The sequence below is a fragment of the Paracoccus mutanolyticus genome (genome assembly GCF_003285265.1).
Lineage (GTDB): Bacteria > Pseudomonadota > Alphaproteobacteria > Rhodobacterales > Rhodobacteraceae > Paracoccus > Paracoccus yeei.
In genome coordinates, this window is sequence record NZ_CP030239.1 from 2,385,784 (window position 1) to 2,440,922 (window position 55,139).

The 55,139-nt window shown below is 68.5% G+C and carries 53 protein-coding genes, 1 other RNA gene, 7 pseudogenes and 1 other annotated feature (2 of these 62 only partly in view); of the genes and pseudogenes, 35 read left to right on the forward strand and 26 right to left on the reverse strand.

All coding sequences use genetic code 11. The annotated features are described in order from the left end of the window. Positions 1–282 carry the 5' end (the start) of a response regulator gene (locus tag DPM13_RS13010; protein WP_112888171.1) on the reverse strand. 453 nt of this gene lie to the left of the window's left edge, so only the first 282 of its 735 coding nucleotides appear in the window; the start codon lies at positions 280–282; its stop codon lies off the left edge, out of view. Positions 283–414: 132 nt separating this feature from the next. Here DPM13_RS13010 and mce point away from each other — a divergent pair, with 132 nt between their 5' ends. Together mce and DPM13_RS13020 are read left to right on the forward strand one after the other, a co-directional pair. Beyond that, entirely contained in the window at positions 415–819 is a 405-nt protein-coding gene (gene mce / locus DPM13_RS13015; RefSeq protein ID WP_112888771.1) for a methylmalonyl-CoA epimerase, read from the forward strand. Then, positions 819–1,079, forward strand: a complete 261-nt coding sequence (locus DPM13_RS13020) for a DUF1467 family protein (protein WP_028719424.1) — start codon at positions 819–821, stop codon at positions 1,077–1,079. The genes mce and DPM13_RS13020 overlap by 1 nt, the downstream gene beginning before the upstream one ends. Here the strand turns inward: DPM13_RS13020 and DPM13_RS13025 are convergent. After that, complete coding sequence (locus DPM13_RS13025) at positions 1,045–1,749, reverse strand: EI24 domain-containing protein (protein ID WP_036762610.1); 705 nt, start codon at positions 1,747–1,749, stop codon at positions 1,045–1,047. The two genes, DPM13_RS13020 and DPM13_RS13025, sit on opposite strands and share 35 nt — an antisense overlap. Next, on the reverse strand, positions 1,746–2,312 hold the full coding sequence (locus DPM13_RS13030) for a nitroreductase family protein (RefSeq protein WP_080621940.1): 567 nt from the start codon (positions 2,310–2,312) through the stop codon (positions 1,746–1,748). Before DPM13_RS13030 ends, DPM13_RS13025 begins: the two co-directional genes overlap by 4 nt. A gap of 193 nt (positions 2,313–2,505) precedes the next feature. On the opposite strand from DPM13_RS13030, the gene DPM13_RS13035 reads away from it, so the two are divergent. Then, complete coding sequence (locus DPM13_RS13035) at positions 2,506–2,811, forward strand: hypothetical protein (RefSeq protein WP_112888172.1); 306 nt, start codon at positions 2,506–2,508, stop codon at positions 2,809–2,811. Beyond that, complete coding sequence (locus tag DPM13_RS13040; RefSeq protein ID WP_112888173.1) at positions 2,724–3,947, forward strand: CYTH and CHAD domain-containing protein; 1,224 nt, start codon at positions 2,724–2,726, stop codon at positions 3,945–3,947. The genes DPM13_RS13035 and DPM13_RS13040 overlap by 88 nt, the downstream gene beginning before the upstream one ends. 12 nt (positions 3,948–3,959) lie before the next feature. Here DPM13_RS13040 and tpiA read toward each other — a convergent pair whose 3' ends face one another. Continuing rightward, on the reverse strand, positions 3,960–4,691 hold the full coding sequence (tpiA, locus tag DPM13_RS13045; protein ID WP_112888174.1) for a triose-phosphate isomerase: 732 nt from the start codon (positions 4,689–4,691) through the stop codon (positions 3,960–3,962). Positions 4,692–4,779: 88 nt separating this feature from the next. Continuing rightward, positions 4,780–5,151: a HesB/IscA family protein gene (locus DPM13_RS13050; RefSeq protein WP_112888772.1), complete on the reverse strand. Its 372-nt coding sequence runs from the start codon at positions 5,149–5,151 to the stop codon at positions 4,780–4,782. Between the two features lie 192 nt (positions 5,152–5,343). Here DPM13_RS13050 and rpsD point away from each other — a divergent pair, with 192 nt between their 5' ends. Together rpsD and DPM13_RS13060 are read left to right on the forward strand one after the other, a co-directional pair. Further along, positions 5,344–5,964 (forward strand): 30S ribosomal protein S4, encoded by a 621-nt coding sequence (gene rpsD / locus DPM13_RS13055; protein WP_112888175.1) that lies wholly within the window; start codon positions 5,344–5,346, stop codon positions 5,962–5,964. Between the two features lie 207 nt (positions 5,965–6,171). Further along, positions 6,172–6,774, forward strand: a complete 603-nt coding sequence (locus DPM13_RS13060; protein ID WP_223252013.1) for a hypothetical protein — start codon at positions 6,172–6,174, stop codon at positions 6,772–6,774. 102 nt (positions 6,775–6,876) lie between these two features. On the opposite strand, the pseudogene acnA reads toward DPM13_RS13060, so the two are convergent. Then, a pseudogene (gene acnA / locus DPM13_RS13065) lies at positions 6,877–9,655 on the reverse strand (aconitate hydratase AcnA). Positions 9,656–9,974: 319 nt separating this feature from the next. Between acnA and DPM13_RS13070 the strand changes: the two are divergent. The 5 genes from DPM13_RS13070 (at position 9,975) to DPM13_RS13090 (ending at position 16,507) form a co-directional block, all read left to right on the forward strand. Next, positions 9,975–11,087: a DUF1223 domain-containing protein gene (locus DPM13_RS13070; RefSeq protein WP_223252014.1), complete on the forward strand. Its 1,113-nt coding sequence runs from the start codon at positions 9,975–9,977 to the stop codon at positions 11,085–11,087. Between the two features lie 51 nt (positions 11,088–11,138). Beyond that, positions 11,139–11,741 carry an inner membrane-spanning protein YciB gene (locus tag DPM13_RS13075; RefSeq protein WP_080621946.1) on the forward strand — a complete coding sequence of 201 codons (603 nt, stop codon included), beginning with the start codon at positions 11,139–11,141 and terminating at the stop codon, positions 11,739–11,741. A 58-nt stretch (positions 11,742–11,799) separates the two neighbouring features. Continuing rightward, positions 11,800–12,972 carry an O-succinylhomoserine sulfhydrylase gene (gene metZ, locus DPM13_RS13080; protein WP_099648933.1) on the forward strand — a complete coding sequence of 391 codons (1,173 nt, stop codon included), beginning with the start codon at positions 11,800–11,802 and terminating at the stop codon, positions 12,970–12,972. A 94-nt stretch (positions 12,973–13,066) separates the two neighbouring features. Continuing rightward, complete coding sequence (gene folE2 / locus DPM13_RS13085; protein WP_028719413.1) at positions 13,067–14,047, forward strand: GTP cyclohydrolase FolE2; 981 nt, start codon at positions 13,067–13,069, stop codon at positions 14,045–14,047. Between the two features lie 72 nt (positions 14,048–14,119). Then, entirely contained in the window at positions 14,120–16,507 is a 2,388-nt protein-coding gene (locus tag DPM13_RS13090; protein WP_112888176.1) for an ATP-dependent helicase, read from the forward strand. Here the strand turns inward: DPM13_RS13090 and DPM13_RS13095 are convergent. Further along, on the reverse strand, positions 16,504–17,343 hold the full coding sequence (locus tag DPM13_RS13095) for an SDR family oxidoreductase (RefSeq protein WP_112888177.1): 840 nt from the start codon (positions 17,341–17,343) through the stop codon (positions 16,504–16,506). The genes DPM13_RS13090 and DPM13_RS13095 overlap by 4 nt on opposite strands. A 104-nt stretch (positions 17,344–17,447) precedes the next feature. Between DPM13_RS13095 and DPM13_RS13100 the strand changes: the two genes are divergently transcribed. The 19 genes and pseudogenes from DPM13_RS13100 to DPM13_RS13185 all read left to right on the forward strand — a co-directional run. Continuing rightward, entirely contained in the window at positions 17,448–17,777 is a 330-nt protein-coding gene (locus DPM13_RS13100; protein ID WP_099650069.1) for a winged helix-turn-helix transcriptional regulator, read from the forward strand. Between the two features lie 88 nt (positions 17,778–17,865). Then, an RNA gene (gene rnpB, locus DPM13_RS13105) (RNase P RNA component class A) lies at positions 17,866–18,247 on the forward strand. A 630-nt stretch (positions 18,248–18,877) separates the two neighbouring features. After that, entirely contained in the window at positions 18,878–19,045 is a 168-nt protein-coding gene (gene rpmG, locus DPM13_RS13110) for a 50S ribosomal protein L33 (protein WP_028719409.1), read from the forward strand. 246 nt (positions 19,046–19,291) lie between these two features. Beyond that, positions 19,292–20,199 (forward strand): annotated as a pseudogene (locus DPM13_RS13115) (dihydrodipicolinate synthase family protein). A 1-nt stretch (position 20,200) separates the two neighbouring features. Further along, positions 20,201–21,705: pseudogene (locus DPM13_RS13120) on the forward strand (aldehyde dehydrogenase). Further along, complete coding sequence (locus DPM13_RS13125; RefSeq protein WP_223252015.1) at positions 21,705–23,039, forward strand: NAD(P)/FAD-dependent oxidoreductase; 1,335 nt, start codon at positions 21,705–21,707, stop codon at positions 23,037–23,039. Before DPM13_RS13120 ends, DPM13_RS13125 begins: the two are co-directional and overlap by 1 nt. Then, the gene (locus tag DPM13_RS26105; RefSeq protein ID WP_317616310.1) at positions 23,036–23,302 is read left to right on the forward strand and encodes a LysR family transcriptional regulator; all 267 of its coding nucleotides are present in this window, start codon (positions 23,036–23,038) and stop codon (positions 23,300–23,302) included. The genes DPM13_RS13125 and DPM13_RS26105 overlap by 4 nt, the downstream gene beginning before the upstream one ends. Further along, a complete protein-coding gene (locus tag DPM13_RS13130) occupies positions 23,299–24,012 on the forward strand; it encodes a LysR substrate-binding domain-containing protein (RefSeq protein WP_317616311.1) in 714 nt (237 codons plus the stop codon). Before DPM13_RS26105 ends, DPM13_RS13130 begins: the two co-directional genes overlap by 4 nt. Positions 24,013–24,311: 299 nt before the next feature. Then, positions 24,312–25,163: a glycine betaine ABC transporter substrate-binding protein gene (locus DPM13_RS13135; RefSeq protein ID WP_112888178.1), complete on the forward strand. Its 852-nt coding sequence runs from the start codon at positions 24,312–24,314 to the stop codon at positions 25,161–25,163. A gap of 68 nt (positions 25,164–25,231) precedes the next feature. Then, a complete protein-coding gene (locus DPM13_RS13140; protein ID WP_189654678.1) occupies positions 25,232–26,293 on the forward strand; it encodes a quaternary amine ABC transporter ATP-binding protein in 1,062 nt (353 codons plus the stop codon). Between the two features lie 11 nt (positions 26,294–26,304). Next, the gene (locus tag DPM13_RS23515; RefSeq protein WP_223252016.1) at positions 26,305–27,735 is read left to right on the forward strand and encodes an ABC transporter permease; all 1,431 of its coding nucleotides are present in this window, start codon (positions 26,305–26,307) and stop codon (positions 27,733–27,735) included. Continuing rightward, the gene (locus DPM13_RS23520; RefSeq protein ID WP_223252017.1) at positions 27,687–27,932 is read left to right on the forward strand and encodes a hypothetical protein; all 246 of its coding nucleotides are present in this window, start codon (positions 27,687–27,689) and stop codon (positions 27,930–27,932) included. The genes DPM13_RS23515 and DPM13_RS23520 overlap by 49 nt, the downstream gene beginning before the upstream one ends. 114 nt (positions 27,933–28,046) lie before the next feature. Next, complete coding sequence (locus tag DPM13_RS13155) at positions 28,047–28,241, forward strand: heavy-metal-associated domain-containing protein (protein WP_112888179.1); 195 nt, start codon at positions 28,047–28,049, stop codon at positions 28,239–28,241. Between the two features lie 9 nt (positions 28,242–28,250). After that, positions 28,251–28,643 carry a CopM family metallochaperone gene (gene copM, locus DPM13_RS13160; protein ID WP_080621956.1) on the forward strand — a complete coding sequence of 131 codons (393 nt, stop codon included), beginning with the start codon at positions 28,251–28,253 and terminating at the stop codon, positions 28,641–28,643. Between the two features lie 59 nt (positions 28,644–28,702). Then, the gene (locus DPM13_RS13165) at positions 28,703–31,120 is read left to right on the forward strand and encodes a heavy metal translocating P-type ATPase (protein WP_449579280.1); all 2,418 of its coding nucleotides are present in this window, start codon (positions 28,703–28,705) and stop codon (positions 31,118–31,120) included. Beyond that, on the forward strand, positions 31,117–31,551 hold the full coding sequence (gene cueR, locus DPM13_RS13170) for a Cu(I)-responsive transcriptional regulator (protein ID WP_112888181.1): 435 nt from the start codon (positions 31,117–31,119) through the stop codon (positions 31,549–31,551). Before DPM13_RS13165 ends, cueR begins: the two co-directional genes overlap by 4 nt. Before the next feature lie 644 nt (positions 31,552–32,195). Beyond that, positions 32,196–34,544 (forward strand): calcium-binding protein, encoded by a 2,349-nt coding sequence (locus DPM13_RS25170; protein ID WP_112888182.1) that lies wholly within the window; start codon positions 32,196–32,198, stop codon positions 34,542–34,544. Further along, positions 34,523–34,852, forward strand: coding sequence for a hypothetical protein (locus tag DPM13_RS13180; protein ID WP_397246389.1), 330 nt, complete (start codon positions 34,523–34,525; stop codon positions 34,850–34,852). The genes DPM13_RS25170 and DPM13_RS13180 overlap by 22 nt, the downstream gene beginning before the upstream one ends. Positions 34,853–34,931: 79 nt before the next feature. Continuing rightward, a pseudogene (locus DPM13_RS13185) lies at positions 34,932–36,098 on the forward strand (IS5 family transposase); the annotation flags it as partial. Positions 36,099–36,495: 397 nt separating this feature from the next. Here the strand turns inward: DPM13_RS13185 and DPM13_RS13190 are convergent. Together DPM13_RS13190 and DPM13_RS13195 are read right to left on the reverse strand one after the other, a co-directional pair. Beyond that, positions 36,496–37,623 (reverse strand): IS110 family RNA-guided transposase, encoded by a 1,128-nt coding sequence (locus DPM13_RS13190; RefSeq protein WP_112888183.1) that lies wholly within the window; start codon positions 37,621–37,623, stop codon positions 36,496–36,498. A gap of 115 nt (positions 37,624–37,738) precedes the next feature. Next, complete coding sequence (locus tag DPM13_RS13195) at positions 37,739–39,226, reverse strand: SulP family inorganic anion transporter (protein ID WP_112888184.1); 1,488 nt, start codon at positions 39,224–39,226, stop codon at positions 37,739–37,741. A gap of 57 nt (positions 39,227–39,283) precedes the next feature. Continuing rightward, positions 39,284–39,341: a sequence feature (sul1 is cis-regulatory element that is thought to sense ions involved in sulfur or methionine metabolism; They are found in Alphaproteobacteria), on the reverse strand. Between the two features lie 198 nt (positions 39,342–39,539). Between DPM13_RS13195 and DPM13_RS13200 the strand changes: the two genes are divergently transcribed. From DPM13_RS13200 to DPM13_RS13215, 4 genes are read left to right on the forward strand one after another with little or no spacing between them, the layout of a single operon-like run. Beyond that, positions 39,540–40,340: a MetQ/NlpA family ABC transporter substrate-binding protein gene (locus DPM13_RS13200; protein WP_112888185.1), complete on the forward strand. Its 801-nt coding sequence runs from the start codon at positions 39,540–39,542 to the stop codon at positions 40,338–40,340. A gap of 25 nt (positions 40,341–40,365) precedes the next feature. After that, positions 40,366–41,163, forward strand: coding sequence for a MetQ/NlpA family ABC transporter substrate-binding protein (locus tag DPM13_RS13205; RefSeq protein WP_112888186.1), 798 nt, complete (start codon positions 40,366–40,368; stop codon positions 41,161–41,163). Then, on the forward strand, positions 41,163–42,263 hold the full coding sequence (locus tag DPM13_RS13210; RefSeq protein WP_099648946.1) for a methionine ABC transporter ATP-binding protein: 1,101 nt from the start codon (positions 41,163–41,165) through the stop codon (positions 42,261–42,263). Before DPM13_RS13205 ends, DPM13_RS13210 begins: the two co-directional genes overlap by 1 nt. Further along, on the forward strand, positions 42,244–42,897 hold the full coding sequence (locus tag DPM13_RS13215) for a methionine ABC transporter permease (RefSeq protein ID WP_080622889.1): 654 nt from the start codon (positions 42,244–42,246) through the stop codon (positions 42,895–42,897). The genes DPM13_RS13210 and DPM13_RS13215 overlap by 20 nt, the downstream gene beginning before the upstream one ends. Positions 42,898–42,961: 64 nt before the next feature. Here the strand turns inward: DPM13_RS13215 and DPM13_RS13220 are convergent, their stop codons facing one another. The 7 genes from DPM13_RS13220 to DPM13_RS13245 form a co-directional block, all read right to left on the reverse strand. Further along, on the reverse strand, positions 42,962–44,347 hold the full coding sequence (locus DPM13_RS13220) for an LLM class flavin-dependent oxidoreductase (RefSeq protein ID WP_112888187.1): 1,386 nt from the start codon (positions 44,345–44,347) through the stop codon (positions 42,962–42,964). Continuing rightward, positions 44,347–45,531, reverse strand: coding sequence for an SfnB family sulfur acquisition oxidoreductase (locus tag DPM13_RS13225; protein WP_223252018.1), 1,185 nt, complete (start codon positions 45,529–45,531; stop codon positions 44,347–44,349). Before DPM13_RS13225 ends, DPM13_RS13220 begins: the two co-directional genes overlap by 1 nt. Positions 45,532–45,703: 172 nt before the next feature. Next, a complete protein-coding gene (locus DPM13_RS13230; RefSeq protein ID WP_223252019.1) occupies positions 45,704–46,765 on the reverse strand; it encodes an SfnB family sulfur acquisition oxidoreductase in 1,062 nt (353 codons plus the stop codon). A gap of 174 nt (positions 46,766–46,939) precedes the next feature. Then, positions 46,940–48,052: an alpha-amylase family protein gene (locus tag DPM13_RS23540; protein ID WP_223252020.1), complete on the reverse strand. Its 1,113-nt coding sequence runs from the start codon at positions 48,050–48,052 to the stop codon at positions 46,940–46,942. Further along, positions 48,049–49,149 carry an alpha-amylase family glycosyl hydrolase gene (locus DPM13_RS23545; RefSeq protein ID WP_223252021.1) on the reverse strand — a complete coding sequence of 367 codons (1,101 nt, stop codon included), beginning with the start codon at positions 49,147–49,149 and terminating at the stop codon, positions 48,049–48,051. Before DPM13_RS23545 ends, DPM13_RS23540 begins: the two co-directional genes overlap by 4 nt. Further along, entirely contained in the window at positions 49,146–50,105 is a 960-nt protein-coding gene (locus tag DPM13_RS13240; RefSeq protein ID WP_112888189.1) for a DUF3459 domain-containing protein, read from the reverse strand. The genes DPM13_RS23545 and DPM13_RS13240 overlap by 4 nt, the downstream gene beginning before the upstream one ends. Further along, positions 49,996–50,877, reverse strand: coding sequence for an alpha-amylase family glycosyl hydrolase (locus DPM13_RS13245; RefSeq protein ID WP_112888190.1), 882 nt, complete (start codon positions 50,875–50,877; stop codon positions 49,996–49,998). Before DPM13_RS13245 ends, DPM13_RS13240 begins: the two co-directional genes overlap by 110 nt. A 697-nt stretch (positions 50,878–51,574) precedes the next feature. Here DPM13_RS13245 and DPM13_RS25175 point away from each other — a divergent pair. Next, positions 51,575–51,703, forward strand: coding sequence for a hypothetical protein (locus DPM13_RS25175; protein WP_262983132.1), 129 nt, complete (start codon positions 51,575–51,577; stop codon positions 51,701–51,703). Between the two features lie 17 nt (positions 51,704–51,720). Here the strand turns inward: DPM13_RS25175 and DPM13_RS26110 are convergent, their stop codons facing one another. The 10 genes and pseudogenes from DPM13_RS26110 to hutU form a co-directional block, all read right to left on the reverse strand. Further along, complete coding sequence (locus DPM13_RS26110; RefSeq protein ID WP_189654944.1) at positions 51,721–51,894, reverse strand: hypothetical protein; 174 nt, start codon at positions 51,892–51,894, stop codon at positions 51,721–51,723. A 60-nt stretch (positions 51,895–51,954) separates the two neighbouring features. Beyond that, on the reverse strand, positions 51,955–52,146 hold the full coding sequence (locus tag DPM13_RS27150; protein WP_397244517.1) for an ATP-binding cassette domain-containing protein: 192 nt from the start codon (positions 52,144–52,146) through the stop codon (positions 51,955–51,957). Between the two features lie 136 nt (positions 52,147–52,282). After that, positions 52,283–52,483 (reverse strand): annotated as a pseudogene (locus DPM13_RS25185) (ATP-binding cassette domain-containing protein); the annotation flags it as partial. 229 nt (positions 52,484–52,712) lie between these two features. Beyond that, positions 52,713–53,147: pseudogene (locus tag DPM13_RS13255) on the reverse strand (amino acid ABC transporter permease); the annotation flags it as partial. Next, positions 53,147–53,365 (reverse strand): hypothetical protein, encoded by a 219-nt coding sequence (locus DPM13_RS23555; RefSeq protein WP_223252659.1) that lies wholly within the window; start codon positions 53,363–53,365, stop codon positions 53,147–53,149. The gene DPM13_RS23555 and the pseudogene DPM13_RS13255, both read right to left, overlap by 1 nt. Before the next feature lie 46 nt (positions 53,366–53,411). Then, positions 53,412–53,606, reverse strand: a pseudogene (locus DPM13_RS23560) (ABC transporter permease subunit); the annotation flags it as partial. After that, positions 53,558–53,794, reverse strand: coding sequence for a hypothetical protein (locus DPM13_RS23565; RefSeq protein ID WP_223252660.1), 237 nt, complete (start codon positions 53,792–53,794; stop codon positions 53,558–53,560). The pseudogene DPM13_RS23560 and the gene DPM13_RS23565, both read right to left, overlap by 49 nt. Before the next feature lie 54 nt (positions 53,795–53,848). Further along, complete coding sequence (locus tag DPM13_RS27155) at positions 53,849–54,301, reverse strand: ABC transporter substrate-binding protein (RefSeq protein ID WP_397244521.1); 453 nt, start codon at positions 54,299–54,301, stop codon at positions 53,849–53,851. Between the two features lie 57 nt (positions 54,302–54,358). Continuing rightward, positions 54,359–54,655 carry a transporter substrate-binding domain-containing protein gene (locus tag DPM13_RS27160; RefSeq protein ID WP_397244524.1) on the reverse strand — a complete coding sequence of 99 codons (297 nt, stop codon included), beginning with the start codon at positions 54,653–54,655 and terminating at the stop codon, positions 54,359–54,361. A 68-nt stretch (positions 54,656–54,723) separates the two neighbouring features. Then, positions 54,724–55,139: the 3' portion of a urocanate hydratase gene (gene hutU, locus DPM13_RS13270; RefSeq protein WP_112888191.1), read on the reverse strand. Its footprint extends 1,261 nt past the window's final position; 416 of the gene's 1,677 nt are visible here — the last part of the coding sequence; its start codon lies beyond the right edge, outside the window; the stop codon is at positions 54,724–54,726.

Sequence of the window (55,139 nt, forward strand, 5' to 3'; positions counted from 1 at the left end):
GGCAATGGCGCGGATCACCTCGGCCCCGTCGCCGTCGGGCAGGCCCATATCCACGAGGACCGCGCCGGGGCGATAGGTCTGCAGGTGGCGCAGCGCCGCCCTGACGGTATCGGCGCGCCGGATCCGCGCGCCCGAGCGCAGGCACAAAAGCCGCACCGCTTCGGAGGCAAAGCGCGAATCCTCGACCACCAGCACGGTCAGGCCGCTGAGCGGACGTCCGGGCAGCAGCGGGCGCGGGGTCGGCAGGTCGTCGTCCAGTCGGTTCGTTCGTTCGTCGCTCATCACCAGAATCCTTGCAAGAGTGAACCTTCGTGCCGCCAGAATCCCGCGATTCGGCTAACAAGCGGTTAATCGCGGCGGTTTTCCTTGGCCCCCGGCCCGCATCCGCCTAAAACGATGCAAACGGAGGACAGCATGATCGGACGCCTGAACCATATCGCCATCGCCGTGCCCGACCTGCAGGCAGCGGCCGCGCAATATGCGGAGACCCTGGGGGCCCGCGTGGGCGCCCCGCAGGACGAGCCCGACCACGGCGTCACGGTGGTTTTCATCGAATTGCCGAACACCAAGGTCGAACTGCTCTACCCCTTGGGCGACGACAGCCCGATCCGCGGATTCCTGGACAAGAACCCCTCCGGCGGGATCCATCACATGTGCTTCGAGGTCGAGGACATCCTGGCCGCGCGCGACCGCCTGAAGGCCGAAGGCGCCCGCGTCCTGGGCTCGGGCGAGCCCAGGATCGGCGCGCATGGCAAGCCGGTGCTGTTTCTGCACCCCAAGGACTTCAACGGCTGCCTGATCGAACTGGAGCAGGTCTGATGAACCTGACCGGCGGCATCGTCCTTTATGCGGTCCTGTGGTTCCTGGTCCTGTTCGTCCTGCTGCCCATCGGCCAGAAAAGCCAGGCCGACGTGGGCCAGGTGACGCCCGGAACGCCCGCGGGCGCCCCGCACGAGCCGCGGCTGAAGCGCAAGATGTGGCTGGCCACGCTGATCGCGGCGGTGATCTGGGCCCTGATCGCCTGGATCATCCTGGGCGGGGTCATCACCCGCGCGGATATCGAGGGCTGGACGCAGTAAGATGGTAAAGGTGGGTGAACCCCGCCGCCGCCAGCACCGGCACCAGCACGTTCAGCACCGGAACCGTCAGGAGCAGCGCGATCAGGACGCCAAGGCCCGTGGCCTGCGCCGCGCGCGCCTTGCGCAGGGCGGTCGCCTGCGGCGCGTGCAGGTGACGCCGCGCCGCCATCTGAAAGAACTCGCGGCCCAGCAGCCAGCCGTTGCCCAGATAGAACAGCACCGAGGCGAGCGGCCCCAGGAACGGCGTCAGCGCCAGTGTCACCAGCGTGACCAGGATGACCAGCCCGACCACGGCGAGGCTTTCCAGCAGCCCGTCCAGGAAATCGACGGACAGGCCCTTGGCGGCGGGGTAATGCGCGGCCTCGACCGCGTCGGCTACCCGTTCTGCGAACAGCCCGGCGAAACCCGCCGCCACCGGGGCCATCAGGAAGATCGACATGACCGGGAACAGCACCAGCGAGCCCCAGGACAGGAAGGCCGCGATCTCGACCGGGCCGATCCAGGGCAGGGTCAGGCTGTCGGGCGCAAAGGCGCGGATCGCCCAGAAGGCGGCCGCCTGCAGGGCCACGAACAGCAGGAGGGTCAGCCCGACCCCCAGCGCCACCACGCCAAGGATGCGCGGGCGCAGCAGGTCGCGCCAGGCCAGGACCAGCGCGCGCAGCACGCTCATAGAAACACCGTATGGGCCGCGACATCGGGGCGCGGGCGGTCGGGGGGCGTCGCGCCGCGCTGGCCGATGTGGATCAGCCCCGCGATGCGCTCCTGCGGGCCAAGCCCCAGATGGGCACGGGCGAATTCGGGCTGGGCGGCGGGGCCGGTCAGCCAGGCCGCGCCAAAGCCCGCCGCCAGGGCCGCGTTGACCAGTTCCAGGCAGACCGCGCCGGCCGACAGGACCTGTTCCCATTCCGGCACCTTGGGGCTGTCCACCGGGCTGGAGACCACCGCCACGATGACCGGAGAGGCAAAGGCCGAGCGCGCCTTTTCCACCGCCGCCGCGTCGCCGCCCGCCGCCGCCACGTGATCGGCCAGCACCGGCGCCAGCCGGTCCAGCGTGGCGCGCTCCAGCACCACGAAACGCCAGGGCTCGAGCTTGCCGTGGTCGGGGACGCGGGCCGCCAGGACCAGCAGGTCCATCAGCACCTCGCGCGAGGGCGGCGGGCCGCTCAGCAGCTTGGGCGGATGCGAGCGGCGGTTGCGCAGGAAGGAAAGCGTCTGGGGGTCGATCTGTTGCACGTCACACCTTGAAAATGGACAGGACGGGCCCGAACCGCCGGAAATGTCGGTCGGGCGGGCGCGTGGTGGTCAGGCGAGGAGCCGGCCCCGGCCCGCTCTCCAGTCGATATGCGGCCCGAAGGCCCTTGCCCCGGTTGCGGCGGTCCCATCCTTTCGCGTTAAGATGGGGGCAGGTCCGGTTCAGGAGGATGCGATGCGTCAGGTCAAGGTCAGGCTTCAACTTGCGGGAACATCCTTTGCCGCGCTCGAGGACGATGCCGCGCTGGCCGGCACGCCCCGCCTGACCGAGGAGCGCCGGCTGTATTTCGACGCCGCCGGCGGCGCCCTGGCGGCAGCGGGGGCGGGGCTTTGCATCTGCCAGCGGGCCGGGCGATCGGTGCAAGTGCTGGAATTGCCCGGCAGCAACCGGGAATGGCCGGTGCCCGGCCCCTGCCGGTGCTGGAGCCGGGCGGGCCGCTGCTGGCCCTGCTGGGCGAGGGCGCGCGCGACCTGGTCCTGACCGGATCGCGACGCTCGGCCGTCGCGAATGGCCGGTCGCCCAGGGCGATGCCACGCTGGAGCTGCACTGGTCGAGGGGATGCTGGGCCTGGCCGCCGGCGGGTGGCGATCCGCGACTGCGAGATCACCCTGACGGCGGGCCCGGTGGCCGAACTCTTTGCCCTGGCCCGGCGGCTGGCCGAGACCGCCCCGCGGCGCCTGTCGGTCGTGACGGTGGCGCAGCGCGGCCGGATGCTGGCCGAACCCGTGCCCCGCAGCGTCAAGGCCGCCGAGGCCGCGCTGACCCCCGCGATGACCGCGGCCGACGCGTTTCGCCGCATCGCCCTGTCCTGCCTGACCCAGTTCCGCCTGAACGAGGATCTGGTGCTGGCCCTGCGCTCCGAGGAGGCCCTGCATCAGGCCCGCGTGGCGCTGCGCCGGCTGCGTTCGGCCTTTACGGTGTTCAAGCCGGTCCTGGGGGCCGAGGCCGGCACCGACCTGCGCGAAGGGCTGCGCTGGCTGGCGCAGGAACTGGGGCAGGCGCGCGACCTGGACGTGCTGGTGCGCCGCGCGCCGCCGGGGCCATTGCTGGCGCGGCTGACTGCCGAACGCGAGGCGGCCTATGACACGGTGGCCCATGTCCTTGGCTCGCGCCGGGCGCGGCTGTTGGCGCTGGACCTGGTCGAATGGCTGGACCATGGCGACTGGCGCGCCGATCCCGCGACCCGCTCCCTGCGCGAGATGCCGGCGCCGGAATTCGCCGGGCTGGCGCTGTCGCGCTTTCGCCGCAAGGTCAGAAAGGACGGCAAGGATCTGGTGTCCCTGCCCGACGAGCAGCGACATGAATTGCGCAAGGATGCCAAGAAGCTGCGCTATGCCGCCGATTTCTTCGCCCCCCTGTTCCAGGCCAAGGCGCTGCGCCGCAAGCGCAAGCGGTTCATGGACGCGCTGGAATCGCTGCAGGACAGCCTGGGCGCGCTGAACGACCTGGCGGCGGGTCCCGAGGTGCTGGACCGGCTGGGCCTTCTGGACCTGCCGGGCGCCGGGGCGCTGGTCGAAGGCGGGGACCGGGCGCCGCTGCTGAAGGCCGCGGCCGAGGCGCATGACCGGCTGGTCGGAACCCGCCGCTACTGGCCCCGGCCCGGTCCCCGGGACTGAAGGCGCGTTCCCTCAGGCAGCGGAAAGCGCCGCGATGATCGGGCCGAAGTCCGCGGCCTTGAGGCTGGCCCCCCCGACCAGCGCGCCGTTCACATGCGCGATGGCAAAGATCTCGGCCGCGTTCGCCGGCTTGACCGAGCCGCCGTAAAGCAGCGCGACATCGGCCCCGTCCGCGAAGCGGGCCGACAGCCGGTCGCGCATCAGGGCATGGACCTCGGCGATCTGGTCATTCGTGGGGGTGCGGCCGGTGCCGATGGCCCAGACGGGTTCATAGGCGATGACCGTGTTCGCAGCCGTGGCGCTGTCGGGCACCGATCCCGCCAGCTGGGCCGAGATCACGTCCAGCGTGTGGCCGGCGTCGCGCTGCGCCTCGGTTTCGCCCACGCAGATGATGGCGACCAGGCCGGCCTCATGCGCGGCCAGGGCCTTGGCCGAAACCATCTCGTCGGTTTCGCCGTGGTCGGTGCGGCGTTCGGAATGGCCCAGGATCACATGGCTCGCGCCCACGTCCTTCAGCTGCGCAGCGGCGATGTCGCCGGTGTGTGCGCCCGAGGCGTTGGCATGGCAGTCCTGCCCGCCGGTCGGGATGCCCTTGGCCGCCATGGCCTGGATCAGCACCGCGGGCGGGCAGATCAGCACGTCGCAGCCGGGCTTGGGCCCGGCCAGAAGCTGGTCGATCTCGGCCAGGGCGGCCAGGGTTCCGTTCATCTTCCAGTTGCCGGCGGCAAGTTTGCGCGGGGCCATCAGCCTCTCCCTTGTCATGTCCTGACCGGGGGATAGGGCGCGCGCGGGCGGCGATCAAGGATGTGTGCGCTAACCCCGGACCAAAACCTCAGGTCCGGGCGCGCGAACCCTCCAGCGGACCGAAGCTGACCGATTCGCCGCAGCCGCAGCTGTCGGTGACGTTCGGGTTGCGGAACTTGAAGCCCGATTCCAGCAGGCCGGACTCATAGTCGATCTCGGTCCCGAACAGGAACATCTGCGCGGTCGGCGCGATCAGCACCCGCGCCGCGCCATGTCGACCACCTCGTCGCCGGGGGCGGGGGTCTGGGCCAGCTTCCATGGTGTATTCCATGCCGGCGCAGCCGCCCTTCTTCAGGCCGATGCGCAGGCCGCTGGCCGATTGCGCCGCCATCAGCCGGGCGATCTGACGCTCGGCCGCAGGGGTGATCGAGACGGGGGACTTGCCGGGGATCGAAAACATCGCGGGTCTTTCCTGTTCGCTGCCCTTCATTTAAGGGCGCGGGGGCCGCCGCTCAAGGGGCGCTTGACACGGGGCGCGGGGCGGCTATAAGCGCCGCTTCAATTGGTGTTGGTGGACCCCGCAAGGGGAACCCTGTCGGGCATTATGCCAAAGGACAACGCCCTTCGACAACATGAAAGAAGGAGATCAGCGATGACCAAACGCACCGCTGCCAAGTACAAGATCGACCGCCGCATGGGCGAAAACATCTGGGGCCGCGCCAAGTCGCCGCTGAACAAGCGCGAATACGGCCCGGGCCAGCACGGCCAGCGCCGCAAGGGCAAACTGTCCGATTTCGGCACCCAACTGCGCGCCAAGCAGAAGCTGAAGGGCTATTACGGCGACCTGACCGAAAAGCAGTTCCGCCGCATCTATGCCGAGGCCGAGCGCGTCAAGGGCGACACGGGCGAGAATCTGATCGGCCTGCTGGAGCGCCGCCTGGACGCCATCGTCTATCGCGCCAAGTTCGTGCCGACCATCTGGGCCGCGCGCCAGTTCGTGAACCACGGCCACGTCACGGTGAACGGCCAGCGCGTCAACATCGCGTCCTATCGCGTCAAGGAAGGCGACGTGGTCGCCATCCGGGAACGTTCGCGGCAGCTGGCCATCGTGCTGGAAGCCGTTGCCCTGACCGAGCGTGACGTCCCCGACTACCTTGAAGTCGACCACAACAAGATGACCGCGACCTTCGTGCGCACCCCGGCGCTGGGCGACGTGCCCTATGCCGTGCAGATGGAGCCGAACCTGGTCGTCGAATTCTACGCCAAGAACTGATCCTTTCCGGATCAGGCAGGTTTCAGGGCCGTCCCTTCGGGGGCGGCCTTTTTGCTTGCGGCACGGCTGCATGGGTATTTGGGAAACGGTGAAAGCCCGGCGTGGTGCCCGGAACACAACCCTTGCGCCTCACGATCCCGTGGATTGCAACCGCGCTGCAGGCTGGCGAAGGAGAGGCCGAACGGCTTTTGGAGGGATGCGATGCGGATGATGGCGATTCTGGCGGCGGCGGCCATGGCCTTCCCGGCGGTGGCCGAGGAGGCGCCAGCGACCGAGGAGCGGCTCTGGACCTGCGAGACCTCGATCGCGGGCGAAAAGACCGAGATCAACTATCTCCGCGATGCCGAGTTTCGCCAGAACGTCGGTCGGATCGAGAAGAACTTCTCGGGCTGGGGCAAGATCACCTGCCCGGGCTATGTCACACTGCGCGAGATCCTGCGCCGCAATGCCATGTCCGACGACGGCAGCTATTGTCTGCTTTGGGACAAGCAGGGCGACACCTATATCGGCGCGCAAAAGGGCGCACGCAAGGGCAATGCGCTGTGCCGCAAGACCCTGTGCGAGCGCGTGAACGGCGCGCGCCAGGCCACCTTCCGCAACGCCAATGCCTTGGCTGTGGCCGGTTACGATGCGGTCACGCAGCGCCCCGGCGCGACGATCCTGGCCGCCACCTCGGGTTCGATGGTCGGCACGCTCGAGGCGGCGGGGGCGGCGGCGATGGGCATGGCGGCCTCGCCCGTGGCGGTGGGATCGATGGTCATCGGCTCGGCGGCCGTGGGCGGCACGATGTGGTATTGCGCCGAGGAGTGACACCCTCGGGCTTTCACCGTTTTCCAAATACCCATGCACCCGTGCCGCAAGTGAAAAGGCCGCCCCCTAAGGGACGGCCCTGCAATTCGCCAGCGGGACGGCTCAGGCTTTCGCCAGGTTGCGCAGCACGTAATGCAGCACGCCGCCGTTTTCCAAGTACTCGATCTCGACCTCGGTATCGACGCGCGCCTTCAGCTGGATCACCTTCTCCGTGCCGTCGGCATAGCGGATGGTTGCCGGGACCAGCGACAGCGGCTTGAAGTCGCCTTCCAGACCGTCGATGGAAATCACCTCGTCGCCCGTCAGGCCCAGCGACTTGCGGTTGTCGCCGCCGGTGAACTCGAAGGGGATCACCCCCATGCCGACCAGGTTCGAGCGGTGGATGCGCTCGAAGCTTTCCGCGATGACCGCCTTGACGCCCAGCAGGTTGGTGCCCTTGGCCGCCCAGTCGCGCGACGAACCCGCGCCGTATTCCATGCCGCCCACGATGACCAGCGGGATGCCCGCGTCCTTGTAGGCCATCGCCGCGTCATAGATCGAGGTCTGCTGCCCGTCCGGGCCCTTGGTATAGCCGCCCTCGACGCCGTCCAGCATCTCGTTCTTGATGCGGATGTTGGCGAAGGTGCCGCGCATCATGACCTCGTGGTTGCCGCGGCGCGAGCCGTAGCTGTTGAAGTCGCGCGGCGCGACCTGCCGTTCGGTCAGGTATTTGCCGGCGGGCGTGGTCGGCTTGAACGAACCGGCCGGGCTGATGTGGTCGGTGGTGATCATGTCGCCCAAGAGCGCCAGCACGCGGGCGCCGTGGATGTTGTGGATCGCGCCCTTTTCCGCGCCCATGCCCTGGAAATAGGGTGGGTTCTGGATATAGGTCGAGGTGGGCGGCCAGTCATAGGTCTCGCTGTCGGTGACCTGCACGCCCTGCCAGCGCTCGTCGCCCTTGAACACGTCGGCATATTTCTTCTGGAACATCTCGCGGGTCACGATGGTGTCGACCAGATCGGCAACCTCTTTCGAGGTCGGCCAGATGTCCTTCAGGAACACCGGCTTGCCGTCGGCGGTATGGGCCAGCGGCTCGGTCGTCAGGTCGATGTTCATGTCGCCCGCGATGGCATAGGCCACGACCAGCGGCGGCGAGGCCAGGTAGTTGGCGCGCAAGTCTGGGCTGATCCGGCCCTCGAAGTTGCGGTTGCCGGACAGGACCGCGACCGCGCCAGGTCGTTGTCGTTGATCGACTTCGAGATTTCCGGCGCCAGAGGACCGGCGTTGCCGATGCAGGTGGTGCAGCCGAAGCCCACCAGGTTGAACCCCAGCGCGTCCAGGTCATCCTGCAGGTTGGCAGCCTTCAGGTATTCCTCGACCACCTGCGATCCGGGCGCCAGCGAGGTCTTGACCCAGGGCTTGCTGGTCAGGCCAAGCGCGCGCGCCTTGCGGGCGACCAGACCCGCCGCCATCAGCACATAGGGGTTCGAGGTGTTGGTGCAGGAGGTGATCGCCGCGATCACCACAGAACCGTCGCGCAGCGTGTAATCCTGTCCCTCGACGCTGCCGGTGTTCAGGTGGCCATGGTGGGCGCCGGGGATCTCCTCGGGGGCAGGGTTCGGGGCGCCGCCTTCGCGGGTCATCAGTTCCTTCTCGGTCTTGGGGGCCGAGGGGGCGGGGCGCAGGCCCAGGATATAGTCGCTGAACGCCTTGGCCGAGTCGGTCAGGGCGACGTGGTCCTGCGGTCGTTTCGGGCCGGAGATCGCGGGCACCACGGTCGACTGGTCCAGCTCCAGCGTTGAGGAGTAGACCGGCGCATAGTCGCGGGTCCGCCAGAAGCCGTTCGTCTTAGCATAGGCCTCGACCAGGGCGATGCGCGATTCCTCGCGACCGGTCTGGCGCAGGTAGCGCAGGGTTTCATCGTCGATCGGGAAGAAGCCGCAGGTGGCGCCGTATTCTGGGGCCATGTTGGCGATGGTGGCGCGGTCGGCCAGCGGCATGTGGTCAAGGCCTTCGCCGTAGAATTCGACGAACTTGCCCACCACGCCATGCTTGCGCAGCATCTGCACGACCTTCAGCACCAGGTCGGTGGCGGTCACGCCCTCGCGCAGCGCGCCGGTGACCTTGAAGCCCACGACCTCGGGGATCAGCATGGAAATCGGCTGGCCCAGCATCGCGGCCTCGGCCTCGATCCCGCCGACGCCCCAGCCCAGGACGGCCAGGCCGTTGATCATGGTGGTGTGGCTGTCGGTGCCGACCAGCGTGTCGGGATAGGCCACCATCGGCCGTTCTGGTCCTTGTCGGTCCAGACGGTCTGGGCCAGGTATTCCAGGTTCACCTGGTGGCAGATGCCGGTGCCGGGCGGCACCACGCGGAAATTGTTGAAGGCGTTCTGACCCCATTTCAGGAAGGTGTAACGCTCCATGTTGCGTTCGTATTCCAGATCGACGTTGCGCTGGAAGGCGCGGGGCGTGCCGAATTCGTCGACCATGACCGAGTGGTCGATGACCAGATCGACCGGGTTCAGCGGGTTGATCTTTTGCGGATCGCCGCCCAGCGACTTGATGCCGTCGCGCATCGCGGCCAGGTCCACCACCGCCGGGACGCCGGTAAAGTCCTGCATCAGCACGCGGGCCGGGCGATAGGCGATCTCGCGCGGGTTCTTGCCGCCCAGGGTCGCCCATTCGGCGAAGGCCTTGATGTCGTCGACGCTGACGGTGCGGCCGCCATCCTCGAAGCGCAGCAGGTTTTCCAGCACCACCTTGAGCGAGGCGGGCAGCTTCGAGAAGTCGCCCAGGCCCGCTTCGCTGGCGGCGTCGATGGAATAATAGGCAAAGGACGATCCGCCGACCTCGAGCTGGCGGCGCGTCCTTGCGGTGTCGGTTCCTGTTTCAATGGGCATGACTCGGCTCCCTATCCTTGAAAAGGTGGCTGAATGGCGGTGACTCCGGGCCCATGTGCCCCTTTTCCGCTAGGGGTTCAAGGCAAAAGGCCGGCGTTGTATGCCATTGTATGCCAAGTTTTCGCTGCGTCTGCAAGATGTGGGTTTTAGGCAACGATCACGACACGGGAACGACGGTCTAACAAAGCATTGATTTGTCCCGTGGCGCCGGCGGGGGTTAGGTGGTGCGGAACGGAAATTCGGGATTCTCCAAGGGCATGGCATCTGGCTTTGCACATTTTCCCGCCTCGGCGCCCGGCCGGGATGCGGCGTTGCGGCCATGGCCGGGTCTGCGCCGGCGCATCGGATCGGCGCGGTGGCGGCCCTGGTGCTGGCCCATCCGGTCGCCGCGCAGGACCGGGACGGGCCGGGCGCGGGCGGCATGGCCGCAGGCGGGCAGGGCGGTGGCGCGGTTTCCCTGGGGGCGGATGCGCCGGGCGGGCCGCGCGGGGGCGAGGGCGCGTTGCCGTCGCTTGACGCGGTGGGCGTCACCGTGCTGGGCGAGCCTGCGTCCCAGGGCGGACCCGATGCCGAGGCCCCGCAGGCCGACGCGCCCCGGGACGACAGCCTGGGCCTCATCGAGGCGCCGGACGGCATGCCTGCCATCGGCGCCGGCGGGCTGCCCTTCATCGAAGGCGACCTCTTTCCCGATTCCCCGGCCGTCGCGGCCTTCGCCCAGCGGCCGACCGCGCAGGCCCGGGCCGGCCTGGGGCCGATCAGCCATCCCCCGGTGGTGGTCGAGCTGTTCACCTCGCAGGGCTGCACGGCCTGCCCGCCCGCCGACCGGATGCTGGCCGACCTGGCCGAGCGCGACGACATCCTGGCGCTGTCCTGGCATGTCGATTACTGGGATTACCTGGGCTGGGCCGACGATTTCGCCAAGCCCGAATTCACCCTGCGCCAGCAGTCCTATGCCCATGCCTGGGGCGAGCGCGCGATCTATACCCCGCAGATGATCGTGGGCGGGACCGACACGCTGATCGCCCTGCGCCCGGCCGATCTGATGGCGCTGGTCGACATGCAGATGACGCGGCCGGTCCCGATCATGGTCAGCGCCCGCCAGCGGGGCGAGGAGTTCCAGATCGAACTGACGCCCCGCGTCGCCATTCCCGACAAGGTGGCCATCGTGCTGGTGCGCTATGCGCCGCATCGTCACGTCACCATCAAGGCGGGCGAGAACCGCGGCGTCGCGGTGCGCTATACCAATGTCGTGCTGGCGGCCGACCGGATCGGCGAATGGGACGGCCGCGCCGCCCTGCGCATGACGGTGCGCCCCGACCTGGCCAGCGGCGACGCCTTCCCCGAGGACACGCGCCACGCGATCCTGGCCCAGCAAATGGGCCGCGCCGGTCAGCCCACCGGGCCGATCCTGGCCGCGATCAGGCTGGACTAGCCGGCGCCGCTGCGGCACAACCCTGAAAATCCCCGTTCAAGGAGGCGCGCCGTGTCTGAGGCCCGCAAGATCAATCCCTGGCTCAAGGCCGGGCTGGAGTTCGGCCCGCTGATCCTGTTCTTCGTCGTCTTCATGCGGTTGCGCGACCGGATGGTGACGATCGGCGGCACCGAGTATTCGGGCTTCATCGTGGCCACGCTGATCTTCATCCCGGTGCTGGTCGCCTCGACCCTGGCGCTGTGGCGGCTGACGGGCAGGCTTGCGCCGATGCAGATCGCGACGCTGGTGCTGGTCGTGGTCTTTGGCGGGCTGTCGGTCTGGCTGAACGACCCGCGCTTCTTCAAGATGAAGCCGACGATCATCTACCTGATCTTCGCCGCCGCCCTGGGGGCCAGCCTGGCGCTGCGCCGCAACTGGCTGGAACTGGTCATGTCCGAGGCCCTGCCCATGCGCCCCGAGGGCTGGCGCGTCCTGACCCTGCGCATGACCGCGCTGTTCCTGGGCCTGGCCGTCGCCAACGAGGTGATCTGGCGCAGCATGTCCGAAACCGCCTGGGTGAACTTCAAGACCTTCGGCCTGCCGGCGATCATGGTGATCTTCTTCGTGCTGAACGCCCGGCTCTTTGAACGCCACGCCCTGCCGCGCGACGAGTGACGCCTTGCGCCATGCCCTTGGCGGGAGTAACCGGTCCTGACGCGAAAAGGAGTCCGCCATGTCCCAGAAGCCCTTGCATCCGCGCACCCGCGCCGTCCATCACGGCATCCGCCGCAGCCAGTATGGCGAGATGGCCGAGGCCTTGTTCATGACGCAGGGCTTTGCCTATGACAGCGCGGAACAGGCAGAGGCGCGCTTCATCAAGACCGGCCCGGACGAGTTCATCTATGCCCGCTACGGCAACCCGACCTCGCGCATGTTCGAGGACCGGATCGCCGACCTGGAAGGCACCGAGGACGCCTTTGCGACCGCCAGCGGCATGGCGGCCGTGAACGGCGCGCTGATGTGCTGGGCCAAGCCGGGCGATCATGTCGTGTCCTCGAAGGCGCTGTTCGGGTCCTGCCTTTATGTGCTGGACGTGCTGGCCCGCTTCGGGGTCCGGATCTCCTATGTGGACGGCGCGGACCTGGACCAGTGGCGCGCGGCGATCCAGCCCGACACCAAGGCGGTGTTCTTCGAATCCGTGTCGAACCCCACGCTCGAGGTGGTGGACATCGAGGGGGTGGCTGCCTTGGCCCACGAGGTCGGCGCGCTGGTGATCGTGGACAATGTCTTTGCGACGCCCGTCTATTCGCGCGCGGTCGCGCAGGGGGCGGACGTCGTCGTCTATTCCTCGACCAAGCACATCGACGGGGCGGGGCGTTGCCTGGGCGGCGTCATCTGCGGCACCCGCCATTTCGTGCGCGAGGTGGCCGAGCCCTATCTGAAACACACCGGCGCCGCAATCAGCCCGTTCAACGCCTGGCTGATGCTGAACGGGATGACCACGCTGGACCTGCGGGTGCGCGCCCAGACCGAAACCGCGCTGGCGCTGGCGCAGGCGCTGCAATCCACGCCGGGTGTCGCCAAGGTGATCTATCCGGGGCTGCCCGATCATCCGCAATACGACCTGGTGCAGCGCCAGATGGGCGCGGGCGGCACGATGGTCGCGGTCGACGCGGGCAGCAAGGACGCGGCCTTCGCGGCGATGAACCGGATGCGGATCTTTCAGATCTCGAACAACCTGGGCGATGCGAAATCCATCGTCACCCATCCCGCCACCACCACGCATTCCCGCCTGTCGGACGAGGTGCGGGCGGAACTGGGCATCACCCCGGGCCTGCTGCGCCTGTCGGTCGGGTTGGAGGATGCCGACGATCTGATCGCCGATCTGCGTCAGGCCTTGGCCTAAGGCCCGTTCGGGGCGCCTGCCGCGGCGGACGCCCCTTTTGTTTTCAGGGCATCGTGCCCACATTGCGCCCGACCGTCACCCCACGAGGACGACCATGACCGAGGCCCGCCCCCTGTTTCCCGGACCCCTCGCCACCGAACGCGCCTATCCGGCGCTCAAGCGGGACTATCCCGCCGACTTTCGGGTGGATGCCAGTTACAAGGCCAGCCTGCCGGACCTGCAGAACGGGCCCGCCAGCCTGATCGTCGGCGCGCGCGCCGCGATCCAGCATGTCGGCATCTCGAACTTTCGCCTGCCGATCCGCTACCAGACCAAGGAGGGGGGCGAGGTCACGCTGGAAACCAGCGTCACCGGCACCGTCAGTCTGGAATCCGACCGCAAGGGCATCAACATGAGCCGCATCATGCGGTCCTTCTATGCCCATGCCGAGAAGCGATTCTCGATGGGTGTGCTGGAGGCCGCGCTGCAGGACTACAAGTCCGACCTGGACAGCATCGACGCCCGCATCCAGATGCGGCTCAGCTATCCGATGCGGGTCGACTCGCTGCGCTCGGGCCTGACGGGCTGGCAGTATTACGACATCGCGCTGGAACTGGCAGAACGCGCCGGGCAGCGGCTCAAGATCATGCACTTCGATTACGTCTATTCCTCGACCTGCCCGTGCTCGCTGGAGCTTAGCGAACACGCCCGCCAGATGCGGGGCCAACTGGCGACGCCGCATTCGCAGCGCTCCATCGCCCGGATCTCGGCCGTGACCCAGGGCGAAACCCTGTGGTTCGAGGACATGGTCGCGCTGTGCCGCCGCGCCGTCGCCACCGAAACCCAGGTCATGGTCAAGCGCGAGGACGAGCAGGCCTTCGCCGAACTCAATGCCGCGAACCCGATCTTCGTCGAGGACGCGGTGCGCGCCTTTGCCGCCGAACTGCTGGCCGAGCCGCGCATCGGCGATTTCCGCGTCGTCGCCAGTCATCAGGAATCGCTGCATTCGCACGATGCCGTCAGCGTCCTGACCCAGGGCGAGACCTTCGCCCAGGTCAGCCTGGACCCGTCGATCTTTGCCGGTCTGCGGGCGTGACCTGCGGGCGTGATGTGAACAAGGCGTGAACGCGGGCTTTCCTGGCGCGCCTGCAGGGGTTATGTTGGCGGCATGAACGAATTCGACGATTCCGATGCCTTCGAGGCCGCCGCAGCCCCGGTGCCGCTTTCGCAGCGCGCCATGTCGGCGCGGCCGGCGCCCTATCTGGACGGGCTGAACGATGCGCAGCGCGCCGCGGTCGAGGCGTTGGACGGGCCCGTGTTGCTGCTCGCCGGCGCCGGCACCGGCAAGACCCGGGCGCTGACCACCCGCATCGCGCATCTGCTGACCCAGGGCCGCGCGCGCCCCGGCCAGATCCTGGCCGTGACCTTCACCAACAAGGCCGCGCGCGAGATGAAGGACCGCATCGGCCGCCTTCTGGGCGAGATGGTCGAGGGCATGCCCTGGCTGGGCACCTTCCACAGCGTCAGCGTCAAGATCCTGCGCCGCCATGCCGAACTGGTCGGCGATGCGACGCTGCACCTGAAGCCCAGCTTCACCATCCTCGACACCGACGACCAGATCCGCCTGCTGAAGCAGCTGATGGCGGCCGAGAACATCGACGAAAAGCGCTGGCCTGCACGGCAGCTTGCCGGGCTGATCGACGGCTGGAAGAACCGCTGCATCACCCCCGCCCGGCTACCCAGGGGCGAGGAACGCGCCTTCGACGGCTGGGGCGGCAAACTCTATGCCGCCTATCAGCGCCGCCTGCTGGAGCTGAACGCCGTCGATTTCGGCGACCTCCTGATGCATTGCGTCACCATCTTTCAGGCGCACCCGGACGTGCTGCGCCAATGGCAGGACCGCTTCCGTTATATCCTGGTAGACGAATACCAGGACACCAACGTCGCCCAGTACATGTGGCTGCGGCTGCTGGCGCAGGCGCACAAGAACATCTGCTGCGTGGGCGACGACGACCAGTCGATCTATGGCTGGCGCGGCGCCGAGGTCGGCAACATCCTGCGCTTCGAGGCGGATTTCCCCGGCGCGCAGGTGATCCGGCTGGAACAGAACTATCGTTCCACCCCGCATATCCTGGCCGCCGCCTCGGGCCTGATCGCGGCGAACAAGGGGCGCTTGGGCAAGACGCTGTGGACCGAGGCCCAGGGCGGCGAGCCCGTCCGCCTGATCGGCCATTGGGACAGCGAGGCCGAGGCGCGCTGGATCGGCGAAGAGATCGAGGCGTTCCAGGGCGGCCACCGCCACAGCATCGGCAAGCGCAGCCTGAACGACATCGCGATCCTCGTGCGCGCCAGTCACCAGATGCGGGCGTTCGAGGACCGCTTCATGACCATCGGCCTGCCCTATCGTGTGATCGGCGGGCCGCGGTTCTATGAACGCCAGGAAATCCGCGACGCCATGGCCTATTTCCGGCTGGCGGTCAGCCCCACCGACGACCTCGCCTTCGAGCGCATCGTGAACGTGCCGAAGCGGGGTCTGGGCGACAAGGCGGTGCAGACCATCCAGCGCGAGGCGCGCGAACGCGGCCTGTCGCTGCTCGAGGGCGCGGCCTCGGTCGTGGCCACGCAGGGGATCGGCGGCAAGGGCGGCGCGGCGCTGCGCAACTTCGTCCAGGGCATGGGCCGCTGGCACGCCGATGTGCTGGACGACAGGGTCAACCATGTCGAACTGGCCGAGCGCATCCTGGACGAATCCGGCTACACCGCGATGTGGCAGAACGACAAGTCGCCCGACGCGCCCGGCCGGCTCGACAACCTCAAGGAACTGATCAAGGCCTTGGAGGAGTTCGAGAACCTTCAGGGCTTTCTGGAACATGTCGCGCTGGTCATGGACAACGACACGGGCGAACAGGCCGAGCAGGTCAGCATCATGACGCTGCACGCCGCCAAGGGCCTGGAATACCCCATCGTCTTCCTGCCGGGGTGGGAGGACGGGCTGTTCCCCAGCCAGCGCAGCATGGACGAATCGGGCATGAAGGGTCTCGAGGAGGAGCGCCGCCTGGCCTATGTCGGCATCACCCGGGCCGAGGAGCTGGCCACCATCACCTTCGCCGGCAACCGCCGCATGTACGGGCAATGGCAGTCCTCGCTGCCCTCGCGCTTCATCGATGAACTGCCCGAGGAGCATGTCGAGGTGCTGACGCCGCCCGGACTTTACGGCGGCGGCTATGGCGCGGCGGCGCAGCCCTTCGCCGCCTCGGCCATGCACGAGCGCGCCTTCAAGGCCGATGTCTACAACTCCCCGGGCTGGAAGCGGATGCAGCAGCGGTCGTCCGAACGTACACAGCCCGTACACCGCACGCCGGTCGTCATCGACGCCGAACCGGCCGCCCGCTATGCCGTGGGCGACCGGGTGTTCCACCAGAAATTCGGCAATGGCACCATCCGCGGCATCGCCGAGGATACGCTGACGGTCGAGTTTCCGACGGGCTTCAAGACCATCAAGGCGGGCTACGTTCAGCCCGCCTCGGGCGCCTCGACAGACGACGTGCCGTTCTAAAGCGCGGCGCGCACGACGTCAGCAAGCGGCGTGGTCGGCCGCCCGATCAGCCCCGACAGCGCCCGGCTGTCGTCGAACAGCGCGCCTTGGGCCGCGCCCGCGTCCCAGCCGGCGATCGCCGCCGCAAGGCCCTCGGGCAGCCCGGCCTTGACCAGCGCGGCGGCGTATTCGGCCTCGGGCAGGTCCACATAGGGAATGTCGCGCCCGCTCTGGCGCGAGACCTCGGCCGCCAGGTCGGCCAGCGTCCAGGCATCGTCCGCGGCCAGCTCATAGGTCTGCCCGGCATGGCCGCCCTCGGCCAGAACCCGGGCGGCGGCCTCGGCGTAATCCGCCCGCGCCGCGCCCGACACCCGGCCCGCGCCCGCCGCGCCGATCAGCGCGCCATGCTGCAAGGCGGTCGGGATCGACCCGGTGTAGTTCTCGGCATACCAGCCATTGCGCAGGATCGTGTGCGGAATGCCCGATTCCGCCAGCGCCGCCTCTGTCTCGACATGCTCCGCCGCCAGCGACAGGGGCGAGCGGTCGGCATGCAGCAGGCTGGTATAGACGATCTCGCCCACGCCCGCGGCCTTGGCGGCCTCGATCACCGCGCGGTGCTGGGGCGCGCGCTTGCCGACCTCGCTCGACGAAATCAGCAGCAGCCGCTCGACGCCCGCCAGCGCGGGCGCCAGCGTCTCGGGCCGGTCATAGTCGAAAGCGCGGGTCTCGACCCCCAGGTCGGCCTTTTCGGGCGACCGCGCCAGGGCGACGATCTGCCCCGCAGGCAACAGGGTTTTCAGCTTGGCAATGGTCAGGCGGCCCAGTTGGCCGGTGGCTCCGGTAATCGCAACAGTCATGATGATCTCCGTTACTCTTGTGCGGAAACAGATACGCGCCTAACTTATCAATAGTAAGAACATACAGGAATGTTAGTGTGGAAAATCCGCAAAGGGGCGATCTGATGGCCGCGGCCTGCCCGTCGCGCGACGTCCTGCGGCGGCTGACGGGGCGCTGGGGGATGCTGGTGCTGTGGACCCTGGCGGCGGGGCCGCAGCGCTTCAGCGGCTTGCGCCGGCACATCGGCGGGGTCAGCGAGCGCATGCTGGCCCAGACCCTGCAGGGGCTTGAATCCGACGGCATGGTGCTGCGCCGCGATTTCGGCACCGTGCCGCCGCATGTGGAATACGAACTGACGCCCCTGGGCCAGGAGGCGGCCGCCCGCGTCGATGCGCTGCTGGGCTGGATCGAGGACCGGCTGCCGCAGATCGCCAGCAACTGGTCCCGGCCCTGATCCTTCACCGTTTTCCAAATACCCATGCCGCCCGTGCCGCCGGCGCGGCGCTTGACCCCGGCGCGCGGCGGCCCTATCTGCCCCTTGCGCGGATGGCCGGATGACCGCGGCGGGCGACCGTCGAGGAAAGTCCGGACTCCATGAAGGCACGGTGCCGGGTAACGCCCGGCGGGGGCAACCCCAGGGAAAGCGCCACAGAGAAGAGACCGCCCATGCCCAAGTGATTGGCTGCATGGGCAAGGGTGAAACGGTGGGGTAAGAGCCCACCGCGGGCCTGGCAACAGGACCGGCAAGGCAAGCCCCACCGGGAGCAATGCCGAATAGGGACCGCGCGTCGCAAGACAGGGCTGCCTTCGCCCCAGCAGGTCCGGGTTGGCAGCTAGATCCCGTCGGCAACGGCGGGGCCAGAGGAATGGTCATCGAAGGGGGCGACCCCGGAACAAAATCCGGCTTACAGGCCATCCGCGCATTTTCCGCCCGCCCTTCGTTTCCGCCCGCCGCGCTTTTTCGCGAGCGGCCCTTTTTCGCCCGTGTCAGGGCGGGACAGTATGCTAGGCTCGACCCGATTCATGGGGGATCGATCCATGCGCATGATGCTGACGATGGGCCTGATGGCCTGGGGCGGGGCCGCGCTGGCGCAACAGCTGGCCGTTCCCGTCATCGAGCCCGAGGGCGACGGCCAGGCCGCCACCTGCATCGGCGGCGAGGTCTTCGGCCTGCGCGCCGAGGGCGACGGTTTCCTGGCGATCCGCACCGGCCCGGCCACCACCTATGCCCGGATCGGGCGGCTTCACAACGGCGACCGGGTGCTCATCATCGACCGGCAGGGCGAATGGGTGGGCTCGCGCGCAATGGCGGCCAGACCGACCGAAGGGGGTCTGCGCCAATGCCGGGCCGGCGCGGCGCATCACCGGGCCGGATGTCGGCTGGGTGCACGGCCGCTGGCTGCGCGAGACGGCGGGCTAGCGCCCTTTGGGCCGTTCCGACGCAAAACCCTGCGATTCGCCGTTGACTTCGCCCGTTCTCGCAGTAAAAGGCGGGCTTCAAGAGATTCCACGGGGTTCGCAGCAGCGTCTTTGCCCCGCAGCAGGAGCAATGAGATGGCGAAGCCGACGACGATCAAGATCCGTCTGAACTCGACGGCCGGGACCGGGCACTTCTATGTCACCAAGAAGAACGCCCGCACGATGACCGAAAAGATGGCGGTCAACAAATACGACCCGGTCGTGCGCAAGCATGTCGAGTACAAGGAAGGCAAGATCAAGTAAGATCTGCCCGGACAGAAATCATGCGGAACCGCGTCCCCGGCAGGGGGCGCGGTTTTTTCATGCGCGGCCGTCGCGACGCGCCGGGCAGTCGCGCCGGGCAGTCGCGCCGGGCAGCCCCAGTTTTTCTAATGCCTCGATCCAGAACATTCTCCTTTGCGGGACGGGGGCCGGCGGCCTTACCACCGGGGACAGCGAAGGGCCCCGGGGCGGGGCCGACACCCAGGAGGCCGCGACATGACACCCCGGATGGTGCTGGAAGGCATCTACACCCCCCTCATCACGCCGTTCCAGGCGGACGGCAGCTTTGACCTGGATGCCCTGGCCGAACTGATCGAGCGGCTGATCGCGGCGGGGGTGCACGGGCTGATCTCGGGCGGGTCCACCGGCGAGAACTATGCCGAGACGGTCGAGGAGCGGCTGGAGCTGGCGCGCTTCATCACCGAGCGCGTGGCCGGCCGCCTGCCGGTCATCGTCGGCACCGGCGCGATGCGCACGCCCGATTCCATCGCTCTGGCGCAGGGCGCGCGCGAGATGGGCGCGGATGCGATCCTCTTGGGCACGCCGCCCTATTCGGTGCCCACCGAACAGGAAAACGCGCTGAACGCGCTGGCCATCGACCGCGCCTGCGGGCTGCCGATCATCCTTTACAACTATCCCGGCCGGAACTGGCGGGCTCCAGCTTGGGACCGAGTTCCTGATCGGGTGGGGCGGCCAGGAACGTCATCGGCATCAAGGAAAGCTCGGGCGACATCAACCGGGTGCATCTGCTGGCGCGGGACTATCCGCATATCCAGCTGTCCTGCGGCATGGACGACCAGGCGCTGGAGTTCTTCGCCTGGGGCGCGCGCAGCTGGATCTGCGCCGGGTCGAACTTCCTGCCGGAAGAACATGTCGCGCTTTACGAAGCCTGCGCCGTGCAGGGCGATTTCACCAAGGGCCGTCGCATCATGTCGGCGATGCTGCCCCTGATGCGCGTCCTGGAACAGGGCGGCAAGTTCATCCAGTGCGTCAAGCACGGGGTCGAGGTCTCGGGCATCACCGCCGGGCCGATGCGCCCGCCGCTGAAGGGGCTGAACAAGGACGAAAAACGCGCGCTGGAACAGGTGATCCGCACGCTGAAAACCACCGTCGCCGCGATCACGGAAGGGAACTGAGATGACCGATCTGCTGACCATTCAGGAATACAAAGCCATCGCGGCGTCGCTGGACCTGCCGCAGAACGCCTTCATCGACGGCACCTTCCGGCCCGCGATCGGCGGCAAGACCTTCACCACCGTGAACCCCGCCACCGGCGAGGCGCTGGCCGAGGTCGCCGCCTGCGGGGCCGAGGACGTGGACCTGGCCGTCGCCAAGGCCCGCGAGGCCTTCGAGGACGGGCGCTGGTCGCGCCTGCATCCGGCCGAGCGCAAGGAGATCCTGCTGAAGTTCGCGAAGCTTCTGGAGCGCAATGCCCGCGAGCTGGCGGTGATGGAGTCGCTGGACGCCGGCAAGACCATTTACGACTGCGAGACGGTGGACGTGCCGGAAACCATCCACGTCCTGAAATGGCACGCCGAGCTGATCGACAAGATCTATGACCAGGTGGCGCCCGCCTCGGACAACCACATCGCCATGATCGTCCGCGAACCCGTGGGCGTGGTGGGCCTGATGCTGCCCTGGAACTTTCCGCTGCTGATGCTGGCCTGGAAGATCGGCCCGGCGCTGGCCGCGGGCTGTTCGGTGGTGGTGAAGCCCGCCGCCGAAACCTCGCTGACCGCGCTGCGCGTGGCGGAACTTGCCGCCGAGGCGGGCCTGCCGCGCGGTGTGCTGAACGTCGTCACCGGCTCGGGGCCGAGGTGGGCGAGCCGCTGGGCCGGCACCCGGACGTGGACATGGTCAGCTTCACCGGCTCGGCCGGACCGGGCGGCGCTTGCTGCAGTACTCGGCCGACCGCAACCTGAAAGAGGTCGTGCTGGAACTGGGCGGCAAGAACCCCTGCATCGTGCTGGACGACGCCGACCTGGACGCGGTCGCGGCCCATGCCGTCAACGGCGCCTTCTGGAACATGGGCCAGAACTGTTCGGCCGGGTCGCGGCTGATCGTGCAGAAGGGCATCCAGGACCGGCTGATGGCGCGGGTCGAGGCGCATGCCCGCGAATGGATCCTGGGCGATCCGCTGGACCCCGAGGTGCGCGTGGGCGCGCTGGTCAGCAAGGCCCATTTCGGCAAGGTCTCGGCCTATCTCGAGGCGGCGCAGAAGGAAACGATCCTGCTGGGCGGCACATCCCCGGCCGAGGGCTTCATCGAACCGACCGTGGTGCAGGCCGCGCGCGATTCGAAGCTGGCCGTCGAGGAGATCTTCGGCCCGATCCTGACCGTGATCCCGGTGTCCGGCTTCGAGGAGGCGATCGCGGTCGCCAACGACACCGAATACGGGCTGGCGGCGTCGATCTTTACCGCCAACGGCAAGCGGGCGCTGCGGGGCGCGCGGATGCTGCGGGCCGGCACGATCTGGGTCAACACCTATCGCGCCGTCAGCTTCATGGCCCCCTTCGGCGGCTACAAGCAGTCGGGCATCGGACGCGAGAACGGGCAATGCCATCCATGCCCATGACCAGTATACCCAGCTCAAGACCATCTGGCTGGACCTGACCGACCATTCGGACGCGGCGCTGGACTGATGGGCCGGCACGACGCCATCCGCACCCCGGCGTTCAACGGCCCCGCCGGGTGGAGCGTGATCCTGCCCCCGGTCCCGCCCCGCGCGCGGCTGGAGGGCCAGGCGGGCTGCGACATCGCCATCGTGGGCGGCGGCTTTGCCGGGCTTTCCGCCGCCCGCCGGCTGCACCAGATCGACCCCGGGCTGCGGGTCGTCATCCTGGAGGCGGCGCGCATCTCGGAAGGGGGCACGGGGCGCAACTCGGGCTTCATGATCGACCTGCCGCACGAACTGACCTCGGGCGACTATGCCGGTGCGGGCGACAGCCACGACCAGCAGCTGACGCGGCTGAACCGCCAGGCCATCGCCTTTGCCGCCGGCATCGTCGAGGAATTCGCCATCCCCGAGGGCTATTTCCAGCGCGCCGGCAAGATCAACGGCGCGGCCTCGGACGCGGGGGTGGCGGCGAACGAAAGCTATGCCCGCCACCTGCGCGACCTGGGCGAGGCGCATGAGCGGCTGGACGCCCGGGCCATGCGCGAGATCACCGGCAGCGCCTATTACCGCGACGGGCTTTACACCCCGGGCACGGTGATGATCCAGCCCGCGGGCTATGTCCAGGGCCTGGCCGCCGGGATCGAGCGCGGCGGCGTCACGATCCACGAGAACTCGGCCGCGCTGCGCATCGAAGGCACGGGGCAGGGCTGGACCGTCGCCACCGCCGGCGGAACGCTGAGCGCGGAGCGGCTGATCCTGGCCAACAACGGTCATCTGGAAAGCTTCGGCTTCAAGCGCGGCCAGCTGATGCACATCATGCTGAACGCCTGCATGACCGAGGAGCTGGACCCCACGGCGCTGCACGCACTGGGCGGGCGGGAATGCTGGGGCATCACCCCGGCCGACCCGATGGGCACCACGGTGCGCCGCATCGGCCCGGCCCAGGGCGGAACGCATCGTGATCCGCAGGGCGGCTATTACCGGCCCGATGCGACCGCAAGCCGACCTGGACCGCCTGGTCGGGCAGATGCGGCGCAAGTTCGACGCCCGCTTTCCGATGCTGAAGGCCGTGCGGTTCCAGTACAGCTGGTCGGGGCACCTGTGCCTGGCCAGAAACAACGTCTCGGTCATGCGCGAGCTGGAGCCGGGGCTTTACGCGGCCTGCGTCGACAACGGGCTGGGCACCACGCGCAGCACCTGACCGGGATCGGCGCGGCGGCTGCCTCGGCCGGGAAAGCGAGGGCAGCCGCGTCATGGCCGCACGAGGCCGAACCGGCGCGCCTGCCGCCGCATCCCTTCGACACCATCGGCGCCAATGCATATCTGCGCTGGAAAGAGTGGCAGACGCGGCTAGAATGACGTCCCAGTCAGAGGGAAAGTCGACCGCCGCCATGCCGCCGATCAAGCGCCGCCACCTGCCGTCTCTGGGGGCCTTCGCGACCTTCGAGGTGGCGGCCAAGCATCTGAGCTTCACGCTGGCCGCCAAGGAACTGAACGTGACCCAGGGCGCGGTCAGCCAGCAGATCCGCCTGCTGGAGCGCGCGCTGGACAAGGCGCTGTTCGTGCGCAAGCACAACGCGCTGGAACGACGCCCGAGGGGGTCAGCCTGTTTTCGGCCGTGACCGCGGGGCTGGACACGATCAGCGCCGCGGTTTCGGTCCTGACCGAGGACCAAGGCCCGCAGGCGGTCACCGTCTCGGCCACGGACGGCATGGCGCTGTTCTGGCTGCAGCCGATGATCGACAGCTTTCGCGCCCAGCACCCCGAGGTGGGTTTCGTGGTCCTGGCGTCGGACGCGGACGACACCCTGCGCAACTATGCCGATGTGGACATCGCCTTTCTGTGCGGCAACGAGCGCTGCGACGTGGGCGAGGAGCTGCATTTCCTGTTCCAGGAGATCGCCCAGCCGGTCTGCTCGCCCGCCTTTCTGGCCCGGCACGGCCCGTTTCCCGATGCCGAGAGCCTGAACGGGGTGAACCTTCTGCACCTGCACGACCGGCACTGGAGCGCGGATGCCATCGGCTGGCAGCCGATGGGCTGGGCCGAGTGGTTCCGCGCCCAGGGGACGGAATGGGCCAAGGCGCCGTCGAGCCTGTCCACGAACAAGGTCAGCCTGCTGATGCAGGCGGCCATGGCGGGGCAGGGGGTGATGCTGGGCTGGCACCACATGGTGCGCGCGCCCATCGCCGAGGGGCGGCTGGTCTTTGCCCATCCCGCCCCGATCACGGCGGGGCGCGGCAATTTCCTGAACTGCAAGCAGAAATCCCTGAAGCGGCCGGCGGTTGCGGGGTTTGTCGCCCATCTGCTGGCGGCGGTGCGCGAGGCGGGCTGAGGCGGGGGGCTCTGCCCCCGTCGCGTGCCGCGACTCCCCCGGGATATTGGGACACGAAAGAAGCCCTCGGGGCCCTGGGCCAGAATAGCTAATGCGCCGAGGCAGGAAATTCTCGTTTGCCCCGGTGGCGGCTTGCGGGGGATAACTCGGGACAGCCGGGGTCGCGGGGTGCCCGGGGAGGATACGGTTGCAAAAGCCCCAGCCATCGAAACCAGGGATCGGGGGGCGCCTTGCCCCGCAGGCCGCGTTCTACGGCGGCGGGACCGGCTTGCCCCCGACGAACGACAGCGGAGAACGACATGCGTGGAATTTTCAAGGCCATCCTGGCGGGGGCCGTGGCCCTTGGCTTGGCCTCGCCGGTCCTGGCGCAGGACAAGGTCATCAAGATGGGAACCATGTCCTGGGAGGACCTGACGCCCATCACCGGCATCACCAAGAAGGTGCTGGAGGACAAGGGCTATACCGTCGAGGTCACGCCGTTTTCGGAATGGGGCATCGCCTATGCGGCGCTGGCCAAGGGCGATGTGCAGATCCTGGCCAGCCAGACGGATTACGTCGCGCAGGACTACTGGCAGCGCAACAAGAACCGGCTGGAGAAGATCTCTCCGGTGTCGCACGGGCTGTTCGACGGGATCGCGGTCCCGGCCTATGTCGACATCGACTCGCTTGACCAGCTGAACGACAGGGCCGACGCGTTCGGCGGCAAGATCATCGGCATCGAGCCGGGCGCCGGCATCATGCGCGAGACCGGCGACGCCATCGACGCCTACGGGCTGAAGCTGCAGCTGGTCGAGGGCTCGACCGCCGCCATGACGGCGGCGCTGAAGTCTGCCGTGGACCGCAAGGAGCCGATCGCCGTCACCCTGTGGGAGCCGTCCTGGATGGCGCAGAAGTTCGACATCAAGTTCCTGAAGGACCCCAAGGGCGCCTTCCCGCCGCCGCAAAGCTATTACTGGATCGGCCAGAAGGGCTTTTCCGAGGAGAACCCCGAGGCGCGCGAAGCCATCGCCAGCGTCTTCGTGCCCAAGGAGGAGATCACCGCGATCAACGGCGCGGTGAACGACGGCAAGACCATGGACCAAGCCATCGCCGACTGGATCGCCGCCCACGGCGGCCTGATCGGGCGCTGGAGCAACATCAAGTCCTACTGATCCCGCAAGGTCGGGCGGCCCCCTTTGCCGGGCGCCGCCCCAACGGCACGACAATCGACAGGGTAGACATGGAAAGCACAGAGGTTCTGATCGACTGCCAGTCGGTCTGGAAGGTCTTCGGCGACCGCTCGCGCGAGGCGATCGGGGCGATCACCGGCCGGGGTCTGGGCAAGCAGGAGGTGCTGAAGGAGTTCGGCTGCGTGGTCGGCGTCTCGGATGCCTCGATCCAGGTGCGGCGGGGCGAGATCTTCTGCATCATGGGGCTGTCGGGCAGCGGCAAGTCGACGCTGATCCGGCTGCTGAACCGGCTGATCGAGCCGAGCCTGGGCCGCGTCATCGTCAAGGGCCGCGACATCGGCGCCATGGACGCCGCCACCCTGCGCGAGACCCGTGCCCGCCACATCGGCATGGTGTTCCAGTCCGTCGCCCTGCTGCCGCAGCGCAACGTGCTGGAGAACGCGGCCTTCGGGCTGGAGGTGCAGGGCGTGTCCAAGGACGAGCGCAACCGCGCCGCCGAGGCCGCGCTGGACAAGGTCGGCCTGTCGGACTGGAAGCTGCGCTATCCGTCGGAGCTGTCGGGCGGCATGCAGCAGCGGGTGGGGCTGGCGCGCGCGCTGACCTCGGACCCCGAGATCATCCTGATGGACGAGCCGTTTTCCGCGCTGGATCCGCTGATCCGGCGCCAGTTGCAGGACGAGTTCCGCCAGCTGACCAAGGACCTGGGCAAGTCGGCGGTCTTCATCACCCATGACCTGGACGAGGCGATCCGCATCGGCGACCGCATCGCCATCATGAAGGACGGCGTCATCATCCAGGTCGGCACCGCCGAGGAGATCGTGATGAACCCCGCCGACCAGTATGTCGCGGATTTCGTCGCCGGGATTTCCCGCCTGCACCTGGTCAAGGCGCATTCGGTCATGGTGCCGCCCGCCGCCTATGGCGGCCCGGTCGAGGGGCTGCCGCGCTGCACGCCCGAGGCCGACATCGACACGCTGATCGAGACGATCACCGCCTCGGGCAGCGATGCCATCGCCATCGCCGAGGGCGGGGCCGTGGTCGGGGTCGTGACCACGCGCAACCTGCTGCTGGGCGTGCGGGGCGAACCCGACGTCCGCGCCGCCGCGGCCTGAGGGGGACGGGGATGGAGGGTTTCGTCACCGTCTTCGACGAGCAGGTCGACAATGCGCTGTTCTGGCTGTCCGATCACGCGGCCTTTGTCTTCGACGGCGCCCGCGCCGTGCTGGAGGGGCTTTACGACGGCGTGCTGTGGCTGCTGATGCTGGCGCCGTTCTGGGTCGTCGCAGCTTTGGCCGGGCTGATCGCCTGGCGGGTGCTGGGCCTGGGGGCGGGCATCGCAAGCGGGCTTGCGCTGGCGTTCTGCTGGGCCATGGGGCTTTGGCCGGAAACGATGCAGACGCTGGCCCTGGTCATCGCCGCCAGCGTCATCGCGCTGGCGATCAGCCTGCCCATCGGCGTCATGGCCGGGCTGATGCCGCGGCTGGACCGGGCGCTGGTGCCGGTGCTGGACCTGATCCAGACGCTGCCGCCCTATATCTATTTGCTGCCGGCCATCGCGCTGATGGGCTATGGCCCGGCGACCGCGCTGGTCGCGACCGTGATCGTCGCCATGCCGCCCGCGATCCGGCTGACCAGCCTTGGCATCCGCCAGACGCCGGCCGAGTTCGTCGAACTGGGCCAGGCGCTGGGGACCAGCCGGATGCAGCAGTTCTGGAAGACCGCCTGCCCTTCGCCGTGCCGTCGATCATGGCGGGCGGCCCGTGCGCGAGACGCGGATCGGTGTTGCCGGCACCGTCGTCGACGACTTGCGACACAATCTTGGCGCGATCCGCACGCTGGACATCGCGACCTCGATCAACGCCTCGATCGCCATCGTGGTGCTGACCATGGTGCTGGACCGCGTCACCCAAAGCCTTGCGAGGGCGAAATGACCTTCAATCCCGGAGCTTTCCTTGCGCCCCTGGTAGACTGGCTCAACGCCAATTTCCACGGGCTGTTCGCCCTGATCGCCCGCGTCATCGAGACCGTGCTGGGCGCGATCGAGGCGGCGCTGCTGGTCGTTCCCGCCGCTGGCGTCATCGTGCTGGTGGCGGTGCTGGCCTGGTTCGCCGCCGGGCTGCGCGTCGCCATCCTGTCGGCCTGCTGCCTGGGTTTTTGCTGGCTGGCGGGGCTGTGGACCGCGTCGATGCAGACCATCGCCCTGGTCGTGGTGGCCGTGGCCATCGCGGTCGCCATCGCCTTTCCCCTGGGCATCTGGGCCGCCCGCCGCCGCGGGGTCGAAACCGCGCTGCGCCCGGTCCTTGACGTGATGCAGACCGTGCCGCCCTGGGTCTATCTGATCCCGGCGGTGATGATCTTCAGCCTGGGCCGGGTGCCCGCGATCATCGCCACCATCGTCTATGGCGTCCCGCCGATGCTGCGGCTGACCACGCTGGCCTTTCGCGGCGTGCCGAAGGACCTGAAGGAACTGGGCGAGGCCATCGGCGCGAAGCCCAGCACCATCCTGTGGAAGATCGAGCTGCCCGCCGCGCGCCCACGCTGCTGGTCGGCCTGAACCAGTGCATCCTGCTGTCCCTGGCCATGGTGGTGCTGGCGGGGCTGGTCGGAGCCGGCGGGCTGGGTGCCGAGGTGACGCGCGGCCTGACCCGCATGGAGATGGGCCTTGGCCTGCGCGCCGGCCTTGCCATCGTCGCCGTCGCGCTTCTGCTCGACAGGCTGTCGCGCGGCGCGCTGGAGCGGAAACGGGCCTGAGGGCCGACAGACGAATTTGGGGCGGCGGCGATTAATTTCGCCGCCGCCCTTGACCTTACCATCGTTGGAACCCCCATCTGAGGGTGGTGCAAGACATCACCAATGAGGGTTGCCATGAAATTCCACGTCCCTGACATGAGCTGCGACGGCTGCCTGCGGTCGGTGACCAAGGCGGTCACGACGCTGGACCCGGCCGCGCGCGTCGCCGCCGACCACCCGACCCGCACCATCGAGGTCGAGACCTCGGCCTCGGCCGAAGCGGTCGGCCGCGCGCTGGCCGATGCCGGCTTTCCCGCCAGCGCGGCATAGGTGGCGGCCATGAACCAGCGTTCCCTGATCTTCGTCGTGGGCGCGGCGGCGCTTGCGGCCGGGCTGAGCCTGGCCCAGGCCCAGATGCCGGCCGATGACCATGCGGACCATGCCGCCCACGACGCGCCGGCGGGCGCGGGCGACAGCGCCTCGACCCAGGCTTATCGCGCCGCGAACCAGCGCATGCATCAAGGCATGGAGATCGCCTATTCGGGCGATGCCGACATCGACTTTCTGCGCGGCATGATCCCCCATCACCAGGGCGCCATCGACATGGCCCGGGTGGTGCTGGAGCACGGCCGCGACCCGCAGGTGCGCGCCCTGGCCGAGGAGGTGATCCGCGCGCAAGAGGCCGAGATCGCCCAGATGCGCGGCTGGCTGGCCGAGCGCGGGCAGGAGTAGGCACCATGGCCAAGGACATCCCCGAAACCCGTCCCGCCGTGACCCTTCCCGTCGAAGGCATGACCTGCGCGTCCTGCGTGGGCCGCGTCGAAAAGGCGCTGCGCGGGGTGCCGGGGGTGGTCTCGGCCTCGGTCAACCTTGCGACGAACAGCGCCCGGGTTCTGACCGATGCGCCGGTGCCGCGCGCGGCCCTGGCCGAGGCGGTCGAGCGGATCGGCTATGCCGTGCCCGCCCCGCCCGCGGTGGAGCTGGCGGTCGAAGGCATGACCTGCGCATCCTGCGTCGGCCGCGTGGAAAAGGCTCTGCTGGCGGTGCCGGGCGTCACCGGCGCCTCGGTCAATCTTGCGACCGAGCGGGCCCGGGTCGAGGGCACGGCCGATGTGCCCGACCTGGTCGCCGCCATCGCGCGCGTGGGCTATGAGGCGGCGCCGCTGACGGCCGCCGCGCCGCAGGACGACGGGCGCAAGGACCGCGAACAGCGCCTGCTGCGGCGCGACTTCGGGCTGGCGCTGGCGCTGACCCTGCCGGTCTTTCTGGTCGAGATGGGCGGCCACATGGTCCCCGCGCTGCACCGGCTGATCGCCGCGACCATCGGCATGCAGGCAAGCTGGATCCTGCAATGGGTGCTGGTCACGCTGGTCCTGGCCTTTCCGGGCATGCGGTTCCTGGAAAAGGGGCTGCCCGCCCTGGCGCGCGGCGCGCCCGACATGAATTCGCTGGTCGCGGTCGGGTCGCTGGCCGCCTATGGCTATTCGATGGTGGCGACCTTTGCCCCCGGCCTGCTGCCGGTGGGCACCGTCCACGTCTATTACGAGGCGGCGGCGGTCATCGTCACGCTGATCCTGCTGGGCCGCCTGCTCGAGGCGCGGGCGCGGGGCCGGACCTCGGACGCGATCCGGCATCTGGTGGGCCTGCAGCCCCCGACCGCGCGACGCCGCAGGGACGGCGCGGTGGCCGAGATCGCCGTGGCCGAGGTCCGGCCCGGCGACATCCTCGAGGTCCGTCCGGGCGAGCGCATCCCCGTCGACGGCGAGCTGGTCGAGGGCGAAAGCCATGTCGACGAATCCATGATCTCGGGTGAGCCGATGCCCGTCGCCAAGCATCCGGGCAGCGCCGTCACCGGCGGCACGGTGAACCAGACCGGCGCATTCGCCTTTCGCGCGACGGCGGTGGGCGGCGACATGGTGCTGTCGCGGATCGTGCGCATGGTCGAGGACGCCCAGGGCGCCAAGCTGCCGATCCAGGCGCTGGTGGACCGGGTGACGATGTGGTTCGTCCCCGCCGTCATGGCGGCGGCGGCGCTGACCTTCCTGGTCTGGCTGGCGCTGGGCCCCGAGCCCGCGCTGGGGCTGGCGCTGGTCAATGCGGTCGCCGTGCTGATCGTGGCCTGCCCCTGCGCCATGGGGCTGGCGACGCCGACCTCGATCATGGTGGGCACCGGCCGGGGGGCCGAGATGGGCGTCCTGTTCCGCCGGGGCGAAGCCTTGCAGGCGCTTCGTGATGCCCGGGTCGTGGCGGTGGACAAGACCGGGACGCTGACCGAGGGCCGCCCGGTGCTGACCGACCTTGAACCCGCGCCGGGCTTCCAGCGCGCCGAGGTGCTGGCCCTGGTCGCGGCGGTCGAGGCGCGGTCCGAACATCCGCTGGCCCGCGCCATCGTCGCGGCGGCCGAGGCCGAGGGCCTGTCCCTGCCGGCTGTCTCGGGCTTTCAATCCGTGACCGGCATGGGCGTGCGGGCCGAGGCTGGCGGCCGGCGGGTCGAGGTCGGCGCCGACCGCTTCATGGCCGGGCTGGGGATCGACGTGGCGCCTTTGGCCGAGATCGCCGCGCGGCTGGCGGGCGAGGCGCGCTCGCCCCTTTATGCGGCGGTCGACGGGCGGCTGGCGGCGATCCTGGCCGTCGCCGACCCGCTGAGGCAGACCACCCCCGCCGCCATCCGCACGCTGCACGACCAGGGGCTGAAGGTCGCGATGATCACCGGCGACAATGCCCGCACCGCCCAGGCCATCGCGGCCCGGCTGGGCATCGACGCGGTGGTGGCCGAGGTCCTGCCCGAAGGCAAGGTCCAGGCGCTGCGCGACCTGCGCGCCGCGCATGGCAGCGTGGCCTTTGTCGGCGACGGGATCAACGACGCCCCCGCGCTTGCCGAGGCAGAGGTGGGCATCGCCATCGGCACCGGCACCGACATCGCCATCGAGGCGGCGGACGTGGTGCTGATGTCGGGCAACCTGCAGGGCGTCGCCACGGCCATCGCGCTGTCCCGGGCGACCATGGCCAACATCCGGCAGAACCTGTTCTGGGCCTTTGCCTATAACGTCGCGTTGATCCCGGTCGCGGCGGGCCTGCTGTTCCCCGGCTTCGGCATCCTGATGTCGCCGGTCTTCGCGGCGGGCGCGATGGCACTGTCCAGCGTCTTCGTTCTGGGCAATGCCTTGCGGCTGCGCCGGTTCGGCGCGCCGTCGGAGGGTGCGGCATGAACATCGGACAGGCGGCCAGGGCCTCGGGCGTGTCGGCCAAGATGATCCGCTATTACGAACAGATCGGGCTGGTGCCCCCGGCGGCGCGGACCGGCGCGGGCTATCGGGATTATTCGGACAGCGACGTGCATGTGCTGCGCTTCGTGCGCCAGGCCCGCGACCTGGGCTTTCCGGTGGCCGACATCGCGAACCTGCTGAGCCTGTGGCGCGACCAGACCCGCCACAGCGCCGAAGTCAGGCAGATCGCCAGCGCCCATGTCGAGACGCTGGAGCGGAAGATCCGCGAGATGCAGGAGATGGTCGACACGCTGCGCGACCTGATCGGGGCCTGCCATGGCGACCAACGACCCGACTGCCCGATTCTGAATCGGCTCGAGGCGCCGCCCCTGGGCGGTCCGGCACCCGTCCGGCGTGGGTCCGGGGCGATCTGACGCTGCGGCATGATGTCCCCCAGGCGCGGCGCCGCTTCCCGGCCACGGGTCCACGTCGGCGGGATGAAATCCGACCTTAGCAATGTGCGATAGGGTATAGTTTTCATGGCGGTTTCCTGCCTTTGGCCGGAAACCGCCCATGCATGCCGCACGCTCGGCAAGGTTCGGTGTCCCTCAGGAAACGTGGGTTGTGGTCGGCACAATTGGAACTATTTTCCGGCCGCTCCGGGACAGGCAAAGGTTGATGCGGAACCCCGGACGTGAAAAGCTAGTACCGTTAAGGTTGTATTCCAGTACGCGTGGTCGATGACACGGACCCCCGGTTTTCGGGGGCTGCCAGGGAATATCCACATGCCGGAGAAGAGATGACGATATCAGACTGACCGCAACGCGGCAGGCGCAGCCCTGCGCCGACATGCCGCCTTGCCCCCGAATGGCCGCGCGCGGGCCGCGCCGGAAACCCCGCATGGCGCGGGACATCCACGGTCCGCCGGCCTTTCTCGTAACGTAGCCGTTTCGCGGTTTGCACGTCGCCCCGCCGCCCGTCAGGGGCGGTGACCGGGTACGGTTGTCCAATATTCACCCGCCATCCCCGGCTTCGCGCCGCAACCGGGGACTGACTCTCCATTTGCCGGAACCAAGCCATGTCCAACACGTCCGACCTGAATATCCTGTGCCTTCAGATGTCCGCCGACGACCAGATCCGGGTGGACAAGGCCAATGGCACCTACGATGCCAACCTTGCCGCCGACCCCACCTATTACCTGCAATATTCGCAGTTCCAGACCATTCCCGTGGGCATGGACGGCAACCCCGAACAGTTCGTCCAGTTGCTGGTCGATGCCATGCCGCATGTGAACGCGCTCCGGCTGTGCTTCAACGAACACTGCTTCAACGCCGACGGCTCGCTGCATCCCCAGTTCGAGCGTTTCCTCGAGGCGGCCGCCCAGGCCGGGCTCAAGCTGATCGTGGGCTATTCGGGCATTGAGGTGTCGCGGCTTGGCGACGACGGCTCGGTCGGGGGCGAGGCGCTGCGCGAGACGCTGAACGGATCGGCGATCCAGGGGCTGACCGGCGCGTGGAAGCAGATGCTGGACTGGCTGGACGACCATCCCTCGGTGGCCGATGCCGTGCACGGGCTCGAGATCGCGAACGAGCCTGCCACCTACGCCCGGGCCGAGCGCCTGACCGGCAACACGGGCGAATTCGTCCGCCTGTATGCCGATCACATGCTGGCCCTGGCCGAGATGATCGACGCGCGTAGCGATGCCCGCATCCTGGTCGGCGGATGGAACTATTCGGGCAAGTTCGACATCCTCGCCTCGACCAGCTATGGCGAGGGGACCGTGCTGGACGCACTGCGCGCGGGGATTGGGTCGGACCTGATCTGGTCAGCGCATCTTTACCCCGCCTGGCTGCCCGACGGGGTGCAGACCGGCGACCAGATCGCGGCGGCCTATGAGGCGCTATGGGGCGTTCTGGGTGACGACGACATCCTGCTGACCGAAACCAATGCCATCGGCAACCTGGTCAACGATGCAAGCCAGCACGACCCTTCCTTCAACATGGCGCGCTATTATGAGCTTCTGTCCGACCGGGGCATCGGCATCGGCTGGTTCCCGGGGGTGGACTATGGCGCCTCCAGCCTTGCAGTGCTGGACGCCTGGGGCCGCGGCGGGGTGCGCTATCTGCACCCCGCGTCGCTGGCCCATGCGCTGAACGCCTTTTCGCTGGGCGAATCCGACCCCGAGGTTGCCGGCGACGACCGGCTTGCGGCCGTCCTGCGCGCCGGCAAGGTCCAGTCCGAGGCGACGGGCCGGCTGATGGCCGGGGTGGACGGGATCGCGACCGCCTTCGGGGGCGACGGCAACGACACGCTGACGGGCATCGCCCGGGCGGTCAACATGCTGTACGGCGGGACCGGCAACGACAGCCTGGTCGGCGCGGAATCCGACGACCACCTGTTCGGCCAGGACGGCGACGATACCCTGCGCGGCGGCGACGGCGACGACGTGATCCTGGGCGGGCGCGGCAACGATCTGGTCGACGGCGGGGCCGGCGACAATACCCTGACCGGCGGCCTGGGGGCGGACGTGTTCCGCCTGCTGGGCACCGGCGACACCGCCATCACCGATTACGACAGGAGCGAGGGAGACCAGATCTATATCGGCTCGGCCCTGTTCACCCCCGCCCAGCTTGAGGCGCAGGGCACGATGCGCGACCTGGACGGCGATGGCTATGTCGACGACCTGCTGCTGACGACCGCTTCGGGCCGGGTCCGCCTGATCAACTATGCCAATGTGGTGCGCGACGGGATCGTGTCAGGCACCGACGGGAACGACGTGATGGACGACAGCTTCGTCGATTACGATGGCGACACGACGAACTGGCGCGGCTCGACCATCCGGGCCGGGGCGGGCGACGACCGCGTGCTGGGCAAGGCCGGCAACGACACCATCCGGGGCGAGGGCGGGCACGATTCCATCGACGGCCGGGGCGGCGACGACACCATCATGGGCGATATCGGCGACGACACGCTGCTGGGCAGCGGCGGCCACGATGTCATTGACGGCGGGCGGGGCTGGGACGTCCTGGACGGTGGCTGGGGCGAGGACACGCTGGACGGCGGGATGGGCAACGACCTGATCCAGGGGCGCGCTGGCAACGATCTGATCCGGGGCGGCGATGGCGCCGACACGCTGTTCGGCGGCACGGACAATGGCAACTGGCTGAACGGCGACGGCTTCGACGGCAGCGCCGGTGGCCTGAACACCCTGGAAGGCGGCAACGGCAGCGACCGGCTTTACGGCGCGCGCGACCGGGACCTGCTGATCGGCGGGACCGGAGCCGACACCCTGGCCGGCAACGACGGCGACGATACCCTGCGGGGCGACACCGGCGCCGACCACCTGAACGGCGGACGGGGCGACGACCTGCTGATCGGGGGGCGGGCAACGACACGCTGGAATGCCTGCGCGGCAGCGACACGCTGATGGGGGGCGCGGGCGACGACGTGATCCTGACCGCGCCGGGAGCGGGCCTGCACGCCCAGCTGTATGGCGAGGACGGGGCGGACAGCTTTGTCTTTCGGGTCGGCCGCGGCGACGGCTGGGGCACGGCGGTCATCCACGACTTTCAGATCGGCCTTGACCGGCTGGTGATCGAGGGGATCGGGGACCTGGCGCAAGTGCTGCACTCGGACCAGGTCGCGTGGATCCGGCAGGTGGGCGCGGATGTGAAGATGCTGGTCCAGGGCGATTACATCACCCTGGCCGACACGTCGCTGGATCTGCTGGCCTAACAGGCTGCTGAAATAGTCGTGTCTCGACGCGGTTTGCAGAACATGATTCATCACTGGCAGGAAGACAGTGGGAGTGATCATGCGCGGAGCGGACGAGACGAGCGGATCGCTGTTCAGCTCTGTCGATCTGGAGGCGCGTATTCCGGCGCGGCATCCGCTGCGGAAGATCCGGCAGGTGGTCAACGACGCGCTCGCGAGCCTCGACGCGGGGTTCGAGGCTGTTTACACCGACTTCGGTCGCCCCTCGATCCCGCCGGAACGGCTGATCCGGGCGAGCCTGATCCAGATCCTGTTTTCGGTCCGGTCGGAGCGGCAGCTGATGGAACAGATGCACTACAACCTGCTGTTCAGGTGGTTTGTCGGCCTTGGGATCGATGACCCCGTGTGGGTCCCCACGGTCTTCACCAAGAATCGGGACCGCCTGTTGACGACCGAGATGTCGCGCAAGGTGATGGCGACGATCCTGGCCCATCGCGAAGTCGCGCCGCTTTTGTCGGATGATCACTTCTCGGTCGACGGCACGCTGATCAAGGCTTGGGCATCGATGAAAAGCTTCAAGCCCAAGGCAGCGGGCACGCCACCGGACGACGATCCGGGCGGCCTGCCCGGACTCGACAGCGCCGCCAAAGACCACCCCGAACAGCCCCCTTCCGAAACCGCACCGATGCCCCGCCCCGACCGCCAGTCCCGCAATGCCGAGGTCGACTTCCGGGGTGAGAAGCGGTCGAATGCGACGCATGTCTCGACCACCGATCCCGACGCGCGGCTTTACAAGAAGTCGCCCGGCACCGGCGCGATGCTGTGCTTCATCGGCCATACCCTGATGGAGAACCGGAGCGGCCTGATCGTGCAGGCCGATCTCACTCGGGCCGACGGCCATGCAGAACGCCGGGCGGCGCTGTCGCTGATCCACGCCCATTCTCCGGGCTCCACCCGTCAACTGACGCTCGGCGCGGACCGGGGCTACGACGTGGCCGCCTTCGTTCGCGACCTGCGCCAGGCCTGCGTTACGCCCCATGTCGCGCGAAAATCTCGGCACTCGGCGATCGACGGCCGCACGACCCGACACGCGGGCTATGCCCTGTCCCAGAAGCATCGCAAACGGATCGAGGAGCCCTTTGGCTGGGGCAAGACCGTCGGCGGCCTCGCCCAGACCGTCTACCGCGGCGTCGAACGGGTCGGGGCCCACTTCATCCTGACGATGACCGCCAGCAACCTCGCCCGGCTGCCCCGATTGCTAGGGGCAGGACCGAAAGCGGGAAGCAAAATCATCACGCCCGCGGCCCGGACCGCGGGCCAAGGCCACGCCGACGCCCCAAGATCGGGAAACCCTCCCAGTTCGGCGACTAATTCAGCGGCCTGCTCTCATGATCGCAGTCAACCCCTTATTCCATGACGTTTAATCCGGCTTTGCCGGGCCCGTCGTGATGTGGATGCGCAGGGCAGGAGGCGGAACCGAGACGACGGTTGAGCAAGCTCTCATGCGCGGGTTGGCTACCGCATGACCGTGGTTACGTCCTGGGGCTGCCTCGGTCTAAAGATCGGGCATCGACTGTGTCGGCCCATAACAGGGCACGAGGGTTCCCCACCGCGTTCCGCCCCCAGCCCTGTGCATCGGCCTGATCTGGGCGATCTTCCCTTCTTTAGGCTGCAGTGGCGTCCGGGCTGGCGGGTGGCGCAGTCACGGCCCGGGCGATGGCCCAGACAAAGCCCAGCATCTCGCGCGCGATCGCGGTCACCGCCACGACCTTCGCCTTGCCGACCGCGATCAGGTGCCGGTAGCGCTGGCACATCCGGAGCTGACCCTTCCAGGCGATGTCGCGCACCACCTTGGGCAAGGCCTCGAGCCGGGCCAGCAGCTTCACGCTGATCCGCGCCTGCATCCGGTAGCTCCAGGCCCCCTCGATCAGCGCGCGCCTGGCGAGACCGCTGCCTGCCTTGGTGATCCCGCCCCGCCGCACGCTGGCACCGCTGGAATGTTCCGAGGGCGTCAGCCCCAAATAGGCCATCAACTGACGCGGCGTATCGAAACGCCCGAAGTCGCCCACCTCGGCCACCACCGTCACGGCAACGATGAACCCAACCCCACGCATCGCTTGGACGGCCTCCACAACCGGCGCAAGGCTCCAGTGCGGCAGCAGGTCCGCGATCTGTTCTGTCAGCCGCTCGACCCGCGCCTCGGCATCGGCGACCGCGTCGATGTAATCCTGCAGGACGATCTGTTGCGCCGGATGCGTGAAGCGGACCAGCGCAAGCCAGCGCCGGTAAGCCCCGGTCCAACCCTTTTTGCCGGGATAGATCCGGCTGTGGCGAAGCAGGAAGCCCTGCAGATGCTGGCGCGCCTTGCCCGCCACCCGCATCGCCGTCGCCCGCGCGCGGACCAGATCGCGCATCGCCTCATGTGCCGCATCCGGCACCCAGACCGCCGTCAGCTCACCCGCTCGATGCAGCTTGGCCAGCATCACCGCGTCGCGACGGTCGGTCTTTACCCGATCTCCGGCCTTCAACGGGATCAGCGAGGGCGCGATCACGCTGCAGTCGTGCCCCATCGCAACAAGCTGGCGGTGCAGGCCATAGCCGCAGGGACCGGCCTCGTAACAGAACTGCAGTTGCGCCCCAGCTGCCAGTTTCTCGACCAACTTGCGCACATGATCCGGCCGGTGCGGGACCGTCCCAAGGTGGCGGACCTCACCGCCGCGTTCGCCTTGCGCAATCGCAACCGAGATCGTCGCCTTGTGGACATCAAGTCCGATAAACGTGCTACCCTGCATCTGGTCTCTCCCCCATTCTTGAGGCTCGGCGCCCTCCAACCGGGCGCAACCCTCGAACGGGGAATGCCGCGGGAGAGGCCACAGACCCAGTCAGCTCAGGGTCCGATCATGGGGTCTAAGCGTCGCCGGCGCTCGGCCGACGCCGTGGCTTGTCGTGCAGGGCCAGCCGCTCCAGGATGGTTGCCGAGGCGGGGTTCAGGCCGACGATGCCGACCTGGGCCCCGGCGCGGCGGAACTTCAGGACGACCGCGTCCAGCGCCTGCACCGCCGAGATGTCCCAGACATGCGCGGCCGATACGTCGATCACCACGCGCGGCGGCACGTCGCGCAGGTCGAAGGCGGCGGTGAAATCCTCGACCGAGCCATAGAACAGCTGTCCGTGGACCCGATAGGTGCGGGTGCCGTACGGCGCCATCTCGGAGGTGACGCGGAACAGCCGCGCGATCTTGGCAGCAAAGAAGATCCCCGACAGCAGCACGCCAGTCAGCACGCCGATTGCCAGGTTGTGGGTCCAGACCACCGCCACCACGGTCGCCAGCATCACCACGGATGAGGACCGCGGGTGGCTGCGCAGATTGCCGATCGAGCCCCAGGAAAAGGTCCCGATCGAAACCATGATCATGATCGCGACCAGCGCGGGCATCGGGATCTGCGCCACCCAGGGCCCCAGGAACACGCAAAGGATCAGCAGCATCACCCCCGCGGCAAAGCACGACAGCCGCCCCCGGCCGCCCGATTTCACGTTGATCATGCTTTGCCCGATCATGGCGCAACCGGCCATGCCGCCGATGAAGCCGGTGGCGGTATTGGCCAGGCCCTGGCCGATGCATTCCTGGTTGCGGCTGGACCGCGTCTCGGTCAGTTCGTCCACCAGGTTCTGAGTCATCAGGCTTTCCAGCAGGCCGACAACGGCGACGGCCAGCGCATAGGGAAAGATGATGGCCAGCGTCGCCGCGTCCAGCGGCACCTGCGGGATCAGAAGGATCGGCAGCGTGTCGGGCAACGCCCCCATGTCGCCCACCGTCCGCACGTCCCAGCCGAAGGCCATCGACAGCGCCGTCAGCACGACGATGGCGACCAGAGGCGAGGGCACCGCACGCGTCACGCGCGGAAGCAGGTAGATGATGGCAAGCCCCGCCGCCGTCAGCACATAGGTCAGGCCGGTGACGCGGGCGGGGTCAAGCTCGGGCAGTTGCGCCAGAAAGATCAGGATCGCCAGCGCGTTGACAAAGCCGGTCATGACCGATTTCGAGACGTAGCGCATGACGAACCCCAGCCGCAGCAGGCCCATGCCGATCTGCAGCAGACCTGCCAGCACCGTCGCCGCCAGCAGGTATTCCAGCCCGTGATCGCGCACCAGCGTGACCATCAGCACCGCCGTCGCCGCCGTCGCGGCCGAGATCATGCCGGGCCGTCCGCCCGCGATGGCGGTGATGACCGCGATGGAGAAGCTGGCGTAAAGTCCGACCTTGGGGTCGACGCCCGCGATGATCGAAAAGGCGATGGCCTCGGGGATCAGCGCAAGCGCGACCACCAGGCCCGACAGCAGGTCGCGGCGAATGTTGCCCAGCCATTGCTGGCGATAGATGTCCCATGAAGGCATGATGTGATGTCCTGACCGGCATCGCGCGACACCGGATTCCGCATTGGGGTTTGGTCAGGTTGTCCGGCGGATCGGCGGCCGGAAGAGCCACCCGGGGATCGCACCCGGGTCCATGTTCGCTGCGTCGCCTGATAGGAAGGTTTCGCGCCGATGGCAACAGGGACCACCCGCCCGCCGAGAGAAAGATGCCTGCGCCGGCCCGCCGGCTTGGAATTCCCCTCTCCTGGCGCGGGGGACTTTGGAATGGCCGCGGGGCCCGGGCTCAGAATAAAACGATCACGTAAGTCGTGTATTCTGACGGGGACCTCTCTTCATGTCGATCCATTCAACCTGGCTTGCAGCGGTGCTGATCGCCTTGGCCCTGCCCGTGGCGGCCGGGATCAGGGTGGGCGTCACGCCCGGTGCTCTGGCCGATTCCATCGCGGTTGCCGCGACCGAGGCCAAGACCCGGGGCCTTGATGTCGAGGTGGTCGAATTCAGCGACTGGACCACGCCCAACCTCGCGCTGGAAAACGGCGACTTGGACCTGAATTACTTCCAGCATCAGGCTTTCCTGGACAACGCGCTGAAGGAAACGGGCTATCATCTGCGCTCGGTCGCCCTGGGCATCCTGCCCAACATCGGGCTCTACTCCGAAAAATACCAAAGCCTCGACGCCATCCCCGAGGGCGCGCGGGTGGCCATCGCCAGCGATCCGGTCAACCAGGGCCGGGGGCTTGCGCTGCTGGAAACGGCGGGACTGATCAGGCTGACGCCGGGGATCGGCTGGCAGGCGACGCTGGACGACGTGACGGCCAACCCCAGGGGCCTGCGCTTTGTCGAGATCGAGGGGCCGCAGCTGGTGCGCGCCATCGCGGACGTCGATCTGGCGCAGGGCTATCCGGCCCATTACGTCAACGCCGGCCGCGCGGATTTCGCCGGCAGGGCGCTGATCTATTCGGGTCTCGGCGACCGGCATTTCGCCATCCGCTTCGTCACCCGCGACGACAATGCCGCCGACCCCGAGGTCGCGGCCTTCATCCGGCTTTACCAGTCTTCGCCCGCGGTGCGCGCCCGGATCGACGCCGCGAATGCGCATGACCCGAAACTCTATTCGCTGCCCTGGCTGGACTAGGCCGGCCCGACCAAAGGAGACGATGATGAGACTTGCCGCTTTTGCCCTGGCAGCCACGCTGGCGCTCACCGGGCTTGCCCATGCCGACCCGCTGAAGATCGGCGTCGTGCCCGGCGCCTATGGCGATGCCGTCGAGGTCGCCGCGACCGAGGCCAAGGCCCAGGGCCTTGACGTCGAGGTGGTCGAGTTCAGCGACTGGACCACGCCGAACGTGGCCCTGGCCGCCGGCGACATCGACCTGAACTTCTTCCAGCACCGGCCTTTCCTGGAAAACGCCAGCAAGGAGCGGGGCTATGATTTCGCCGTGGTGGGCGACGGCATTCTGGCGAACCTGGGGCTTTATTCGCTGAAGCACAAATCCTTCGACGAGATCCCCGAAGGCGGCAGCGTCGCCATCGCCAACGACCCGGTGAACCAGGGCCGGGGGCTTCTGCTGCTGGAAAAGGCCGGTCTGATCACGCTGCGCCCGGGCGTCGGTTTCCTCGGCACGCTGGACGATATCGCCGAGAACCCGAAGAACCTGACCTTTACCGAGGTCGAGGGGCCGCAGCTGGTGCGCATCACCGGCGACGTGGACCTGGCGCAGGGCTATCCGCATTTCATCGTCGCCTCGGGCGCCTTCGACCCGACTTCGGGCCTGATCTATTCGGGGATCGAGGACAAGCAGTTCGCCGTGGCCTTCGTCGCGCGCGCCGACAACAAGGACGATCCGCGCATCGGGCAGTTCGTGGACCTGTTCCACACCTCGCAGGCGGTCAGGGCGCGGGTGCATGAGTCCTTTGCCCAAAGCGACAAGCTTTACATCCTGGCGTGGCAAGGCTGATGGCGGGGGCAACGGCAATCCTGGGGCGCGTGGCGGCGGGCGAGGCCGCGGCCAGCGCGCCGGCCGTCCGCGGCGGCGGCACCATCCGCATCGAGGGCCTGGGCAAGACCTATCGCTCGGGCGCGGGCGAGGTGCAGGCGCTGGCGGGGATCGAACTGGACATCGCCGCTGGCGAGGTCTTTGGCATCATCGGCCGGTCCGGGGCGGGCAAATCCAGCCTGCTGCGGACCATCAACCGGCTGGAACACCCCAGCGCCGGTCGGGTCCTGGTCGATGGTCAGGACATCGCGGCCCTGGACGAGGCGGGGCTGGTCGCGCTGCGCCGCCGCGTCGGGATGATATTCCAGCATTTCAACCTCCTCTCGGCCAAGACCGTGCGCGAGAACGTGGCCCTGCCGCTGCGCGTCGCGGGGCTGCCGGCGGCCGAGATCGGCCCCCGCGTCGACCAGGCGCTGGAACTGGTCGGGCTGGCGGGCAAAGGCGATACCTATCCCTCGCGCCTGTCGGGCGGGCAGAAGCAGCGCGTCGGCATCGCCCGTGCGCTGGTCAGCCGCCCCGAGATCCTGCTCTGCGACGAAGCGACCTCGGCCTTGGATCCGGAAACCACCGGCTCGATCCTGCGACTGTTGCGCGACATCAACCGGCGGCTGGGCCTGACGGTGGTGCTGATCACCCATGAGATGAGCGTGATCCGTGAGATCTGCGACCGGGTGCTGGTGCTTGAACGCGGCGAGATCGCCGAACAGGGACCGGTCTGGCAGGTCTTTGGCGCCCCCCGCCATGCCGCGACCCGCGCGCTGCTGCAGCCTCTGCAACATGCCTTGCCGGGCGAACTGGCGAACCGGCTGCGCGAGACCCGCCGCGGCCCGCAGGACTGGGTGATCGTCGAACTGGGCTTTGCCGGCCGCACCCCGCCCGATCTGGCGGCGCTGGGCGGGTTGGGCCCGGCGCGGCTGATCCTGTCACAGATCGACCGCATCCAGGGCCATGCGGTCGGCAGCCTGGTCCTGGCCCTGCCCGGGGTCGCGCGGATCAATGACCTGGCCCGATTGGCCGACAGCACAAGGATCATCGGATATGTTGACAGCGCAGATGATTGACCGCCTGCAACAGGCGTTTCTGGACACGGTGCTGATGGTCTCGGTCTCGGCGGGGATCGCGGTTCTGGCGGGCATTCCGCTGGCGGTGTTCCTGGTCACCTCGGGGCCCGGCGGGTTCTTTCCCGCACCCCGGCTGAACCGCGTGGTGGGGGCGGTGGTGAACGGGTTCCGCGCGGTGCCCTTCATCGTGCTTCTGGTGGCGCTGATCCCCTTCACCCGGCTGGTCACGGGGACCACCATCGGCGTCTGGGCGGCCATCGTGCCGCTGGCGGTGTCGGCCACGCCCTTCTTTGCCCGGATCGCCGAGGTCTCGCTGCGCGAGGTCGATCCTGGCCTGGTCGAGGCCGCGCAGTCCATCGGCTGCCGGCGCTGGGACATCGTGCGCCACGTCCTGCTGCCCGAGGCGCTGCCGGGCATCATCGGCGGGCTGACCATCACGCTGGTGTCGATGATCGGCGCCTCGGCCATGGCGGGGGCGGTGGGCGCGGGGGGACTGGGGGACGTGGCGATCCGCTATGGCTATCAGCGGTTCGACACGACGGTGATGCTGGCCGTCATCGCCATCCTGATCCTGCTGGTCTCGGCCGTGCAGTTCGGCGGCGACTATGCGGTCCGGCGGCTGAAGGCGCGCTGATCCGAAAAAGGAATGGGGGCTGACTGCCCCCAAACCCCCGTGGATATTTTCCCACGAAAGAAGCCTATTCGGCGGCGAGCGCCGCGCCCGGGCGAAAGGCCTGGGCGCTGTGGCGTTCGGGCAGGCGGTCGCCCTGGCCGAACAGCTTGCGGCGCAGGGTGCCGGGCGCGTATTCCGTCTTGAAGCTGCCCCGATCCTGCAGTTCCGGCACGATCAGGTCGGCAAAATCCTCATAGGTTTCCGGGGTCGCGAGCCGGGTCAGGTTGAAGCCGTCGATCTCGCCCTCGCGGACCCAGGATTCCAGTTCGTCCGCGACCTCGGCGGGGGTGCCCAGGGCCAGCGGATAGCGCCCGCCAAGCGCCAGCTGGCCCAGCAGGTCGCGCTTGGTCCAGGCGCGGCTTTCCGCCAGCGCGGTCGCCGACTGGATCGCATTGGTCTGCCCGTAGGGGATCGGGTCGTCGAGCCCGTAGCGGGCGAAGTCGATCCCGGTCGAGGCCGAGAAATGCACCAGCCCGGCCTCGGGGCTGGAATGGGCGCGGTATTCGGCCAGCTTGTCCTGCGCCGCCGCTGCACTGCGGTCCGTCACCACATTGATGCCCATGACGATGCGCACGTCCTCGGGCCGGCGACCGGCACGGGTCACGGCCTCGCGGATGCTGCGGGCCGCCTTGCGCGCCAGGGCCTTTTCGGGAGCCGCGATGAAGACGCATTCGGCATGGCGCGCCGCGAAGGCTTGGCCGCGTCCCGAGGTGCCGGCCTGGAACAGCACCGGCGTGCGCTGCGGCGAGGGCTCCGACAGATGCCAGCCCTCGACATCGTAGAAGCGGCCGTGATGGATCACCTTGCGCACGCGGGCGGGGTCGGCATAGACCCGCGCGGCGCGGTCGCGGATCACCGCATCGTCGTCCCAGGACCCTTCCCACAGCTTGTAGAGCACGTCGAGGTATTCGTCGGCCTGGTCATAGCGCAGGTCGTGTCCGGTCTGGCCGTCCCGGCCCACCGCCCGGGCGGCGCTGTCCAGATAGCCGGTGACGATATTCCAGCCGATCCGGCCCTGCGTCAGATGGTCCAGCGTCGCCATGCGCCGCGCGAAGGTATAGGGCGCCTCCTGGTTCACGTTCACCGTGACGCCGAAGCCCAGGTTCTGCGTCACCGCCGCCATGGCCGAGACCAGCAGGATCGGGTCGTTGACGGGCAACTGCACGGATTCGCGCAGCGTCAGGTCCACGCCCTCGCCATAGATGTCGTAGGTGCCCAGGATGTCGGCCAGGAACAGGCCGTCGAACAACCCGCGCTCCAGCGTGCGGGCCAGGTCGGTCCAGTAATCCGGCCGGGTGTAGTCCGCCGAGCGGTCGCGCGGATGTGTCCATTGCCCGTGGTTGATGTGGCCCACGCAGTTCATGGTGAAGGCGTTGACGATGATGTGCTTGCCCAGTCTGTCGTGAGCCATCAGATCGCTCCGTGTCGCGGCGGGTTGATGCCGTTCAGGCTGTGGTTGCCGACGGCGTGGTATTTCCAGCGCACCGGATCGTGCAGGCTGTGGGTGCGGACATTGCGCCAGTGCCGGTCCAGGTTGTCCTCGGCCAGGGTTGCCGATGTGCCGGTCAGTTCGAACAGTTTCGAGGCCGCGAGCAGCCCGGCCGTCGTCGTCAGCGCCCGCGCCGCCGCGACCGCCAGCGAGGCCTGCGCCACGGTGAATTCGGTCGGGTCGGCGATGGCCTCGTCCACCGCATGGCCGGCACGGTCCAGCAGCGCCTCGGCCGCGCGCAGGCGGACGGCGACGTCGCCCAGGCCCGCGACGAGCAGCGGGTCATCGGCCGCGCGGTCCACATGCGCGTCCACCCAGGGGCGGGCGCGGTCGCGGACAAAGGGCAGGGTGGCGGCGAAGGCGCCCCTGCCGATGCCCAGGTCGATCGCCGCGTGCATGATCTGCGCCAGGGGGCCGATGGGGGTCGGACGCTCGAAGCTGGCCTGGAAGGGCACCACCCATTCGGGCTGCACCGCGACCCGGTCGAAGGCGACCGAACCCGACCCCGTGGTGCGCTGGCCGAAACCGTCCCAATCGTCGGTGATCTGGACGCCCTCGGCCTCGCGCGGGATGAAGACGATCTGCTGGCGGTCCTCGTCGTCGACGACCAGCGTGGGGATCCAGTCGGCAAAGATCGCGCCGGTGCAGTAGAACTTGCGCCCGGTCACGAACAGCCTGCCGTCCCGAGCCGACAGGCGGGTGCGGCGCCGGAAGTCGCGGGCGCCGATTTCCGCCAGGGCGTTGCCGAAGCGCTGCCCGGCCAGCGCCAGCGCGTCGAACCGGGCGCGCTGCCCCGGGCTGCCGCCGCTGCGCAGGACTTCAAGGGCATAGAAGTGGTTCTGCGGGATCTGCGCCAGCGAACCGTCGGCCGCGCCGATGATGGCGATCACCCGCGCCAGCGTCACGGCCGAAACGCCGGCCCCGCCGTGTTCGCGCGGCACGGTGATGCCCCAGAGGCCCGAGGCCGAGAAGGCGTCGAGTTCGTCCCAGGGCAGGGCGCGGTCGCGGTCGCGGCGCGAGGCGCCGGGGGCAAAGTCCTGGGCCAGCCGTTCGGCCACGGCGATGGCCTCGGCGTCGCTGGCGATGACATGGGCGTTCCGGGTCATGGTCAGTTCCATTGATGGCGGGCGGGACGGGCGCCGTTCAGGTGCCAGTTGCCCAGCAGGTGGTATTTCCAGCGCAGCGGGTCGTGCAGCGTGTGCACACGGGCATTGCGCCAGATGCGGCCCAGGTTCGGGCCGGCCCGCGTGGTCGCCGCCCTGCCAGTTCGAACAGCTTCTACGCCGCGTTCAGCGCGATTTCCGAGGTCAGGATCTTGGCCTCGGCCACCGCGACCGAGGCGCGGGCCGAGGCATCCTCGGTCACCTCGCCGGCGGCCAGGTCGTCCAGCAGCCGCGCCGCGTCGTGCAGGACCGCCCGCGCGGCCCACAGGTCGATCTGCAACCGGCCCACGTCGGCGATGAGGTGGGGATCGTCCTGGGCGCGCTCGACCCCGCTGTCGACCCAGGGACGGGACAGTTCGCGCACGAAGCGGATCGCCTCGTCCAGGGCGCCGATGGCGATGCCGCTGTCGATGGCGGCCTGGATCAGCTGCGACACCGGCCCGGCCAGGCCCGGCACCTGCGCGCGCTGCCAGACCGGGATGACCTGGTCCTCGGCGATGGGCACGTCCTCGAACACCACGCTGCCCGATGCGGTGGTGCGCTGTCCGAAGCTGGACCAGTCGTCGACGACCCGAACGCCCGGCGCGTCATGGGGCACCCAGACCTGGACCGGCCGTCCCTGTTCGTCATTGGCCCGGGTCGGGATCCAGTGGGCAAAGATCGCGCCGGTCGAATAGAACCGATGCCCATTCAACCGCAGCCCGCCGTCGCGTCCGCGCGACAGGCCCGTGTCGTTCTGCGTCACCGGCTTGCGGCCCTTTTCGGGGCCTGCGTTCCCGATCCGCTTGCCGGCCAGGACATCGGCGAACCAGCGCGCCTTTTGCGCGGGGCTGCCGGCCTCGGTCAAAAGACGGATGACGCCGAAATGGTTCTGCGGGATCTGACCCACGGAACTGTCCGCCGCGCACAGGATCTCGAACACCTCGGTCAGGGTCAGGTAATCCAGTCCCGGCCCGCCATGGCTGCGTGGTACCGTAATCGCGCCCAGGCCCGACGCCGAGAAGGCCGCGATCTCGTCAAAGGGCAGGATGCGCCGGCGGTCGCGCTCGGCCGCCTTGGGCGCCCAGTCGGCGGCAAGCCGGCGCGCGGCATCCAGCGCCTCGTCCCGGGTGGCGATCCGTGCCGGGATGATGGGCAAGCCCGCCTCCGCCGGCGTGTTCCGTTCGTGGATGGTCATGTCCGCTCTCGTGACTGCGCGATTCACGACAACGTTAGGCGTGTTTTTATGGGGGCTCCATTCCAAAGATGGGCGGCGCCGAAGCAACCGTCCGGCTGTTCCAGGCGCGCTTGAGAGACGATTCTTCCCGCCGCCGCACGGCCGGGGCGCCGCGCGGCGGCCGGTCCTTGGCTGTCAGTGCCGGATCACCGCGACGCTGACGCCGTCGAACTCGCCCGCCTTCCAGGCATCCGCGGGGGCGGGGCCGGGCCGCAGTTCCACGGCGATCCGCTGGCCGTCGCCTTCGCGGATCAGGCGCAGCGTGCCGTCCGCCACCTCGATGCGGGCGGTGGCGCGGGCCAGGAAATCGGCGCTTTCGCGCCGCAGGGCCAGCAGGGCGCGCGTCCATTCGGCCTTGCTGCCGGGCGCGGGTTCCCAAGCCAGGACGTGCCAGTCCACGGCCAGGCGGTTGTCGGGATCGGTCAGCGCCAGCAATTCGGCCTCATCCCCGCGATAGATGTCGGGAAAGCCGGGCATCAGCATCTGGAAGGCCAGTTGCGCAAGCCCCAGCGCCCGGCCGCGCCCGAGCAGCGCGGTCAGCGCCGGCGGCGGTTCGCGCCACTGGTCCAGCACCGCATCGGCCAGCGCCTTGACGGCGGCTTCGGCGGCCTCGTCCGGATTGGTCCAGAAACTGGTCAGCTTGGCCTCGCGCATGGCCTTTTCGATATGCGAGGCCAGGCGGTCCCGGATCGCCGGGTCGTCGTGCCAGATCGCCAGGGCGGATTGCACGACATACCAGCGCCAGCGCGGCTCGACCCCCTCGGCCTGCGGCAGGGCGGCGGCGGCGCGGTCCAGATCGGCGAAGGCCTCGGGCAGGTGGCTGATCGCGGCGATGCGCATCCGGCTGTCGGCGGACCGCTTGGTGTCGTGGGTCGAAACCAGCGTCATCGCGCCCGGTTGCCGCGCGGCCAGGAAGGCGTTGGCCTCGGCCTCGGCCACGCAGGGCTCGTCGGGTTCGGCGCCGACCTCGTTCGCGGCCAGATAGCGGGTCCAGCGAAAGCCTGCCGTATCCTCTTGCGCCTTGGCCAGCAGCGCGCCCGACACCTGCTGGAAGCGAACGACGAAGCGGCGGGCGGCGTCGGTCGGGGGATCGGCCATCAGCCCGGCCAGCAGATCGACCGTCGCCCGCGACCGCAGGCCCTGCGCCGCATCATCGGCCAGCCTGGCCAGCAGGGCGCGATCCTCGTCCCCCGCGCGGTCGGTGACATAGCTGCGATAGCGCGGCATCGCGACCAGCAGCGCCGTCACCGCCTCGCGCAGGGTTTCGGGGCCGGCCTCGACCTCGACGAGCCTTCGGTGGCGGCGGCGGCCATGTCGCGCAACTGGCGCCGCTCGGCCGCCAGTTCGTTGTCAAGGACGGCCAGCTTGGCCTGGGTCAGTTCCTCGCGAAAGCCGGTCTGGATGCCGGTCGCCTCGCGCCACAGCGCGTCCAGCCGCTCGATCCCCTGCGGGTCGGTCAGCAGCCGGGCGATCAGCCGCGCGGCCTCGTACCCGGTCGAGCCAAGGACGGGCCAGCCGGGCGGCATGGCTTCATCGCCCACAAGGATCTTTTCGACCCAGATCGGCGTGTCGGGCACGGCCTTGTGCAGCCGATCCAGATAGGCGGCCGGGTCGGCCAGCCCGTCGACGTGATCGACGCGCAGGCCGTGGACCAGCCCCGCGCGCACCAGGTCCAGGATCAGCGCATGGGTGTCGTCAAACACCGCCGGATCCTCGACCCGCATGCCGATCAGGCTGGTCACGTTGAAGAAGCGCCGGTGGGTGATGCTGTCGCGTTCCATGTCGGATTGGACCAGCCGCCAGTGCTGGCGGTCATGCAGGGTGCGCAGGTCGTCCTGAGGGGCGCTGTCATCGGCCAGCGGGACCTGCACGTCGCCAAAGCACCAGAATCCGTCCCGCAGGCTGAAGGCGCCGTCCGCCAGCATCTTTTCGAAGGGCTCGGGCAGGAAGGGCAGGACCAGCGGCCCGGCCTGCCAGTCGATGTCGAAATGGCGGGCATATCGGCTGTCCGGCCCATGGCGCAGAACGTCCAGCAGCCAGGGGTTTTCCAGCGTGAAGGCCGTGTGGTTCGGCACGATGTCCAGGATGATCCCCAGGCCGCGGCCGATCGCGGCGCGGGCCAGCCGCTCGAACCCCTCGCGCCCGCCCAGGGCAGGGTCGACGCGGGTCGGGTCGGTGATGTCGTAGCCATGCGTCGAGCCGGTCGAGGCGGCAAAGATCGGCGACAGGTACAGGTGGGACACGCCAAGCCCGGAAAGATAGGGCAGATGGCGCTCGATCTCGGCGAAATCGACATTGTCGCGCAACTGGATGCGATAGGTCGCAAGGGGAACGGTCGGAATCATGGCACCTCGACGCCGGCAGACAGGGCAAAGGGATCGCGGCCCGGCCGGCCCAGGATAAGACCGGGCGCGTGGGGCAGGGGCAGGTCGGGCTGGGCGTGGCCCAGGCTGAGCGCGACGGAAAGGGTGCCGGCGTGAAACGGCCAGTCCGCCACCACCGAGGCGGGGCCCAGCCGGCGCACCCGCGCCTCGCCCCGCCGGCCGCTTTTGACCAGCGGCACGACCTTTTCGGCGCGAAAGGCCAGGGCGCGGCGCGTCAGTTCCAGCCATTCGCGGGCGCGCGCATCGTCCCGCCAGCCCAGGCGCGAGCGTTCGAAGGTTTCGAAGGCCAGGGGATCGGGCACCGTCACGCCCAGTTCGGCGATCGCGGCGAATTCGGCGGCGCGGCCTTCGCGCACGGCGCGGGCCAGGTCGCCCTGAAAATCGGCGAAGAACAGGAAGGGCGCCGTCTCGCCCCGTTCCTCGCCCATGAAGACCATCGGGATATAGGGGGCGACCAGCAGCAGCGCATAGGCCACCGCGACGCCCTGCGGATCGGCCAGGCTGGCCAGCCGTTCGCCATGCGGGCGGTTGCCGACCTGATCATGGGTCTGGATCGCATTGACGAAGGCCGTCGCCGGCAGGTGCCCGCAGGGCTGGCCGCGCGGATGGTCAAGGCCGGGGCGGGGCTGGCCTTCCTCGATATGGCCCCTCGCCAGCGCCAGCGCCAGATCGCCGATCGGGTCGCGGGCAAAGCTGGCGTAATAGCCGTCGGATTCCCCCGTCAGGGCGGTGTGGACCGCATGGTGGAAGTCGTCGTTCCAGCTTGCGTCATAGCCGTGACGTTCGCGCAGTTCGGGCAGATTGCGCTCATCCTCGGTGATCAGTGGATGGGGCGGTCGGGCGCGGCCTGCCGCAGGTGCCCGGCGAAGGCGTCCAGGAAACCGTCGCGCCGGGGCCGGTGATCTGGTGGACCGCATCCAGCCGGAACCCGTCCAGCCGGAATGTCCTCAGCCAGTATTCCGCGCATTCGGTCCAGAAGGCGCGGACCGGGGCCTTGGAAAAGTCGATGGCCGCGCCCCAGGGCGTGTGCCGGTCCGGGTCGAAGAAGTCGGGCGCCGCCTGATGGATATAGGCGCCGTCCGGCCCGAAGTGGTTCATCACGAGGTCCAGGATGACCATCAACCCGGCGCCGTGCGCCATATCCACGAACCGGCACAGGTCGGCGGGCGCGCCATAGGCGGGGTGCAGGGCAAAGGGCAGGACGCCGTCATAGCCCCAGCCCCGGTCGCCCCGGAACTGGTTCAGGGGCATCAGCTCGATGGCGGTAAAGCCCAGGTCCGCCAGGTGCCGCAGCCGACTTGCGGCGGCCGCCAGCGTGCCTTCGGGGGTGAAGGTGCCGACGTGCAGTTCATAGATCACGGCCTCGGCCCAGTCGCGCCCCGCCCAGGGGTGCTGCCAGTCATGGTCCGGGACCGGCTCGGCCAGCGAGGGGTCGTGCACACCGCCCGCCTGCCGCCGGCTGGCCGGATCGGGCATGTCCGCCCCGTCCACGCGCAGGCGATAGGCGATGCCCGCCGGGGCGGGGGTGGTGACAGTCCAGTACCCCTCGGGCAAGGCGGTCATGGACAGCGCCTGGCTGTCCAGCAGCAACTCGACCCGCTTGGCGCGCGGGGCCCACAGGCGCGCGGTCAGCCGCCCGTCGTCCCAAGTCGCGCCCCAGCGGGGGCCTTGCGCCGGCCGGCCGGTCATGCGCGGCCCAAGGTGCGGCGGGGTGCCAGAGCCGCCGCCCTGCGGGCAGGCGCCATCGTCACGGGAGCCGCTTGTTCAAGCGCAATCGACATGTCTGGAATCATCACCGCTGAAAGCCCCCGTTCCATTTGGAAACAAACACGGAAGCGGCAGGGCCGGTTCACGGGGCGGGCGGAAATTTGTCGCGGCCGTCCGGGCCGGCGATGCCTTGTCGCCGAACCTGTCCGAACAGACAGGTTCCCGGCAATCGAAGGTTGTGGCAAATAGCTGCCTGTCAAGAACGGGCGGGCCGTTTGCGAATTTGTGTTTCCGGTTGGTGTTCGGGTCCGCGCGGCAAGTTGTTTGTAATGATGTTTTTGTTTCCGACCTGATATTTGGGGCGGCTTCGGCCGCCCCAAATATGTTTCAGGCCCGCCCGGGTGGCCTGACCAGACCCCTTTCCTCTTCGTCCCGTCCGTGCAACCGCAGGCCGCATGAGCCCGGAGCCTTCATCGCAATTGACAAGCCCGCTGGTGCGGATCGAGCCTGCGCATGAGCGCGGCTTGGGTTTTTTTTGCATGTTTCAGGCGTGGTTTCCGCCCTTTGGGGCAAGCGGGCGACAGGAGTGCCGCGACACCGAATCTTGCGGCCGGCTGTTTCAGCGACAGGCTGTGAGAGGGACAGGCATCATGCGCACTATTCTGGCAAGACGGCAGCGTTGACGCCGGTCGCACTGTCCTCGGCGGCGGCACAGGACCTGTCCGGGGGCTTTCGGCGGCTGGACGTCGATTACCGCAGCGCGGCACGCGGCTGGATGTCACCATGGCGGGACCGCTTCTGGGCGTGACCTGGCGGTTCTGGGCCCTAGAAGCTGTTGCGTTCGTGATAGGTGCGCAGGAAGCCTTGGATGCGCTCGTCCCTGGGCGCGTGGAAGATCCTTTCGGGCGGTCCACCTCGACGATTCGCCCTTGTCCATGAAGGCCATCCTGGTCGGCGACATGGGCGGGCAAAGCCCATCTCATGGGTGACGACGAGCATGGTCATGCCCTCGGCGCCAAGGCCTTCATCACGTGCAGAACCTCGCCCACCAGTTCGGGGTCAAGCGCGGCTGGTCGGCTCGTCGAACAGCATGAGCCGCGGCTCCATGGCGATGGCGCGGGCGATGGCGACGCGCTGCTGCTGGCCGCCCGACAGGCGCGCGGGGTGGTTGCCCATCTTGTCGGCCAGCCCGACCTTGCGCAGCGCGTCGGCGGCGCGGGCCTCGGCCTCGGCCCTGGGCAGGCCGCGCACGCGGCCAGCCCATCGGCCACGTCGGCACGGGCAGTGTGTCTGAACCCGGTTGGGCCTCAAACAGATCCTGATCTTGCGCCGCATGTCGCGCAGCTTGCGGGCGGTCATCTTGCGGCCCGGACGTCGTTCCGATCAGCTGGCCGTCGATGCGCACCTCGCCCGAATCGTATTCCTCGAGGAAGTTGATGCAGCGCAGAAGCGTGGATTTGCCCGAGCCCGAGGGCCCGATCAGGCAGGTCACCTTGCCGGGCGGAATGGTCAGGTCCACGTCCTTCAGCGCGTGGAAGGGGCCGTAGAACTTGTTGACCTTGCGGATCTCGACGGAGGATGCCTGCATCGCTCAGGTCCTTTCGATCAGATGTTGGGTGATGCGGCGCTCGAACCGGCGGCCGAGCCGGCTGATCGTCTCGACCAGCAGCCAGAAGAACAGCGCCAGCACCAGGTTCGCCTCGACATAGCGGAAGGTCTCGGACGACATGCGGCTGCCTGTACAGCAGCTCGGGCACGGCGATGATGGACAGGATCACCGTTTCCTTGGTCAGGATGATCGAGAAGTTGACCAGCGCCGGCAGCGCCGAGACCAGGCCCAGGGGCAGCAGGATGCGGCGGATGATGGCGGGCTCGGCCATGCCGATGGCGCGCGCCGCCTCGATCTGGCCATGCGGCACGGCGCGAAAGCCGGATCGGAAGATTTCCGCGAAATAGGGGCTGCCATAGATGGTCAGACCCAAGAGGCCCGCTGGCAGCGCGTCCAGCCGCAGCCCGATCAGCGGTCCGCCGTAATACAGCACGAACAGCTGGACCAGGAAGGGCGTGCCGCGGATCACCTCGATATAGGCCTGGATCAGCCAGCGCAGGGGCCGGGCCGCGTAACGCTGGACCAGCGCGATCAGCAGCCCCAACGCCATGGCAAAGATCGTGCCCAGCAGCCAGCACAGCACCGTGATCCCGAAGCCGCGCAGCAGCATCGGCCCGTATTGCTGAAGAACGGAAAGGTCCATCACACGGCCGTCCTGTGTTCAAGATAGCGTCCCAGCGCCGCAAGGCACAGGTTGATCGCCAGATAGATGCAGGCGGCGGCGATATAGACCTCGAGCGGGCGGAAGGTCGTCGCGGCCTGCGCCTGGCTGGCGCGGGTGATTTCCAGGATGCCCACGACCGAGACCAGCGAGCTGGCCTTGACCAGCAGGATCAGTTCGTTGACCAGCGCCGGCAGCATCAGCGGTGAAGGCCTGGGGCAGGATCACCCGGGTCCAGGTGTCGCGCGGCGTCAGGCCGATGGCGGTCGCCGCCTCGGCCTGGCCGCGGGGCAGGGCGGCGATGGCGCCGCGCCAGATCTCGCTGATATAGGCGCTGGCGCAGATGCCGACGCAGATCACCGCCGCCGCCGTCGCCGGAATGTCCAGCCCGATCACCGGCAGCGAGTAATAGAACACCAGAAGCTGCACCAGCAGCGGCACGCCGCGCAGGAAGCTGACCAGAGCCCGCCGAAGGCTCGCAGCAGGCGATAGGGCGACAGCCGCGCCGCGCAGATCAGCGTGCCGATCACCAGCCCCAGCCCGATCCCCAGGACCGAGATCAGCAGCGTGTAGCGCGCCGCCCAGATAAGCGGCTCGAAGCTTTGCAGAAAGACGGGGAGGGAGAACATGCGCGCCTCGGACCTTGGGTCGGGGCGGGCGGAGCGAGCCCGCCCGCGACGGGCTTAGTGGGTCGGGACTTCGCGGGGCAGTTCGGTATAGGTGCCCAGCCATTTTTCCTGGATCGCCTTGACGCGGCCGTCGTCGGTCATCTTCAGGATGGCGTCGTTGATCGCCTTGGCAAAGCTTTCGCTGTCGGCGTCCTCGCGCAGCACCCAGGCGAAATACTTGGGTTCGCCGAACTTGGCGGGCTCGAACAGGGCGAAGGTCTCGGGCCGGTTCTTGACCAGGTAGGTCAGGTTCGGAAGCGACCCTGCCACCGCGTCCAGCCGTCCGGCGGCGAGGTCCGCATAGGCCTCGTCCGTGGTGCCGTATTCCTTGATGGTCACGCCGCCCAGGCTTTCGCCAAAGGTTTGCAGCTGCTTGAACTGCGCGGTGCCCTGCTGGACGCCGACGGTCTTGCCCTTGATGTCCTCGGGTTTCGTCAGGTCGCTTGATCGCGGTCTCGACCAGGGCAACGGTGGCTCGGCGTCGGCAGGGTGAAGGTGTAACGCTCGCCCGCTCGGGGGTGATGGTCAGGGGGCGATGACGATGTCGAACTTCTTGACTTCGAGCCCCGGCAGTTCGGCGGTCCAGGGAATGTCCTGATAGACCGGCTCGACGCCGATTTCCTTGGCGACCTCGTCGAACAGGTCCTTGGTCATGCCCTCGTAGGTGCCGTTGTTCAGCATGTCGAAGGGGGCATAATGCATGTCGGTGGCGGTGACGATCTTGCCGGCCGCCTTGATGTCGGCCAGCTGGTCCGCCTGCGCGGCGGTTCCCAGCGCGATCAGGCCGATGGCGGCGGCCTTCAGGCTCATGTGGAAGCTCATGTCTGTCTCTCCTTGTTGGACGGGTGACGGGCGCGGCGCCGGTGCGTTGCGGCCCCGCGCCCCTTGGATCAGAGAATGCCGGGCAGATTCAAGCCATGCTCGCGCGCGCAGTCCAGCGCGATCTGATAGCCCGCGTCGGCATGCCGCATGACGCCGGTGGCCGGGTCGTTCCACAGCACGCGCGCCAGCCGGGCGTCGGCATCCTCGCTGCCATCGCAGCAGATGACCATGCCCGAGTGCTGGGAAAAGCCCATGCCGACGCCGCCGCCATGGTGCAGCGACACCCAGGTCGCGCCGGATGCCGTATTCAGCAGCGCGTTCAGCAGCGGCCAGTCGGACACCGCGTCCGAGCCGTCCTGCATCGCCTCGGTTTCCCGGTTGGGCGAGGCGACGCTGCCGCTGTCCAGATGGTCGCGGCCGATGACGATGGGCGCCTTCAGCTCGCCGTTGCGCACCATCTCGTTGAAGGCGAGGCCCAGCTTGT

Excerpts from the sequence above, each read along its gene's own strand:
- mce (WP_112888771.1), top strand. The coding sequence starts at position 415 with ATGATCGGACGCCTGAACCATATCGCCATCGCCGTGCCCGACCTGCAG.
- DPM13_RS13020 (WP_028719424.1), top strand. The coding sequence starts at position 819 with ATGAACCTGACCGGCGGCATCGTCCTTTATGCGGTCCTGTGGTTCCTG.
- DPM13_RS13025 (WP_036762610.1), bottom strand. The coding sequence starts at position 1,749 with ATGAGCGTGCTGCGCGCGCTGGTCCTGGCCTGGCGCGACCTGCTGCGC.
- DPM13_RS13035 (WP_112888172.1), top strand. The coding sequence starts at position 2,506 with ATGCGTCAGGTCAAGGTCAGGCTTCAACTTGCGGGAACATCCTTTGCC.
- DPM13_RS13040 (WP_112888173.1), top strand. The coding sequence starts at position 2,724 with ATGGCCGGTGCCCGGCCCCTGCCGGTGCTGGAGCCGGGCGGGCCGCTG.
- tpiA (WP_112888174.1), bottom strand. The coding sequence starts at position 4,691 with ATGGCCCCGCGCAAACTTGCCGCCGGCAACTGGAAGATGAACGGAACC.
- DPM13_RS13050 (WP_112888772.1), bottom strand. The coding sequence starts at position 5,151 with ATGTTTTCGATCCCCGGCAAGTCCCCCGTCTCGATCACCCCTGCGGCC.
- rpsD (WP_112888175.1), top strand. The coding sequence starts at position 5,344 with ATGACCAAACGCACCGCTGCCAAGTACAAGATCGACCGCCGCATGGGC.
- DPM13_RS13060 (WP_223252013.1), top strand. The coding sequence starts at position 6,172 with ATGATGGCGATTCTGGCGGCGGCGGCCATGGCCTTCCCGGCGGTGGCC.
- DPM13_RS13070 (WP_223252014.1), top strand. The coding sequence starts at position 9,975 with ATGGCCGGGTCTGCGCCGGCGCATCGGATCGGCGCGGTGGCGGCCCTG.
- metZ (WP_099648933.1), top strand. The coding sequence starts at position 11,800 with ATGTCCCAGAAGCCCTTGCATCCGCGCACCCGCGCCGTCCATCACGGC.
- folE2 (WP_028719413.1), top strand. The coding sequence starts at position 13,067 with ATGACCGAGGCCCGCCCCCTGTTTCCCGGACCCCTCGCCACCGAACGC.
- DPM13_RS13090 (WP_112888176.1), top strand. The coding sequence starts at position 14,120 with ATGAACGAATTCGACGATTCCGATGCCTTCGAGGCCGCCGCAGCCCCG.
- DPM13_RS13095 (WP_112888177.1), bottom strand. The coding sequence starts at position 17,343 with ATGACTGTTGCGATTACCGGAGCCACCGGCCAACTGGGCCGCCTGACC.
- DPM13_RS13100 (WP_099650069.1), top strand. The coding sequence starts at position 17,448 with ATGGCCGCGGCCTGCCCGTCGCGCGACGTCCTGCGGCGGCTGACGGGG.
- rpmG (WP_028719409.1), top strand. The coding sequence starts at position 18,878 with ATGGCGAAGCCGACGACGATCAAGATCCGTCTGAACTCGACGGCCGGG.
- DPM13_RS13125 (WP_223252015.1), top strand. The coding sequence starts at position 21,705 with ATGGGCCGGCACGACGCCATCCGCACCCCGGCGTTCAACGGCCCCGCC.
- DPM13_RS26105 (WP_317616310.1), top strand. The coding sequence starts at position 23,036 with ATGACGTCCCAGTCAGAGGGAAAGTCGACCGCCGCCATGCCGCCGATC.
- DPM13_RS13135 (WP_112888178.1), top strand. The coding sequence starts at position 24,312 with ATGCGTGGAATTTTCAAGGCCATCCTGGCGGGGGCCGTGGCCCTTGGC.
- DPM13_RS13140 (WP_189654678.1), top strand. The coding sequence starts at position 25,232 with ATGGAAAGCACAGAGGTTCTGATCGACTGCCAGTCGGTCTGGAAGGTC.
- DPM13_RS23515 (WP_223252016.1), top strand. The coding sequence starts at position 26,305 with ATGGAGGGTTTCGTCACCGTCTTCGACGAGCAGGTCGACAATGCGCTG.
- DPM13_RS13155 (WP_112888179.1), top strand. The coding sequence starts at position 28,047 with ATGAAATTCCACGTCCCTGACATGAGCTGCGACGGCTGCCTGCGGTCG.
- copM (WP_080621956.1), top strand. The coding sequence starts at position 28,251 with ATGAACCAGCGTTCCCTGATCTTCGTCGTGGGCGCGGCGGCGCTTGCG.
- DPM13_RS13165 (WP_449579280.1), top strand. The coding sequence starts at position 28,703 with ATGACCTGCGCGTCCTGCGTGGGCCGCGTCGAAAAGGCGCTGCGCGGG.
- cueR (WP_112888181.1), top strand. The coding sequence starts at position 31,117 with ATGAACATCGGACAGGCGGCCAGGGCCTCGGGCGTGTCGGCCAAGATG.
- DPM13_RS25170 (WP_112888182.1), top strand. The coding sequence starts at position 32,196 with ATGTCCAACACGTCCGACCTGAATATCCTGTGCCTTCAGATGTCCGCC.
- DPM13_RS13190 (WP_112888183.1), bottom strand. The coding sequence starts at position 37,623 with ATGCAGGGTAGCACGTTTATCGGACTTGATGTCCACAAGGCGACGATC.
- DPM13_RS13195 (WP_112888184.1), bottom strand. The coding sequence starts at position 39,226 with ATGCCTTCATGGGACATCTATCGCCAGCAATGGCTGGGCAACATTCGC.
- DPM13_RS13200 (WP_112888185.1), top strand. The coding sequence starts at position 39,540 with ATGTCGATCCATTCAACCTGGCTTGCAGCGGTGCTGATCGCCTTGGCC.
- DPM13_RS13205 (WP_112888186.1), top strand. The coding sequence starts at position 40,366 with ATGAGACTTGCCGCTTTTGCCCTGGCAGCCACGCTGGCGCTCACCGGG.
- DPM13_RS13210 (WP_099648946.1), top strand. The coding sequence starts at position 41,163 with ATGGCGGGGGCAACGGCAATCCTGGGGCGCGTGGCGGCGGGCGAGGCC.
- DPM13_RS13220 (WP_112888187.1), bottom strand. The coding sequence starts at position 44,347 with ATGGCTCACGACAGACTGGGCAAGCACATCATCGTCAACGCCTTCACC.
- DPM13_RS13225 (WP_223252018.1), bottom strand. The coding sequence starts at position 45,531 with ATGACCCGGAACGCCCATGTCATCGCCAGCGACGCCGAGGCCATCGCC.
- DPM13_RS13230 (WP_223252019.1), bottom strand. The coding sequence starts at position 46,765 with ATGACCATCCACGAACGGAACACGCCGGCGGAGGCGGGCTTGCCCATC.
- DPM13_RS23545 (WP_223252021.1), bottom strand. The coding sequence starts at position 49,149 with ATGATTCCGACCGTTCCCCTTGCGACCTATCGCATCCAGTTGCGCGAC.
- DPM13_RS13240 (WP_112888189.1), bottom strand. The coding sequence starts at position 50,105 with ATGCGGTCCACCAGATCACCGGCCCCGGCGCGACGGTTTCCTGGACGC.
- DPM13_RS13245 (WP_112888190.1), bottom strand. The coding sequence starts at position 50,877 with ATGACCGGCCGGCCGGCGCAAGGCCCCCGCTGGGGCGCGACTTGGGAC.
- DPM13_RS26110 (WP_189654944.1), bottom strand. The coding sequence starts at position 51,894 with ATGCTCGTCGTCACCCATGAGATGGGCTTTGCCCGCCCATGTCGCCGA.
- DPM13_RS23555 (WP_223252659.1), bottom strand. The coding sequence starts at position 53,365 with ATGCTGCCGGCGCTGGTCAACGAACTGATCCTGCTGGTCAAGGCCAGC.
- DPM13_RS23565 (WP_223252660.1), bottom strand. The coding sequence starts at position 53,794 with ATGTTCTCCCTCCCCGTCTTTCTGCAAAGCTTCGAGCCGCTTATCTGG.
- DPM13_RS27160 (WP_397244524.1), bottom strand. The coding sequence starts at position 54,655 with ATGAGCTTCCACATGAGCCTGAAGGCCGCCGCCATCGGCCTGATCGCG.